The organism is Herbiconiux sp. 320_LB, from assembly GCF_059691755.1.
Map to the genome: position 1 here is coordinate 680,320 of NZ_JCAWAD010000001.1, position 57,113 is coordinate 737,432.

Genomic DNA, 57,113 nt, shown 5'->3' on the forward strand with positions numbered 1-57,113 from the left:
AGCGCGCGCTCCGCCCGGAAGGGATGCACCGGGTCCGCGACGCGGTCACCGCGGGTCGGTCGGAGGCGCACCAGCGATGGCCCGTCAGACTCCGCCGCCACCGCTGCTCCCGTCGGCGTGGTCGGCGACCCGCTGCCAGTAGAGCAGCCAGTTGACCCCGGCGACCCGCGAGTTCGCGATGTTCGCGGCCGGACCGCGGTCGACCATGATCATCGCGTGCACGTAGAGGTGCAGGTACCCGCTCGGGTCGTTGTACCAGGAGAAGGTGATCGTCGATCCGGCGCCGTCGAAGTGACCGGCCTGGGCGACGAACTGCAGCGCTCCCCCGTTGGCGGTCTGCACCTTGACCGGCGCCGGCACCGTGATCAGCGAGAACGGGCTCGCGTTCAGCGCGAGGATGTCGCCGTCGGCCGGGTACGAGCGCGGGCCGCCGTTGATCGGGAAGTAGCAGTTGAAGCAGCCGTGCAGCAGTCGGTCGACCGCACGCTCGGAGGCCTTGGGATGCACCGCGTGGTAGAGCGGCAGGGTCGCCGAGAAGTCGTAGCTGTAGAGCCACATCGGGTCCAGCAGCACCGGGAACACCGTCTGCTCGTCGAGGTCGACGTGCTGGGTGAGCGTGTCGCCCTGCCAGGAGTAACGGGTCGGCAGGGCGGCGCCCGAGGCGTCCACCGCCCAGGGGGCGTCGAGGGTGCCGATGTAGCGGTGGTCGCGGTCGGTGACGAGGGTCTGGCCGTCGGGCAGGTCGACCCGGCCGCTGCCGGCGGGCAGGTCGAAGCGGTACGAGAACGCGTCGCCCGCCGTGGCGTCGGCGAGGGTGGTGAGGAGGCGGATGCCGTTCATGACGGGCTGCACGAGCGCGTGCGCTGCCGGGGTACCGGTGGCGTAGGCGTGGATGCCGCCGCGCACCTCGGCCTGCCCGCGCGCGTCGGCGACGGTGATGGCGACGGGCTGGCCGGCGCCCTCGGTGTCGGCGGGGGCGAGGCGGATGGGCTGGGTCGCGTCGGCGGGGATGCTTGCGGTGAAGGGGGTGGGGGCGGGTTGGGTCGTCGGGTCGGGAGTGGGTTCGGCGGCGGTCGCCGGCTCGGTGGACGGCGCGGTCGCCGGCTCGACGGTCTGGGTCAGGAGCTGGGGGGCCAGGTGTTCGAGCACGGCGAACGGGTCGGTGGTGGTGGTGGCGGTGGCGGTGGTGGCGCTCGCGGGCGCGGCGGTGGCCGGACCGGAGGCGGGGAGGACGCCGCCGGCGGTGAGCAGGGCCGTCGCCGCGGCCACGGCCAGAGCGACGGAGACAAGCCGCGGCTTGGATCGAGGAGTGCGGGGCATGGAGGTGCCTTTCGTCGGTGTCTTCCGCCCCCGGGACCTCTCCGCGCAGACAGCCTATACACATATGGCGTTCACGCTGCATGTTTCCGAGCTTTTCTCGAAACGGGTTTTCGCGCAGGCTTCTCGTCGTGCACTCCGGGCGGCTTTCGCGATGTCGGAGGCGCTGCTTTCGCGATGTCGGAGGCAGGGTGCAGAGTCGAGTCATGGACGACAAAGAGCTGCTGCACGGGTACCTCCGGGTGCGAAGAGCCGACCTGCTCGGGAAGCTCGACGGTCTCGGCGAGTACGACATCCGCCGCCCGATGACCACGAGCGGCACGAGTCTGCTGGGGCTCGTGAAACACGTGGCCAGCGTGCAGCTCGGCTACTTCGGCGAGGTGTTCGGCCGGCCCGGCGAGACCCTGCCGTCGTTGCGCGGCGACCACGACGACGACGCCGACATGTGGGCGACCGCCGTCGAGACGCGGGCGGAGATCGTGGCGTTCCACCACGCCTCGGCCGCGCACGCCGACGCGACGATCGCGGCGCTCGAGTGGGATGCGCCGGGGGCGGTGCCGTGGTGGCCCGAGGAGCGGCGGGCGGTCACGCTGCAGCAGATCCTGGTGCACATGGTCGCCGAGACGGCCCGGCACGCGGGCCACGCCGACATCATCCGCGAGACGCTCGACGGCGCCCTCGGCAACGGCTCCGCCGACCCCAACATCCCCGCTCGCTCCCCGGCCGACTGGTCCGCCTACACCGCCCGCCTAGAGGCAGCAGCTCGTGCCGCCGCCGCAGCGGCCGAACCTGCCTCCGCCTCCTCCGCCTCCGCCTCCTCAGCCGAGCCTGCCGCCGCCTCCGCCGAGCCGTCTCCCTGACCATCCCCCTCCCCGTTCCGACCCGGCAGGCGCCCGAGCTCCGCGTTCTGGGCTGGCGGTTCTCACGCATGACCCGAGGGCCACAGCTCGCCATTGCCACGGTCGGCCGCTCGCCCGGGGCGCCGGCTCGCGTGGGACGGCCGCGGTAACGAGTCGGCAACGGGCGGCGGAAAGGTCGTGGCGCTGCGGGGTGGGGAGCGTGCGCCTGCGTATCCTGGGGCGGTCGCGGGGGCGACGCCGGGGGAACGGGCGTCGGTGAACCCCGCGGGCCCACGGACCGCCGAGTTCCCGCCGACCCGGAGGCCCCATGTCCACCCGCGAGCGTCTCGACCGCCGCCGCCCGGTGCGCACGATCGCGCTGGTCGCGGCCGTCACGCTCGTGGTCGCCGCACTGGTCGCCGCGGGCGTCGCGGTGATCGTGCTGCCGCCGATCCTCGCCCAGACCCCGCGCGAGCGCCTCACCTCGGCGCAGCCCCTCACCGTCACGCGCACCCTCGACCCGACGTCCCCCACCGCCGCCGTTGCACCGGCACCGGCACCGGCACCGGCATCGGGCGAGGGCGCGGGCGCGGGCGATGCACCGGCGCCGAACTCAGGCTCGAGCGCAGACAGCGGATCGACTCCGCTGGTCGAGTCTGCGTCCATCACGCTCGACGCGGGCTGGGTGCTGATCGGGGTGGGTCCGTTCCTCCCTGCGGATTCCGCGAGAGCGACCTCACCCGACGGGGTCTACCGGCTCGACGCGGCCATCCTCCCCGCCGCTCCGCCGGCCCCCACGGCGAGCGACACCCCCGCATCCGTTCCGCCGATCGACTCCGCCCTGCACGAGGTGCTGGATGACCACCGACTCGGTAGATCCGTCGGCTCCGCGGAGTGGAACCAGGAGACCCTCACGTCCGGGGTGGTCGTCCGCTACGCCGCCCTCGTCGACGGCGACGACACCGTCACCGTTGCGATCGTGACAGGCTCTGCGGATCCATCCTCGCCGGGCGCTGCGGCCATCTCGGCACCCGCGACGGCGGACGAAGCGGCACCCGCCGCCCGCCTGGTCCTGCTGGCACGCACCCCCACCTCGGCCGCGCCGACCTACCGCCCCGTAACCGCCGCACTGCTCGCCACGGCCGCCTTCCGTTCGGGTCCCACATCCTCACCGCCCACCGCGTCCTCATCGGTAGCCGTGGCCCTGACGACGTCCGCCTCCGCTGATCCGGGATGGTCACGCGGACAGCGACCCGGGCGGGTCGAAGACGGCGCGACCGAGGTCCGGCGGTGAACCGGGTCGTCGGCCGCCGGCGGGCGTCAGCTCGGGGCGGAGCGGCGATCAGCCTTGCGATCGTCGCGGTCCTGGCGGCCGGGTGCACGAGCAGCATCCCGCCGGCCCCCGCGTGGAGCCCGCCCACCGCTGCCGCTCCGCTCCTCACCCTGAGCGACGGCTCCTCAGCACCCGCCGCGTCCGAGACGCCGTCCGACCAGAGCGCTCCCGAACCGCCCTCCGACCAAGGCTCGGGCGCGAGCGCGGGCGGAGACGGAGAACCCGCCACGACGCTCTCACCCACGCCCGCCGCGCTGACCGGGGCGGGGGTGGTCGGGCTCGACGTCAGGCTGCTGTACGCCGACACGGCGGGGTCGCCGGTAGCGGCACGGTGGGCCGAGATCCCGGGCGATCCCGGATTCACCGCGTTCATCCGCGACCGGGTCGCCGAGGCGATCGCCGCCCACGCCGCAGCCACGGGCATCCCCTACCGGCCGGCGGCCGACGCCCCGGCGATCGCCCCCGAGAACCGAGGCTGCGTGCCCGGCTCGAGCACCCGCCCGGCCGCCGAGCTCCTCGCCGACCCCGCCTTCACCTCACCGAGCGCCCTGGCGGCCGCGGCCTCGGCCGGCGCCGCCGATACCGATACCGGCGCGGCCGGCACGGCCGGCGCCCCGAGCCTCACCATCACCTGCGAGCTCCTCGCCGGCGCCGGGCAGGTGCTCGTGGAGGCCCTCCGCATCACCACCGCCACCGGCGGCCAGGTGACCTCCGACGAGACCACCGTCTTCTACGTCGAGACCGGCGGCGCCTTCGTCACCACGAGCGACACCGTCCTCACCGACGACGGCCTCCGCGCCCTCCTCGCCGACACCGTCCAGTCGCTGAAGGTCGCGGCCGGCGCCCTCGAACCAGCCATGCGCCAGAACCCGGGCGACTTCGCCCCCACCGACCTGCGCGCGCTCTTCTCACACCTGTCGTTCACCGCCGACGGCTCGCTGCGCATCCGGCTGCCCGACTCGTTCACCACCCCCGAGCTCGACGCCCTCGGCACCCTCGTGCGGCCCGAACCCCTCGTAGTCACCGTGCCGGCCGCGCTGGCGACACCGCTGCTCAGCGCCGAGGGGCAGCAGATCCAGTCGGTGCTCGCCTCGGGCGCTCCACTCGCCCTGCCCGCCGCACCCCTCCGCGGCCAGGAACCCGTCGACTGCCGCTTCTTCGCCTGCGTCGCCCTGACCTTCGACGACGGCCCCGGGCCGTACACCGACGGCGTGCTCGACGACCTCGACGCCCGTCGCGCGGCGGCCACCTTCTTCGTGCAGGGCTACCGGGTCGCGCAGTCGCCGGCCGCCCTGCAACGGATGCACGACGAGGGCCACGAGATCGGCAACCACTCCTGGAACCACCCCGACCTCACCAAGCTCACCGACCCCGAGATCGCCGACCAGCTGCAGCGCACGAACCAGGCCATCCGCGACGCCCTCGGCCCGAACGCGACCGGGACGACCGGGTCGAACGGGGCGGGCGGCCCCGTCCCGTCCACGTTCCGCCCGCCCTACGGCGCCGTCGACGCGCGCGTGCTCGCGCAGACGAACCTGCCCGCCATCCTCTGGAGCATCGACACGAACGACTGGCAGCTCCCCGACGACGCGATCCTGCTCGATCGCGCGGTCACCGCGCCCGTGCCCGGGTCGATCATCCTGATGCACGACGTGCATGAGAACACCGCCCGCCTGGTTCCGGCAGTCGTCGACGGACTGCAGGGGCGCGGCTACACCCTCGTCACCGTGCAGCAGCTGCTCGGCGGCACGCTGCCCCCGGCCCACACCACCACCCGGGCCGGCTGACCCGACCCCCGCCGAGGGGTTGTGCCGGCATCGGGACGGCGCTAACGTACAACCAAATGGTTACACGACTCAGCGAGAACGAGACGGATGCGGTCTTCCGCGCCCTCGCCGACCCGACCCGACGCGACATCCTGCGTCGGGCGATCCGGCAGGAGCAGTCGATCTCGGCCCTCGCCGCCCGCTACGAGATGAGCTTCGCGGCCGTGCAGAAGCACGTCGCCGTGCTCGAACGAGCCGCGATCATCCAGAAGCAACGACGAGGGAAGGAGCAGATCGTGCGGGCACGACTCGAGACCCTCGCCGAGGCCGGCCGCCTGCTCGGCGAGTTCGAAGCCCTCTGGCGCGAGCGCACCCTCCGCATCGAGGAGCTCCTCGCGAGCCCGGCCGACCCCGGCCCCGCGGCCCCCACGCACACCCCACCCGACCCTGCCGTAGCCGACTCCGCGAGCTCGGCCGACGCCGACCCCGCAACCGGCAACCCACCCGATGCCGCCCCCGCTGGCACCACGGCCCCAACCGAACCCACCACCCCCACCGACACCAACGGCCCCACCACCCCCACCGAGAAAGGACACCCCTGATGACCGTGATCAGCTCCGAGAGGGATCCCGAGGCCCTCACCCTCACCTTCGTCGCCGAGTTCGACGCCCCCGTCGACCGCGTCTGGCAGGTCTGGGCCGACCCCCGGCAGCTCGAGCGCTGGTGGGGCCCGCCCGGCTGGCCCGCCACCTTCGACCAGCTCGAGCTCGTACCCGGCGGCCGGGCCGGCTACCACATGACCGGGCCCGAGGGCGAGAATGCCCCCGGCTGGTGGCACTTCACCGCGGTCGACGCGCCGACCTCCCTCGCGTTCGAAGACGGCTTCGCCGATCAGGACGGGGTGCCCGACGAGTCGATGCCCGTCATCCACGTCTCGGTCACGCTCGAGACCATCGACGGCGAGGATGCGGCGAGCGGCCGCACCCGCATGGTCACCGTCAGCCGGTTCGACTCCCTCGAGCAGCTCGAACAGCTGGTCGGGATGGGCATGGAGGACGGTCTGCGGCTGGCCATGGGCCAGATCGACGGGATCCTCGCCGGCTGACCCCTCGCCGAACCAGTGCCGGGCTCAGGACAGGCGGGCGAGCCCGGCGCTGTAGGAGTCGGCGATCGCCGTCATCCGCTCCAGCGGAGCGCCGAGCCGGCTGAGCTGGATGATGCCCTGCGAGATCATCACGATCTCGGCCGCGAGCACCTCGACCGAGACGCCGGAGGTGTCGAGCTCACCGGCCTGCTCGGACTGCCGCAGCCGCTCGGCGACCGCCAGCTCCATGGCCGCGTTCGCGAGGGCGATCAGCTCGCGCACCCGCGGCTCGCGGTCACCGAACTCGGTGACGCTGTTCAGCATCAGGCAGCCGCGACGCGCGGGCTGGTTGGCGCAGTCGTCGATGATCACGTCGAGGAAGTGCCGCACCGCGACCTCGGGCAGCCCCTCGACCGCGACCGCCTCCCGCACCGTGTCGACGCGCGAACGGCAGTAGGCCTCGAGCACGAGGTAGAACAGCTCGAACTTGCTGCCGTAGGCAGCGTAGATGCTGCCGTTGCCGACGCCGGTCGCCGCCGAGATGTCGCCGATCGACGTGCCGCCGAAACCGTTCGACCAGAACGCGTCGAGAGCAGACGCCTGAAGCGCCTTCTCGTCGAACTCCCGGGTGCGCGCCATGAACCCATCCTAGCGACAGGGCCGTAATTCGGCCCGGGAGCGATCAGGCAGCCCTGCGATGGATGGCCGGACCCGCGGAGACGGGGCCGCCCCCAGCGTCACGGCAGACCCACGGTGGCAGCGCGCACCGCACCGCACCGCCCCGCCCCCTCAGGCCAGCGCTTCGAGCATCGCCCGCGCCTTGAGCAGCACCTCGTCGTGCTCCGCGCCCGGGTCCGAGAGCGCGGTCACTCCCCCGCCGACGCCGACGCGCGCGACCCCCGCCTCGAGCACGATCGAGCGGATCGTCATCGCGAGCCCCGCCCGCCCGTCCGCCCCGAGAAAGCCGAACGCGCCCGAGTAGATCCCCCTCGGCCGCCCCTCGAGGCCGTCGAGGATCTCCACCGCACTGCGCTTCGGCGCCCCCGTCATCGACCCGGCCGGAAAGGCCGCCCGCACCACGTCGACCACCCCGACCCCGTCGGCCAGCCGCCCCCGCACCGTGCTCACGAGCTGATGCACCTGCCGCACGCTCTCGACCTCCAGCAGCGCCGTCACCTCCACCGACCCGGGCGTGGCGATCCACGCGAGATCGTTGCGCATCAGGTCGACGATCATCGTGTTCTCGGCGCGCTCCTTCGGGCTCCCGGCCAGCTCGTCGCGCAGCTCGCGGTCGAGCCGGGGGTCGGATGAACGGGGTCGGGTGCCCTTCACCGGCCGCGTCACGACCCCGCCGGCACCGTCGAGCTCGAGGAAGCTCTCGGGCGACGAACTGACGAGGCTCACTCCCCCGATGCGCACGAAACCGCCGTGCCGCGTGGGCGCCGTCGCCCGCAGCCGGAGGAAGACCTCGAGCGGCTCCCGCCGCACCCCCGCCACGACGACCTCGGTCGTGAGGTTGAGCACGTAGGCGTCGCCGCGGCGGATGGACTCCTGGCACGCCCGCACCTTCTCGACGTAGGCCGCCCGGTCGTCCCGCCAGACGGGCTCGGCGCGGGGGCCGGGCCCATCCGCCGCTTCGGTCAGACTCTCGGTGGCGGCGCCCCCGGTCTCGGTACCTCCGGTACTGTCGCCGTCCATGCCGATGCCGGTGCCGTCGTCGGTCGCGACCTCAGCGGAGGCGCCCTCGGTCGCGGGCCGGGCATCCATTCGCCGACCGAGGAGGGTCAGGATGCGGTCGCGCCAGTCACCGAGCCCACCGCGCCACTCCTCGCCCCACGCGACCAGCAGCATCCGGCCGCCCGGCGCGACCGCCACCGCGCGATCGACGTGGAGGAACCTGGTCCCGGATCCGGCAGCCGCGCCCCCGGCCCCCGCCGTTGAACCGGCCACCGGCACACCCAACGTCTCGGCGGTGAGGCCGTAATCGAGCCATCCCACCAGCCCCGGCCGCCACGCGAGACCCTCGAGCAGCCCGGCCCCCGCCGCATCCGTCACACCGCCTGTGGTTTCGCCGGCATCCGTCACGCCGCCCGCGGTCTCGCCGGCATCCGTCACGCCGCCATCGTTCTCGCCGACATCCATCGCACCGGCATCCGCCACCTCGGGCGCAGCCGGAGCCATCGCCACCAGCTCGGCCGCGAGCGCGTCGAGCAGCGGCCGACCCGCCGCCGGCAGCCACCGCGCGCCCGCCCCGAACACCGACCAGCCCTCGTGATCGTCGAGCCAGAACACGTCGTCGTCAGCTCCGTGCACCGCCGCGAAGGCCTCGGCCACGGGGAGCGTCAGGGCATCCGGCACGGCGCTGACGAGGAGCCGGGGTGCCATGGCCCGATTCTATTGATCCGCGGCCTGTTCGCCGGGTCGTTTCTGGTGGATGGTGGAACCAGACACCCGATCTCCGCCCGGGCGTCGGAAAGGAAGCGCCACCATGGCCAAGAAGGACATCGAGAAGGTCGGCTTCGACCCGATCGAATTCGCGCACGACCTCGGCATCCAGAGCAAGCACGCCTACCTGGCCGGCTTCGCATCCGTCGTGATCTCGCTCATCGCCTGGCTCGCCTCGCGCGGCAAGAAGAGCCACGACCGGGCGCAGTCCGACCGCTGGGGCATCTTCATCGGGCACTGGGCCCCCACCTTCTTCGCGATCGGCATCGCGTTGAAGCAGGAGGAGTAGGCCCGCGGGTCGCCCCGATCGCCGTGACGTCCATCCCCTCCCAGCGGCCGGGCGTCACGGCTTCTCTCTGCCCGGCGCGGGTGCACGGCCCAGTGCAGGAACAGATCAGCGCAGGAACAGATCAGCGCAGGAACGGCTCCTCGCGGTACCCGTTCGCATCCGCGATCACCACCGTCGACTCGGGCACCTCGATGAAGGCGCCCGGTAGATCGGTGAGCGGCTCCGAGACGATCACCTTCGCGCCGGCGCCGAAGATGCGCAGCCGCTCGATGTCGGGGTAGGTGGCCTGCAGCGTGGCCACCTCCTCGGAGTAGAACAGGCTGCGGGATGCGTGCGCGGTCGAGTAGCGGAAGGCCCAGACCGTGGTGCCGTCGCTTACCGCGAAGGTGCCCTGCACCGGGTGGGGCACGCTGAGGGCGTCGCCGATCTGCTCGATCTCGCGGATCGCCCGGCCCATCGCCCCGATCGGGTCGGCCGTGAGCCCGAAGGTGAGGGCGAGCAGGAACAGCGCCTCGGAGTCGGTCGTGCCGCGGATCGACGCGAACAGCGCCGGATCGAGCTCGAGCAGCACGTCGCGCTTGATGCGCGGCCAGTCGGCGAGAGCTCCGTTGTGCATGAACAGCCAGTTCTCGTGCCGGAACGGATGGCAGTTGGTCTGCTGGATCGGCGGCCCGCTCGCCGCCCGCACGTGCGCGAAGAACAGCGGGGTCGAGACCGCCCGGGCGATCTCGGCAAGGTTCTCGTCGAACCAGGCCGGTTCGATGCTGCGGAACAGCGCCGGCGCCGCCCCCGGCACGGCGTCGCGCCGGTACCAGCCGAGGCCGAACCCGTCGCCGTTGACCGTCTCCTTGCCGAGCGGGGAGTTCAGCGACTGCGCCACGAGCGAGTGCGGGGTGTCGAGGATGAGGGTCGACGGATGCAGTGCCTCGCCCGTGTAGGCCACCCATCGGCACATCCCGATCACCTCCGCCTCGTCGCGTGCCCCCGACCCTACCGGGTCGCCGTCGCCCGGGTGCCTCGGGAAGCGGCTAGCGTCGAAGGGTGACCGCGGCGCCTGCCGGTGCCGGAGGTCGGACCGCCCCGAGGAGACCCTTCCGATGACCGACGCCCCCCGCCCCGACGAGACCGCTGCCGCGCCGGCGGAGGTCCCCGCACCCGCACCCGCCGCCGCCCCCGCCACAGGCGTCGCGGCTGAACCCACCGCGTCCGCTCCCGAAGCGAACCCCGATGCGACCACATCCGCGCCCGCGTTCGCCGGCCCCGCATCCGCCGCACCCGCCACCTCCGCATCCGCCGCCCCCGGCAGGCCGGCGCGCCCGCCGCAGCCGCAGCGGGTGCTCCGCGTCAAGCGCACCGAGGCGATCGCCCCCCACCTCGTGCGCGTGGTGGCCGAGGGCGACGCGATCGCCACCATCCCCGAGTCGACGCAGACCGACCGCTACTCGAAGATGCTGTTCGCGCCCGCGGGCTCCGACCTCACGCCGCCCTACGACCTGGCCGCCCTGCGCGAGCGGCTCGCCCCCGAGCAGCTCCCGTCGCAGCGCACGTACACCCTGCGCCGTATCGACCGCGAGGCCGGCGAGGTCTGGATCGACTTCGTCGTGCACGGCGACACCGGAGTCGCCGGTCCCTGGGCCGGTGCGGCCAGGCCGGGCGACGCGGTCGTGCTCTCGGGCATCGGCGGCGGCTACGAACCGGACCCTACGGCGGCCTTCCACGTGCTCGCCGGCGACGAGTCCGCCATCCCGGCCATCGCGGCCGCGCTCGAGGCCATGCCGGCCGACGCCTCGGGCCGCGTCGTGATCGAGGTCGACGGCGACGCCGACCACCTCCCGCTCGTCGCCCCGGCCGGGATCACGATCGACTGGGTGCACCGCGACGGCGCCCCCGCCGGCACCTCGACCGTGCTGATCGCGGCGCTGCGCGCGCTCGACGCCCCGCCGGTCGGCACGCAGGCCTTCGTGCACGGTGAGCGCGAGACGATGAAGGCGTTGCGGCCGCTGCTGCTGGATGCCTGGGGCATCCCGCGCACGCAGCTCTCGCTGTCGGCGTACTGGGCCTACGGCCGGGCCGAGGATGCGTTCCAGGCAGAGAAGCGGGCGCCGGTGGGGAAGATCTTCGCCGACTGATGGTCGAACGGGCTGATATTCGCGCCTATACGTGCACTATGCACGTATAGGCGCGAATATCAGCCCGTTCGTGCAGCTTCCCCGCGCTTTCCCTCCGGTTACCCATCTGCGCACCCTACGGTGGGGCCATGTCCCGCCGCGCAGCCGAGCCCATCTACACCTTCGCGATCGGCGTGGGCCGATCGCTGTTCGCCGCGCTCCGGCTGAAGCGCCGGGCGACGGGGGTGGAGAACATCCCCGACACCGGCGGCGCGGTCTTCGCCATGACGCACTTCGGGTACCTCGAGTTCGCCCTCGTCGAGTGGCAGACCTGGCTGCACAACCGTCGACGCATCCGCTTCATGGCGACCAAGCGCGCGTTCGACAAACCGGTGGTCGGCACCCTGCTCCGGGGCATGAAGCACATCGAGGTCGACATGGCCGCGGGTGGCGCGGCCTACGCCGAAGCGGTCGCGGCGTTGCGGCGCGGTGAGCTGATCGGGGTGTTCCCCGAGGCGGGCGTGAGCTCGAGCTTCACCGTGCGCGAGCTCAAGTCGGGCGCCGTGCGGCTGGCCGCCGAGGCCGGGGTGCCGGTGATCCCGGTGGCCGTCTGGGGCGGGCAGCGGCTGCTGACCAAGAACCGCAAGATCCGGCTGCGCGACCGCCTGGGCGTGGAGGTCGACTTCGCCTTCGGCGCTCCGATCGCCGTCACGCCCGACGACGACGTGGCCGCCACGACGGCCGTGTTGCGCGACACCCTGCAGCAGCTCACCGACACCCTCCAGCGCGACTACCCGCAGGACGGCACGGGCCAGTGGTGGCAGCCCCGCTCCCTCGGCGGCACGGCCCCCACGGTCGAGGAGGCCGCGGCCGCCGACGAGGCCCGTGCCCGCCGCCGTGCCGAGTCCGAGGCCGCCGCCCCGGGTTCCTAAGCCGCCGCCGCGCCGGGTCCGCGGCCCCGCCCCGGTTCCTAGCCCGCCGCCGCGCTACGCCCTGCGGTCGCGCCCGCGCCGTTGCCGGGCCGCCGTACGCGCAATCGCTACCGGCCGTCGCCGCGCGGTCGGTGAGGCCAGGTCAGACGATCGCCCAGCGCATCGGCACGTCGCGCATCACGAGCACGCTGTCGACCTCGGCGCTCCCCGCAGGCAGGGCGTCGAAGAACGACGAGCGGATGCTCCGGATGCGGCCGGCTGCGACCGCCCACGCTTCGGTCTTCAGCTCCAAACCGTCGTAGCGGAGCGCCGACGCCGGCCCGCGCGAGGGCGACCAGCCGACCGACCCGCGCCGGTAGAAGGCCGAGGCCTCGGCGACGCTGCCGAAGAGCGAGCTCGACCAGTCCGCATCCGGGATGACGTCGACGTCGAGGGCGACCCGCGCATCCGGAGCCTCGAGTGCGACCTGCAGACGCGTGTCCGACTCGTGCACGTCGAAGCGCGCGTGGCGGTGCACGCCCGGGAACAGCCGGCCGCCGGCCAGCTGCGGGAGGCGCGAGGCACTGTGCCGGACGGGGATGTACACGCCCGAGCGGGTGCGGGTGCGGGTGCGGGTGCGGGGGCGGGTGGTGGTGCGGGTGCCCGGGCCGACCGCGCCGCGGCCGTCGATTCCGAAGTCGTCGGCGCCGGCGTCATCGCGGTCAGGGGCGACAACGGCGTTATCGGCGTCGCTGGCGTCATCGCCGTCAGCATCTTCGTCGCTATCGAACTCGGCATCGACGGGCTCGTCCCACTCGACCGCGATCCGGTGGGCGGCGTTCTCGGCGCCCCAGCCGATCTCGCGGCGGATGACCGCGGGCCGGAACGCGCCCAGCCGCAGCAGGCAGATCCCGGCCACGGCGCTGCCGTCGACCAGCTGCGGGCGAAGCCCGTCAGGCAGCAGCGAGGCCGCCACGTCGGCGTCGAGCCGGTAGCTCACGAGCAGCCGCCGCTCGATCGTCGCCGCCAGCGGCGGCAGCACGTACCGTCGCGCTCGGAGCGGAAGCGCCGCCTCCGTCCGGGCGCGCGCGCCCGTAGTACTTTCGTGCATCAGTGTCCCCCGACCCTGAATCGAATCCCGATCGATCACGTCGGCCGGCGAGGATGCCGACCGCCGCCCGAGCCGGCCGTCCCGCCTGCTCGTCGCCCTGCCGTCTTAGCCGCGCATCCGGCCCGGCGTCATCCGCTCGCCGCCGCCGTCGCCGCCGCCGTCGCCGTCCGCGAGTCGAGGCTCCGACCCGCGCCGGCACCCGCATTCGCACTCCCCTTCGCCGACTCTCTAGCGTCCGCGCCGGCACCCGCCGACTCGCTCGCGCTCGCATCTACGCCATCACCGGCAACCGAACTCGCACCAGCACCAGCCGCGCGATCGCCGCGCACCTTCCGCGCCTCGCGCAGCACGATCTGCTCCGGACACACCGTCGACAGGAAGTCGCCCACCGACAGCGCGAGCCGATCGCCGACCAGCGAGTAGAGGATGCGGTTCGCATCCCGCCGCTCGGTCACCAGCCCCGCGTTCTTCAGCACCGCGAGATGGCGCGAGATCGTCGGCCCGGAGGTCGAGAACCGCGAGGCGATGTCACCGGCGGCGAGCTCGCCCTGCTTCAGATCCTGCAGGATCTGCCGGCGCGTAGGGTGCGCCAGGGCCGAGAACACGTCGCTCGTCTTGTCTTGCATGTTCGCAATGTAGCACAAACGCTAAAGAGCTAACAACACATGGGGAACCGTATTCGGGCAGCCCGGCGCCGCCTATGGGATACGGGCGTAGAGTGCGAGGTCGAGCCGCCGGTCGCCGACCGGGAGGGCCTGGCGGAGCGTGCCCTCGCGCTCGAAGCCGAGTCGCTCCGCCACCCGGATGCTGCGCACGTTCTCGGTCGCCGCCCGGATCTCGACCCGGCGGATGCCCCGCTCCGACGCGAGCTCGAGCAGCGCGGCGCAGGTGCGGGTCACGATGCCCCGCCCCTCGGACGCGGCGTCGATCCAGTACCCGAGCTCGGCGTTGCCCGCCGAGGGGTCGATCTTGAGCCCGGCGGAGCCGACCGCGACCCCGCCGTCGTACATCACGACCGGCACGACCTCGCCCCGCACGAACCGCCCGAGCTCGAACTCGGTGTAGGCCCTGGTCGATTCGAGCGTCTGCTCGAACTGCGCCCACGGCTCCCAGCGCCGCAGCCGGTCGAGGTTGCGGACGGCGAGCGACTGGAGCTCGTCGACCGTGTCGAGCGTGCGCAGCCCCAGCGAGATGCCGTCGCCGAGGTCGCGGGAGAAGAACGGCGCGCCCATCAGCGTGCGCCGGGCGCCGACCGGCGCAGGTTCGAGCGGATCATCCCTCCATCGTAGGCACCCCGGGCTCACCCGCCCGGCACTCCCTGTCCCCCTCCGGTCGACGACCCGTCACTACTTGTCGCTCAACCGCGCTGATAGCGACAACGAGTGACGGGTGGAGGGCATTGGGTGGAGGGACCGAAGGTCAGGGGCGGGGCCGGGGTCATGCCTCGGGAGCCGAACAAGGATCAGACCCCGGGAGCCGAAGGAGGATCAGGCCTCGGGGGCCGAGCGGGGGGCGCGACGGCGGGCGCGGGCGTCCTTCGCGACGCCGACGGCCTTCTTGGCCACGGAGGTCGCGCGCACGCGGGCCTTCTTCGCCCCCTCGAACTCGGTCGAGAGGATGCCGAGCCCGCCGAGCGCGACGAGGGCGCCCGGACCGGGCAGCGGGATCATCACGACCCCGAGCGCGACCGTGGCACCACCGACGACCCCGACTCCGGTGCGGTAGACCGTGTCGGTGGTGGGGTTCTTGCGGATCTGCTCGCGAGCCCCTCGCGCCGCGCGCCCCGCGGTCTTCCCGGCAGCCCGACCCACCGCGCGACCGAGGTTCTTCGCCGCGGCGCCCACGCCGTCCGGCGCACCGGCAGCCGCACCCGTGCCCCCACCGGCAGCCGCGCCCCCGCCCGCAGCGGAGGTCGGGTCGGTCGGCGGGAGGATGATCGGCTCGCTCATGCCCCCAGCGTAATTTCGCCGACCCCCTGCGACGCGCACTCAGGGCGCCTGCCCAGGCACGCGCGCCCCCGACTCAGCGCAGCAGCTCGGTTCCCGACGCGGTGCAGCTCGCGGTCGAGTACGCCCCGCTGCTGGTCTGCTCGGTCAGCACCTTGCCGTCGAGCGTGATCCGGCAGGTGACGTCGCCCGCGCCCGCGCCGTTCGTGGCGGTGATCGTGTAGCTGTTGTAGGTCGCCGCGCCGCCGGTCGAGACGATGTACTGCTGCTCGAACGGCAGGGTCGCCGCGGTGGTCTGCTGGGTCGCCGAGATGCCGTCGCTGTACGCCCAGTAGGAGATCGAGACATCCGTGCCGGTGCCCTCGACCTGGTAGATCAGCGTGGTCTGCCCGGTCGCGCCGTCCTGCCCCTGGCGGATGCCCTCGGCGATGCTGCCGAACAGCCAGGCCGTGTAGGCGACGGCGAGGATGATCGAGAGCACCAGCGCGATCGCGTTCAGGATGATGCCCGCGACCCCCGCGGCCCGCCGGCGCCCCTTGAGCACGACGGCGACGATGCCGAGCACGAGCCCCACGAACGCGATCACGCCGCTGACGTAGTTGACGAACGGGATGAACGCCCCCACGAAGGCCGCGATGCCCAGGATGAGGGCGGCGAGCCCGAACCCGTTGCCGCGCTTGGGCGCGGGGCCGGTCGGCGTCGGCTGGTAGGGCGGCGGCGGCGGATACGCGGGCGGCGGCGAGTAGCTCATGCCCCGATCCTGCCAGACACGACCGACAGCGCAGACACGACCGACAGCGCAGACACCGCCGACAGCGCCGAGACCCCTGACACGGCAGAAACGACCGACACCACAGCCACGCCCGACACAGCCAGCGAGACCGACGACCCCACCTACCGCGGCAGCTCCCCCGCCACCACGCGCCCGCGCGACACCACGGCCACGATCTCCCGGGTGTCCAGCTCTTCGATCCGCTCCCACGGCCGCCCGCGCAGCACCACGAAGTCGGCCAGGCGCCCCACCGAGAGCCGGCCCACGGTCGCCTCCCGCCCGATCGCCCGGGCCGCCCGCGAGGTGGCCGCCTCCAGCGCCCGCGACGCGCTCCAGCCGAACACCGAGGCCATCAGCCGCACCTCCGCCATCTGGTCGCCGAAGCGCACGTGGTGGCCGTTGGCATCCGTTCCGAGCACGAAGTCGACTCCGGCCTCCGCGGCCGCGCGCAGCAGGGCGTCGCGGCGGGCGACGAGTTCGCCGGCCTTCTCGGCCTGCTCGGCCGAGACGCCGTTCTCGCCCGCGGCGATCCGGTCGTTGATCAGCAGGGTCGGTGCCACGGTGATGCCGGCCGCGGCGATCCGCGCGGCCTGCTCCGCGGTGATCAGGGTGCCGTGCTCGATCGAGTCGACGCCGTGCTCGATGGCCGCGTCGATCCCCGCCTCGGTGTGCGCGTGCGCGGCGACCCGCAGCCCGAGGGCGTGGGCCTCGTCGACGATGACCGCGATCTCCTCGCCGGTGTAGTTGCGCCACTCGCTGCGGTCGCCCACCGAGAGCACACCGCCGCTCGTGGCGATCTTGACGCCGTCGGCTCCGGCGCGGGCCCAGTGCCGCACGAGCTTCCGGCACTCGACCGGCCCGTCGGCGAGCAGTTTGCGCAGGGGGAAGGCGGGCGGGGTGAACAGGTCGCCGTGGCCGGCCGTCATGCTCACCATGCCGTGCGCGAGCATCCGCGGACCGTCGATGACGTGGTCGTCGATCGCCCGCCGCAGCGAGAACTGGATGTCGTCGGCCGCCAGGTCGCGCACGGTCGTGACCCCGCCACGCAGCGCCTTGGCCGCGTTGGCGAGGCCGTGCAGCGTCTGCTCCTCGACCCGGGTGGTCAGCGGCCAGGTCAGGAAGTCGGCGCGCCCCGGCCCGGCGTGGCCGACGAGGTGGAGGTGCGTGTCGATCAGGCCCGGGATGACCGAGAACGCCGGGCTCCCGGACGGGTCGACCGCTCCGGATGCAGCCCCCGGCTCGGCCGGGCTGATCGCCGTGATCACGCCGTCGGTCTCGTCGACGCTCCACTCGAGCGTGCTCGTGCCGAGGGCGTTCTCGCCGTCCCAGAGGTCAGCGGTGATGCGGTTCATTCGAGCTCTTTCAGGTTCGGGAGTTCTTGCGGGGGAACAGCTGCCCGAGGGCGGCCGGCGCTCGCATCGTCGTGCCGGCCACGATGAGCACGGCGAGGGTCACGAGGTAGGGGGCCGCCGTCGCGAGCGCGCTGGGCAGCGGCACGAAGAGGAAGACCAGGAGCAGCACGGCTCCGAGCGCGGCCGGCGCGATGCCGGCCCGCCGCGCACCGCGGGCGAAGCGCAGCAGCCCGAGCACCAGGAAGATGACGGCCAGGATGAACAGCAGCGCCCGGAAGGTCTCGGGCCGGCCGAGGCCGACGGCGTCGCTGAAGCCGAACAGCGACGACCCCAGGAAGACGCCCGAGGGCATCCAGTTGCCGAAGATCAGCGTGGCCAGACCGATGAAGCCGCGGCCGGCGGTCTGGTTCTCGACGTACGCCTGCGAGATGAGGGCGAGGTAGCCGCCCGCGAATCCGGCCAGACCGCTGCCGACCAGCACGGCGATGTAGCGGGTGCGGTGCACCTTGCCGCCTAGCGCCTGCAGCGCCGCGGGCTGCTCGCCGGCCGCGCGCCAACGCAGGCCGAACTTGGTGCGCCACAGCACGTAGGCGGTGGCGGGGATCAGCAGCAGCCCGACGATCGCGGCGAGCGAGACGTCGTGGGTGAGCCCGCCGACGATGCCGCCGAGCTGGGTCACGACCGGGATGCCCGAGCCCTCCATCGTGCGGGTCAGATCGGGGGTGCCGAGCCCGCCCGAGAGGAAGGGCACGCTGAGCACGGGCAGGGATCCGTCGATCCGCGGCGAGCGCGCGATCGTGCCGCCGTCGGTGCCGTTGAAGACGATGTCGGACATGAAGCGGGCGAGCGCGGCTGCGATCACGTTGATCGAGACACCGACGATCAGCTGATTGAGCCCCATCTCGATGCAGAGCACCGCCATGAGCAGACCGAAGATCAGCCCGCCGACCACGCCGCCGCCGAGCGCCGCCCAGGGCCCCCAGAGCCAGCCGAACAGCCCGGCCATCCAGGTGCCGCCGATCATCATGCCCTCCAGGCCCACGTTGATCACGCCGGCCCGTTCGGAGTAGAGGCCGCCGATGGCGACGACGGCGATCGGCACGGTGAGCCGCAGCGCCGAGCCCCAGGTCGACGACGCCGAGATGCCGGGCGCGTCGGCCACGTACTGCGCCACGATGATCAGCCCGAGCCCGAGCAGGCCCCAGCGCAGGGCGGAGCGCAGCCGCCGGGGGCTGGGTGCGAGCGAGCGCGGTGCCGCGGCGTGCGCCGAGGGGGTCGCGGATTCGACGGTGCCGGTCATCGTGCCGCCTCCAGTCCGGGGGCCGAGGAAGTGGGGGGTGCGGGCGGTGCCGGGGGGTTCGCCCCGCCTCGACCGGCCGCGCGACGGCGGCGGAGGGCGTCCCAGAGCGCGATCCGCTGGTCGGCGCGCTCGGTGAGCCAATAGCCGATCGCCGAGCTGAGCAGGATGACCGCCATGAACACCGAGCCCACCTCGGTGGGCAGCTTCACGAGGCCCAGCACCTGCGAGCTGCGCTCGACGAAGGCGAGCACGAAGGCGCCCAGCGCGATGCCGATCGGATGCGAACGCCCGAGCAGCGCGGCGGCGAGGCCCGTGAACATCAGGTCGGTGGGCAGCGTGCCGTCGAACCGGAACGCGGTGCCCAGCACGTGCGGCAACCCGACGAGCCCGGCGATCGCTCCGGAGCCGAGCATGGCCCAGATGATGCGGCGGTTCACCCGGATGCCGGCCGACTCGGCCGCCTCGGGTGACTTCGCCGCCACCTGGAGGGTGAACCCGAACACGGTGCGGTACTGGATGAGGTAGAAGAGGATGCCGACGACGATCGCGACGAGCAGGAAGCCGCTGATGGTGGTGCGGTTGCCGATGCCGAGGTCGATCAGCGCGGGCATCGCGCCCTCGGCGTCGATGATCGCGGTGCCGGTGTTCTGGCCGCCGCCGGAACGGAAGACGTCGGCGAGCAGGATCGCCACGACCGTGGTCGCGATCGCGTTCATCAGGATCGAGGTGATGACCTCGCTGACCCCGCGGTAGACCTTGAGCAGGGCCGGCACGAGCGCCCAGAGGGCGCCGACCAGGCAGCAGACGACCAGGGTGATGGGCAGCCGGAGGTACAGCGGCAGCGGCAGGTTCGCGGCGACCACCGCGCCCGCCAGCGCGGCGACCCGGTACTGGCCGTCGACGCCGATGTTGAACAGCCCCATCCGCAGTGCGAACGCCGCGGCCACACCGGCCAGGTAGAGCGGCACCGCGTTGTTGAGGGCCGAGACGAGGGAGGCCGGCTCGATGCCGTAGTTCCACATCACCTCGTACGCCGAGGCGGCGGAGTAGCCGCCGAAGGTGAGGAAGAGCGTCGTCACCAGGAGGGCCAGCAGCACCGAGATGACGGGGCCGGCGAGGGTGACGGCGATGCGCCGGATCATTCGGCGCCTCCGATCTGGGTGCGCACACCCGTCATGTACTCGCCGAGCTCCTGGGCGTCGACCTCGCGGGGGTCGAGCTCGCCGACGATCCGGCCGCGGTAGAACACCAGCAGCCGGTCCGAGAGCGCGAGCAGCTCGTCGAGGTCGGCCGAGATGAGCAGGGTGCCGAGGCCAATGTCGCGGGCGGCGGTCAGCTCGCTCCAGACGGCCGACTGGGCGCCGATGTCGACGCCGCGGGTGGGATGCGCGGCGATGAGCACGCGCGGATCGGAGCCGAGTTCCCGACCCACGATGAACTTCTGCTGGTTGCCGCCCGAGAGGGTGGAGGCGGGCGTGGAGACCTCTCCGCCGCGCACGTCGAAGCGCGAGATGATGCTGCGGGCGACCCCGGCGGCGCCGCTGCGGCTGAACCAGGGCCCGCGCTTGACCGGGGGTCGGGTGTGATAGCCGAGCGCCGCGTTCTCGCGGAGCGCCATCGAGAGCACGATGCCGTCGCGGTGCCGGTCTTCGGGGATGTAGGCCATCCCCCTGGCGCGTCGCGCATCCGTCGGCAGGGTGCTGATGTCGTCGCCGCCCATCGTGATGACCCCGGCGTGCTTGACCCGGCCGAGCAGGGCCATCAGGAGCTCCGACTGGCCGTTGCCCTCGACGCCCGCGATGCCCACGATCTCGCCGCTGTGCACCGCGAGCGAGACCGCGTCCAGCGCCGGCACCTCCCCCGGGTCGCCGACGGTGACCTCGGCGGCCGCGAGCACCACGTCCTTCCCCGGCGGCACGGCGCGCGGCGCCACGGTCGGCATCGCCACCTTGACCATCAGCGAGGCGAGGTCGGAGGCCGAGGACTCCGCGGGCGTGGTGCGGCCGACCACCGCGCCGGCCCGGATCACGGTGATCTCGTCGGCGAAGTCGAGCACCTCGTCGAGCTTGTGCGAGATGAAGATCACGGCCGCACCGGCCGCGGTGAAGCGGCGCATGGCGGCGAACAGGGACTGCGCCTCGCTCGGGACCAGCACGGCGGTCGGCTCGTCGAGGATGATGATCCTCGCGTCGCGGTAGAGCACCTTCAGGATCTCGACGCGCTGCCGGCCGCCCACGCCGAGGTCGCGCACGACGGCGTCGACGTCGACCAGGAAGCCGTTGTCCTCGGCCAGCGAGGCGACCCGCGAACGGGCCGCCCTGCTGTCCAGGCGGAACGCGGAGCCGGGTTCGTCGGCGAGCACGACGTTCTCCCACACCCGCAGGGCGTCGGCGAGCAGGAAGTGCTGGTGCACGATCCCGATCCCGGCCTGCTGGGCGTCGCGGGGCGACCGGAACGAGCGCTCCCGGCCGGCGATCTCGATCGTGCCCTCGTCGGGCCGCTCCTCGCCGGCCAGGATCTTCATCAGCGTCGACTTGCCCGCGCCGTTCTCGCCGACGATCGCGTGCACGGTGCCCGCCTTCACGGTCAGGTCGATGCGGTCGTTGGCGACGAAGGCGCCGAACCTCTTGACGATGCCCGTGAGGCGTACCAGCACGTCCTGATCCATCGGGATGCTCCTGCAGCTCGTCGGACGGGTGTCAGACCGCGGTCGGCACGGTGATGGTGCCGTCGATGATGTCCTGCTTCGCCTTCTCCAGCTGGGTGCTGTAGGCGTCGAGGAAGCCACCGGTGGTGGCGTAGCCGACGCCGTCGTTCGAGAGGTCGAAGTCCTGCTCGCCCGGCTCGAGGGTGCCGTCGAGGAAGGCCGAGATCGAGTCCTCGACCGCCACGTTGACGTTCTTGATCGCCGAGGTGAGGATGTAGGGCTTGATCGAGTCGTCGACCTGGCTGTAGACGTCGCCGTCGACCCCGATGGCCCAGTTCTTCTGGGCGGAGGTCGAGGAGGCAGCGGCCTGCTCGTAGACGCCCTGGCCCGATCCGCCGGCCGCCGCGTAGATCACGTCGGCACCGCCGGCGTACATGGTGGCCGCCGCTTCCTTGCCCTTGGTGGGGTCGGAGAAGCCGGTGAAGTCGCCGAGCGGGGCGAGGTAGGTCTTGTCGACGACGATCGCGGGGTCGACCGACTTGGCGCCGGCCTCGTAGCCGACGAAGAAGTTCTGGATGCTGGGCTGGTCGACGCCGCCGATGAAGCCGACGTGGCCGGTCTTCGAGGTGAGCGCCGCCGCGACGCCGACGAGGTAGGAGGACTGCTCGGCCGCGAACGAGATGGTGGTCACGTCCGGGATCGAGGTGCCCTTGTCGATGTCGACGGCCACGAACTTGGTGTCGGGGTGATCGGTGGTCTGCTCCATCGGCGTCGCGTACTGGAAGCCGATGCCGATCGCCAGCCCGGCGCCCTGCGAGATGGCGAGGTCGAGGCGGTCCTGGTAGTCGTCGGTGTTGGGGCTCGACAGGTCCAGCGGGGTGAAGTCGTTGGTCGACTGCGCGTCGGTGAAGCCCTTGTAAGCGCTGTCCATGAACGAGAAGTCACCCGTGGTGCCGTAGAGCATGGCGATCGTGGGGCTGTCGGCCGAGGCGCTGGACTGCGTGCTGGCCGTGGTGCCGGAGCAGCCGGTGAGGACGAGGGAGGCGGCCAGCGCGGTGCCGCCGAGGGCCACCAGCTTTCGGGAGAATGACATGGAACTCCTTGGGAAATCGATTGCAAGCAAAAGCGAGCATAGTGCCGGGAAAGTTCTCTCCAGTGTTCGGGTCACCCGTTGCTACGGCGTTACTGCCGTGTTTCCGGCGTGTTTAAGCTGAGCAATCACGGGCAAACGATTGCAGGATTCGTGATCCGCGTGCCCTAGTCTGGCCGCATGGATCCCGAGCAGCCGACGCTGGCCGATGTCGCCGAGCGCGCCGGGGTGAGCGTCGCCACGGCGTCGCGCGCCCTCACCGGAGCCCGACCCGTCTCGGTCGACCTGCAGCGCAAGGTGCGCGAGGCGAGCCGCTCGCTCGGCTACCGGCGCAATACGGTCGCGAGCTCCCTCCGCCTCCAGCGCACCGAGACGGTCGGGCTGGTGCTCCCGCGCTACGCGACGAGCTTCCTCTCGGCGCTGATCGAGTCGGTGAGCGACGGTCTGGAGCAGCACGACCTGTCGCTCGTGCTCCGCTACTCCGAGCCGGATGCGGTGCACGACACCGAGAACATCGAGTCACTGCTCGGCCGGCGGGTCGACGGGATCATCATCTGCCCGCCCTCGCTCGAGGTGAGCCGCGAGGCGATCGACGCGGCCGGGACGGTGCCGGTGGTGCAGGTGGGCCGCTTCGTCGAGACCGATCGCTCCGACTCGGTGGGCCTGGACGAGGATCGCGCCACCGGCATGCTGATCTCCCACCTCGCCGACCGGGCCGTGCGGAGCATCCTGGTGGTCGGGCTCGACGAGCAGGCACCGGCCGACGCCCGCCGGCTCCGCGCCCTGCAGTCGGCGGCGACCGGCCACGGCATCGCCGTTTCGGCCGCGGAGTTCGCCGGAGCCGTGCTCGAAGGGGGCATCCGCACCGCCGAACGCCTCACCGCCGGGCCCGCCGCGCTCCCCGACGCCCTGATCTGCGCCAACGACGACGTGGCCTCCGGCGTGCTCGCCGTGCTCCGGATGCGCGGGGTCGCCGTGCCGGATTCGGTGCAGGTCGCGAGTCTGCTCGATCTCTCCCCCGGCCGGGAGGACCACTCGATCACCACGCTCCGGCATCCCTGGCCCGAGATGGGCCGCGAGTCGGTCAGGCTGCTCATCGACTCCATCGGCCGGGGCGCCGACCGCGTGGCCCGCCGGGTCAGCCTCGCCCCCCGTCTGGTGCCGGGCGGCTCGACCAGGCCCTGAGCCCCGGCGCCCTCTCCGTCCCCACCCCGCCCCTTCGTCCACTCGTCCCCTCGTTCCCTCTCGAAAGGCCCGGCCCGTGTCGCGTGTGCTGCTCCTCGGCGAATCCTGGTTCGTCCACTCCATCCATCAGAAGGGCTTCGACTCCTTCACCACCTCGGAGTACGAGGAGGGCGGCGTCGAGTTCGTGGCGGCACTGCGTGCGGCCGGTCACGAGGTGACGCACATCCCGTGCCACGAGATCACGACGCGGGTTCCGGGCACGGCCGAGGAGCTGCACGCCCTCGCCGACGTGATCGTGCTCTCGGATGTGGGGGCGAGCACCTTCCAGCTGCCGCCCGCCACCTTCGGCCGCTCCGAGGTGCAGCCGGACCGGATCGAGGCGCTGCGCCGCTTCGCCGAGACCGGCGGCGGCCTGCTGATGGTCGGCGGGTACCTGACGTTCTCGGGCATCGACGCGAAGGCGCGCTGGGGGCGCACAGCACTGGCCGAGGCTCTGCCGGTGACCGTGCTCGACCGCGACGACCGGGTCGAGCTCACGGCCGGGGCCGCGCCCGTGTTGGAGGCACCGCATCCGATCACCGAGGGCCTGGACGCCAGCTGGCCCGCGCTGCTCGGCCTCAACGAGGTCGTGGTGCGCGACGGCGCGACCCTCCTCGCGAGCTGCGCCGCGCATCCGCTGCTCGTCGTCGACGGGTACGGCCAGGGGCGCACCGGAGCGTTCACCTCCGACCTCGCGCCGCACTGGGCGCCGCCGGGCTTCCTGGCCTGGGAGGGGTACGGCCCGCTCTTCGACCGCACGGTGCGCTGGCTCGCGGGTGAGGAGCTCCGATGAGCGACACCGCACCCGGCACCGCCCCCGTCGACACCGCCCCTGCCGACACCGCACCCGGCACCGCGCCTGCCGACACCGCATCGGTCCGCACCGCATCGGTCGACACCGTGATCGTCGGCGCCACGGTGCTGACCCGCACCACCCGGCCGGCCCCCGGCTACCCCCAGCTGCCCCGCGAGGACACCGCGGCCCGCGGCACGGCGACCTTTCTCGCCGACCACGCCATCGGCATCCGCTCGGGCGCCATCGCCTGGGTGAGGCCGACCGCCGACGTGGAGCCCGGTGTGCTCGCCCGCGCCACGGTGATCGACGGCCGGGGCCAGGTGGCGATCCCCGGACTGATGAACTCGCACACGCACTCGCCGATGACGATGTTCCGCGGCTCGGCCGAGGACGTGCCGCAGAACGAGTGGTTCAACAAGTACATCTGGCCGATGGAGGTGAACCTCACCGAGCGCGACGTGACGCTCGGCGCCCAGCTCGCGGTGGGCGAGATGCTGCTGGCCGGGGTCACGAACTTCGCCGACCACTACTTCTCGACCGACCGCATCGCCGAGGTCGTCGCGGCGAGCGGCGGGCGCGCACTCCTCGCCTCCACCTTCTTCTCCAGCGAGGGCGAGGCCGGCATCGAGAAGTCGGCCGCCTTCGCCGAGCGCTGGAACGGCGCGGCCGATGGTCGCATCACCACGGCGATGGGCCCGCACGCGACCTACACCGTCACCGACCCCGACCTCGAGAAGACCGCCGAGCACGCCCGCCGGCTCGGCGTGCGCACCCACATCCACGCCGCGGAGAGCCTCGCGCAGACCGAGTCGAGCCTCGCGCGGATCGGGCGCACCCCGGTGCAGGTGCTGCACGACACCGGCATCCTCGAGACCGGGGCGATCATCGCCCACGGCGCCGGGATCGTCGAGAGCGACCTCGAGTGGCTCGTGCCCTGGGCCGACCGGGTCGCGGTCGCCTCGTGCGCGAAGGTCTACATGAAGCACGCGCACAGCACGACCCCGGTGCGGATGCTGCACGACGCCGGGATCACGGTGGGTCTCGGCACCGACGGACCGGCCTCCCACAACACCCTCGACGTGCTCGAGAGCATGCGGATGATGTCGCTGAAGCAGAAGGAGGACCTGCGGGACGCCACCTGGCTGACCTCGGCCCACGCCCTCGACCTGGCGACCCGGCAGAGCGCCGCGACCTTCGGTCTCGAGGATTCGCTCGGCGCGATCGTCGCCGGCCACCGCGCCGACATCGTGCTGATCGACCTGCAGAAGCCGCACCTGCAGCCGATGCACGACCTCGCGGCCGCCCTGGTGCTCAGCGTCAAGTCGAGCGACGTGACGACCGTGCTCGTCGACGGCCGGGTGCTGGTCGAGCACGGGCGCCTCACCACGATCGACACCGCGGCGGCGGCCGAGGAGCTGGCCCGGCGCATCCCCGAGCTCACCGACCGCTCCCGCGGCACGATCCAGGAGTACGCACCGTGATCTCCGCCTACGACTCCCCCTGGCCCGACGTGGCCGCGCACTTCGAGCGCACCGGCGCACCGGCGATCCTGCCGTTCGGCGCGCTCGAGCAGCACGGACCGCAGTTGCCGCTCGGCACCGACACCGCGACCGCCGCCGAGGTCGCCCGACGGCTCGCCGACCGGCTCGACGCGGTGCTGCTGCCGCCCATCCACTACGGCGACACCTGGAACAACGCCGGCTACCCGGGCACCGTCGGTCTCTCGGCCGCGACCGTCACGGCGATCGCGGTCGACCTCGGGCGCTCGCTCGTGCGATCGGGCGCGGGAGGGCTCGTGATCGTCAACGGCGACTGGGGCAACCGTCAGCCGCTGTACTCGGCCGTGCGCATCCTGAACGACGAGGGCGTGCTGCCGGCGATCGCGCTCGACTACCCCGGCATGGATGCGGCGATCGAGCGGGTGCGCGAGAGCGCGCCGGCCGCGCCCGGCCTCAACCACGCCGAGGAGATCGAGACCTCGATCATGCTCGCCATCGATCCCTCGCTGGTGCACCCCGAGCGCTACGTCTCGGTCTACCCGGCCTTCCCGAGCGACTTCGGCACGCGGCCGATGCAGCTGCACCCGTTCTCGCCCTCCGGCGTCTTCGGTGATCCCTCGACCGCCACGGCGGCGAAGGGCGAGGCGATCCTCGACGCCACCGTGGAGGCCTCCCTCGCGGTGCTCGCCGACTTCCTCGGCACGCTGCCGAAGGGCTAGGCCCGGCCGGGGGCGCCCCGAGCCGCCGCGCCGAGGGGCGCCGCCTCACCGGGCGCGCCCCTCGGGAGGGCTAGGCGTCGTAGTTCTGGATGCTCTTGCCGTGCGTGCGGTCGGTCAGTCGCGCGAGCCGCGGCTGCAGCTCCGCGACGACCTCGGGCACGTCGACCGTCAGCACGCGCTTGCCGCGCATCAGCACGCGCCCGTCGACGATCGTGGTGTCGACGTCGTTCGACCGCGCGCTGTAGACCAGCGTGTTCGCGACGTCGTGCACGGGTTGCACGCGGGGCTCGGAGAGGTCGACCAGGATGAGGTCGGCCCGGTACCCCGGGGCGATCCGGCCGATCGACGACCCGAGCTGCACGGCGGCGGCGCTCTGCGTCGTCGCGTGGCCGAGCAGTTCGCCCGAGGTGAGCCAGCTGTTGTCGTTCTCGACGGCCTTCTGCACCAGCGCCATGTACGTCATCGACTCCCAGACGTCGAGCGTGTTGTTCGAGGCGGCTCCGTCGGTGGCGAGCCCCACCGGGATCCCGGCCGAGCGCAGCAGCCGCACCGGGGTCGTCTCCAGCCCGTTCTTCAGGTACCCCTTCGGGCCGCTGCCGACGCCGATGCGCCCCTCGGCGACCATGGGGGCCAGCAACGGGATGTCCTCCGGCACGATGCCGATGCCGTGGGCGATCAGCACCTTGCCGTCGAGCAGGCCCGTCCGCTCCAGCACGCCGATCGGTGTGAGGCCCGTGCGCTCGCGGCTGTGCACGGTCTGCGAACGGCCCTCCGAGGCGTGGATGTGCACGAGCAGGTCGTGCTCCTGTGCCGCGGCGGCCGTGCGGGCGAGGTCGTCGTCGGTCACGGTGTAAGGCGCGTGCGGCGCGAGCGCCGTGGTGATGCGGCCTCCCGCGGCGCCGTTCCAGCGGGTCGCGAACTCCAGCGAGCGCTCGAGCCCCGCCTCGCCGTCGGAGGAGAAGTAGGTCGAGCCGAGCACGCCCCGGAGGCCGGTCTCCTCGGTGACCTTCGCGATCCTGTCCATGCTGAAGTAGTGGTCGGCGAAGGTGGTGACCCCGCTCCGGATCATCTCGGCCGCGGCCAGCCGCGTGGCCAGCTCGACGTCGTCATCGGTGAGGTTCACCTCCATCGGCCAGATGAACTCGTTGAACCAGCGCTCGGGCTCGATGTCCTCGGCTGCGCCGCGGAACATCACCATGGGGGTGTGCGTGTGGCAGTTGATCAGGCCCGGCATGGCGACCATGCCCTCCGCGTCGATGGTCTCGCGCGCGGCGGGGGGCGTGACGGATGCACCCGACGCGTCCCGCGCATCCGTCACCGACTCGATCACGCCGTCGCGGATGACCACGGTCTTCCCGGGCTCGAACGACACCGCGCCGGCGGCGTCGTGCACCAGCACGGTCGCGCCCGTGACGACCAGGTCGGCCGGTTCCGCGGTCGGGGCGCCCAGGCCCTGCTCGGCCGCGCTCATCGGAACGCCGCCAGCCCGAACGAGACCATGTTCTCGAAGGTGGCCTCGCGCTCGGCCGCGGTCATCTCCGAACCCGGCAGGTCGCTCACCGTGCCGACCATCAGCGCCTCGAAGCTCTCCTTGAGCGCCACGGCGTAGAGGCCCGCCGCCTCCATGTCGATGCCGATGGTGCCGTAGGCGAGCAGTCGCGGCACGAGCTCCTCGTCGGGGTTGTAGAAGGCGTCGGTGGTGAACAGCGGGGCGACGTGGATGCGCCGGCCCGTCTCCTCGCCGTACTCCACCGCCTTCCGCAGCAGGCCGAACGACGGCGCGTGGCTGAGCGTGACACCCGGCACCCACTGACTGGTCATGGCCGAGTTCGTGTGGGCGGCCGAGGCGGCGATGACGTCGCCGAGTTCGAGGAACGGGGCGATGCCGCCGATCGTGCCGACCCGCACGATGCGCTTCACGCCGTAGTGGCGGGCGAGCTCGGTGGCGTAGATCGCCATCGACGGCATGCCCATGCCGGAGGCGAGCACCGAGACCGGTCTCCCCTCGAAGGTGCCGGTGTAGCCGAGGATGCCGCGCACCTCGGTGACCAGGCGGGGCGAGTCGAAGAAGGTCTCGGCGATCAGCTTGGCGCGGCGGGGGTCGCCGGGCATCAGCACGTCCTCGGCGAAGTCGCCGGCTTCGGCGCCGATGTGAGGGGTGGCCATGGTGGTTCCTTTCGAACGGTTCGGGTCGGGGTCGGGTCGGGGCCCGGTCAGCCGACCTGCGAGGGTGCGTAGCGCGAGAGCACCACGCGCTCGGCCCAACTGACAAGACTGTAGAAGATCAGCGAGACCGCGGTGAGGATCGCCGCGGCGGCCCAGAGCCCGGTGTAGTCCGAGTGCGCCCGGGCGCTGACGATCGCGTGGCCCAGGCCGTCGCCGGTGGCCAGCCACTCGGCCAGCGTGGCGGCGAGCACGGCGGTCGGGGCGGCGATCCGCGCCGAGGCGAAGATCGCCGGCAGCGTGTAGGGCAGCTGCAGCCGCCAGAGCGTCGACCAGGTCGAGGAGTCGTAGCTGCGCATGAGGATGAACGCGTCGGCCGGCACCCGCTTCAGCCCGCCCTGCGTGTTGGCGAGGGTCGGGAAGAAGGTGACGATCGCGGTGATCGCGACCACGCCGCCGAGTCCGCGTCCCAGCGCGAGGATCAGCACCGGGATGAGCACGATGATCGGCACCGAGCGCAGCGCCACCGCGAGCGGGGTGAGCACGCGCTCGACCACCGGGAAGGTCACGAACGACACCGCGGCGCCGATGCCGATGAGCAGCCCCGCGAAGTAACCGACCCCCGCGTGCACGAGGGTGGCCCCGAGCGCGTCGAGCATGACCGTGCGGTTCTCGCCGGCCTTGTCGGAGAGGAACAGGTAGTTCAGCACGTCGACCGGCGACTTGCCGACGAAGGGCGACATGTCGAAGACGATCAGGTAGAGCCACCAGGCCAGCAGGATGACGGCGATCGAGCCGACGGTCCAGGCGAAGGCCGTCGCGAACCGGCCGGCGGCGGATCGGCTCGACCGGCGTGCGGGCTGCGCGGCGGTGGAGATCGAGGCCGACCACGGGGTGAGCACCCGTCGCAGCAGCCCGAAGACGCCGTAGGGCACCGCGGCCATCACGGTGGCCAGCAGCGCCACCGACCAGACGCGGGCGAGGTCGAGCGACATCAGCCCGTTGATCAGCAGCACGCCGAGCCCGGCCTTGGCGCCGATGAACTCGCCGAAGACCGCTCCGAGGACGGCGGCGGCGGCGCCGATCTGGAGCCCGGTGAGGATGGCGGGGATCCCCGAGGGCAGTCGCACGAAGCGCAAGCCGCTGATCGAGCGGCCGCCCCAGGCCGTGACCATCGTCAGCGGGCCGCCGTCGGCGGAGCGGAGGCCGAGCATCGTGCCCACGAGGGTGGTGAAGAACACCGAGAGGGCGGCCAGCACCACCTTCGCCGTGTCGGGGTCGAAGGTCAGCTGGAGCAGCGGGTTCACCGCCACGAGCGGCAGGCAGAACAGGGCCAGCGCGAGGCGCAGGAACAGGGATTCGAAGGCGGGCACCTGCACGAAGAGGATGGCGACGAGCACGGCCGCGAGGTTGCCCCAGAACCAGCCGCGGAGGGCGACCCACGCCGTGGCGCTGGTCGCACCCCAGTACAGCGAGGGGTTCTCGACCAGGCTCTGGATGATCGCGGTCGGCGAGGCGAGCACGCCCAGCCGGGTGAGCCACAGGTCGGCCGCCACCTCCCAGAGCACCAGCAGCACCACGCTCGCCACGAGGGTGGTGACCCAGCCGTTCACCGTGCGGCGGCGGGACTCGCGACCGGCGCGGGCGCGTTCGGTGGCGATGGCCGCGGTGCGGCGGGCCTCCCGGTCGTGGGAGCGGTCTGCTCCCTGCGCCCTGTCACGCGGGTTGCCGTCGTGCGAGTGGCCGTCGTGCGGGTGGCCGTCCGGCGGGACGCCGTCGTGCGGGTGGGTGACGCTCGTCACGCGGCATCCTCCTCGTCGCTGCCCGCGTGCAGCATCGCGCTCAGCTCGTCGCAGACCGCGTGGAACTCGGGCGTGGAGAGCAGCTCGCGCCGGCGGGGCCGTGGGAAGTCGAGGGTGATGTCACCCACGATCCGGCCCGGCCGCGGCGACATCACGATCACCCGGTCGGCGAGGAAGGCCGCCTCCGAGATCGAGTGGGTCACGAGCAGCGCCGTGGCCGAGGTGGCCGACCAGAGCTTCTGCAGCTCCTCGTTCATGCGCTGGCGCGTGATCTCGTCGAGGGCTCCGAACGGTTCGTCCAGCAGCAGGATCTCCGGCTCCGCCACGATGGCGCGCGCGATCGCGACCCGCTGCCGCATCCCGCCGGAGAGCTGGGCCGGGCGCGCATCCGCGAACCCGTCCAGCCCCACCAGCGAGATGAGGTCGTCGATGCGCGTCTTCGGGATGGTCGTGCGCATCACCTGGCCGGGCAGCCGGATGTTGTCGCGGACGCTCCGCCACGGCAGCAGCGAGGGGTCTTGCAGGGCCAGCCCCAGCCGGTGGGCCCGGCGGATGGCCGCCGGGCTCTCGCCGTGGATCGTCACCTCCCCGGCCGAGTACGACTCGAGGTCGGCCAGGATCCGGAGGATGGTCGACTTGCCGCAGCCCGAGGGGCCGAGCAGCGCCGTGAAGGAGCCTTCGGGCACGGCCAGCGACACGTCGTCCAGCGCCAGCACGTCGCGCTTCTTCGACGAGTAGACCTTCGTCAGGTTGGAGAGGGTGAATCCGGAGCCGTCCACGGGGCTAGCCGATCGTGTTCGAACCGGCGTAGACGTCGGTCAGCACCGAGGTGTCGAAGAGCGATTCGTCGACGCCCGTGATCCCCAGGGTGGTCAGCGTGCTGATGTTCTTCGCGATCCCCTCGTCCGAGATCGTCAGCAGACCGTTCTTCTCGGTCTCCGGGGTGACCAGGAGGTCCATCTGCAGCTGCGCCTGCTTGGTCTGCTCCTCGATCGTGAGGCCGCCGTCCTTCGCGTAGTCGTTGACGGTCAGCTCGACCGCCTCGGTCGGGTCGGCGACGTAGTTCTGCCAGCCCTCGATCTCGCCCTTGAGGAAGCCCTCGATCGCGGTCTTCTTCGCCGGATCCTCGAGCGAGGCGCGCGTCACGGCGTAGACCTGCGCGTACACGTCGAGGCCGTAGTCGGCGGTGAGGAAGACGGTGCCCTGCTTGCCGGTGGCCTGCTCGTAGGCGATCGGCTGCTCGGAGTAGAACACCCACAGGCCGTCGACCTCGCCCGAGACCAGCGGGGCGACGTCGAAGCCGACGGGCACGGTGCTGACCTGGGAGGCGTCGACACCGTTGACCTCGACCAGCGCATCCTGAGCCGCCTCGTCGCCGGCCGGGACGCCGATCTTCTTGCCGGCCATGTCGGCGGGGGTGGCGATCGGCTTGTCGGGGCTGGAGAGGATGGCCAGCGGGTTCTTCTGGAACCCGGCGGCGATGATCACGAGATCGGCGCCCTGCTCATTCGCGCGGGCCACAGTGTCGGCGTTCGCCATGCCGATGTCGGCCTGACCCGAGGCGACGGCGGCCATCGAGTCGACGTCCGGCCCGCCGGGCAGGATGTCGACGTCGACGCCGTTCTTGGCGTAGTACCCCTCGCTCGCGGCGACGTAGCTGCCGCCGAACTGCACGAGCGGGATCCACGAGGTCTGCAGCGTGATCGGCGTCAGCTCGCCGCTGTCGCTCGAACCGGCGTCGGAGGAGCCGGACGACGCGCAGCCCGCGAGGAGGGCGATCGACGCGGCGAGCGCGGTCGCGGTGACGGCCACGCGGAGGCCGCGGCGCGGAATGGGGCGGAAGGTCATGGAATCTCCTCGGTGCGTTCGGGATGGTGCCGGGGGGTGATCGGGAGGGACGGAGCGGCGGCGCGATGCCGATTGCAAACCGTTTTGCATCCTGGTGTGGGCACGACACTACGGGGCGTCTGTTTCGAGCCGATTACTCCTTGTTTCTGCCGTGTAAACGGCGCGAACCCACGGCATGCGCCGCGCAAGGTCGGTACGCAACACGTTTTGCACGACTGTGGCGGATCCGCTCTGGCGGCCTATAGACCTCGGCTACTGTGTACCCGTGACCGACGCCTCAGCCAAGCCCTGGACGATGCAGCAGATCGCTGCCGCCGCCGGGGTGAGCGTGACCACGGTGTCGCACACGCTCTCGGGCAAGCGACCGGTCAATCCGGAGACCGCGTTGCGCATCCGTCGTCTCATCGACGAGTTCGGCTATGTGCCCGACGCGGGTGCCCGGCGGCTCAAGTCGGGCCGGAGCCGGATGATCGGGCTCGCGGTTCCCGACATCTCGCACTGGTACTTCGGGCGGATCGCACGGGGCGTCGAGGAGCTGGCGAACGAGCACGACTACGGTCTGATCATCTGCAGCACCTCGAACTCGGATCCCCGGCGTGAGAAGCGCTGCTTCAACCTGCTGCGCACGCGGTCGATCGAGGGGCTGGTCTACACCGCGAGCCGGGAGATCTCCCCCACCGACGAGCTGATGAAGATCGCCGGCTCCTCCTCGCCGATCGTGCTGGCCGACGAGGACATCGCCGAGCTGCCGGGCGTGCCCTCGGTGACCTCGACCAACTACTGGGGCGCGCAGGCCCTCGGGCGGCACCTCCGCGACCTCGGGCACACCCGGGCCGTCATCCTCGCGGGCTTCGCGGGGCTGCACTCGACCGTGCAGCGGGTGCAGGGCATCCGGGAGTCGTTCCCGAACGCCCTCGTGCTGCACGGCGACTTCGAGCTCGACTCGGGCTACCGGCTGGTGTCGGACCTGCTCGCCAACCAGGTGCGGTTCACCGCCCTGTTCGCCTGCAACGACTTCATGGCCATCGGCGCGATGCGCCGGCTGCGGGAGGAGGGCATCCGGGTGCCGGAGGACGTCTCGGTCGTCGGCTTCGACGACGTCGACATGGCCTCGGTGGTCACCCCGGGTCTCACCACCGTGCGCCAGGACATGCTCGGCATCGGGCGGCTCTCGGCCGAGCTGCTGATCGAGGCGGTGGAGGCGGGATCGACCGCGGGCATCGAGTCGGTCGGGCTGCCGGTGGAGCTCGTCATCCGGGGCACGACGGCGCCGCCGCCCGGGGCGTAGCGTGAGGGCATGTCCCCCGTGTCGCTCCCGATCGAGCCGTTCGCCCTGTCCACCTCCGCGGCCGCGCTCGAGGATCTGAGGGCACGGCTCAGGGCGACGCACTGGCCCGACGACCAGGCGTATGCCGATTGGGGAATGGGCGTCGAGCTGAGCGTCCTCCGCGACCTCGTGGAGTACTGGGCCGTCGGATTCGACTGGGCGGCCCAGGAGGCGGCGCTGAACCGGCTGCCGCATTTCCGCGCCCGCGTCGGCGGGCTCGGCATCCACGTCGTGCACGCGGTTCCGGATGAACGGGGTGCGTCACCGTTCCCGGTGCTGCTGGGCCACGGCTGGCCCGACTCGTTCTGGCGCTACTCGAAGGTCATCCCCCTGCTGGTCGACCCGGGCGCCCACGGCGGCGACCCGGCCGACGCCTTCGAGGTGATCGTGCCCGACATGCCGGGCTACGGCTACTCCGAGATCCCGGCCGAGCCGCTGAACTCGCGCGAGGTCGCCGCGCTCTGGGCCGAGCTCATGACCGGGCTCGGTCACGAGCGCTTCCTGGTGGCCGGGGGCGACATCGGCAGCCACGTGAGCCGCTACCTCGCGCTGGACCAGCCCGACCGCGTCGTGGCGGTGCACCGGATGGACGCCGGCATCCCGGTCGCGCCCGCGGGCACCGAGCTCACGGCCGAGGAGCACGAGTTCGTCGCCCGCGCCGCGGCCTGGAACACGACCGAGGGCGCCTACGCGGCGATGCATCGCACGAAGCCGCAGACCGCCGCGGTGGGGCTGACCGATTCGCCGGCCGGGCTCGCGGCCTGGATCGTCGAGAAGCTGCACGGCTGGAGCGACCTCCGGCCGTCGGGCGCCCTCGAGAGCGTGTACACGCGCGACGAGATCCTGACGAACCTCACCATCTACTGGCTGACCGGCACGATCGGCTCATCGATGCGGATGTACCACGCCAACGCGGCGCTCCCGCCCGAGCAGCTCGGCCGTCGGGTCGAGGTGCCGAGCGGGTTCTCGCTGTTCCCCGGCGACCTGCTGCAGCCTCCGCGCGCCTGGATCGACCGCACCGCGAACACCGTCCGCGTCACCGAGCCCGCCCGCGGAGGTCACTTCGCGCCGATCGAGCAGCCCGAGCTCTACGCGCAGGAGCTCCGCGACTTCTTCCGCCCCTTCCGCCCCTGAGCCTTGGGGGGCTTCGGCCGCCTGAGCGTGTGCATGTGCCTGAGGCTTCGGTTCAGGACTCGGTGAGCTGGCCGGCGGCGACGTGCCAGTGGCGGTTCAGGGTGACGGTGGAGAGCATCCGGCGGTCGTGGGTGACGAGCAGGAGGGTGCCGGTGTACGACTCGAGGGCCTCCTCGAGCTGCTCGATCGCCACGAGGTCGAGGTGGTTCGTGGGCTCGTCGAGCACGAGCAGGTTCACCCCCCGCGCCTGCAGCAGCGCGAGGCCCGCGCGGGTGCGCTCGCCCGGTGAGAGCTCGTCGACGGGCCGGTTCACGTGGTCGGCCTTGAGCCCGAACTTCGCCAGCAGCGTGCGCACCTCGGCGACCGGCCAGGTCGGCACCTGCGCCTCGAAGGCCTCGGCGAGGGAGACGGGACGAGCGGCCGGGGTCGAGGCCGTACCCGCGCCGACGACAGAACCCGCGCCGGCGCCCGCCAGCACCGCCCGCGCCTGGTCGATCTCCCCTACCGCGACCGAGGTGCCGAGGCTCGCGGTGCCGGTGGTCGGCGCGAGCCGGCCGAGCAGCAGGGCCAGCAGCGTCGACTTGCCGGCGCCGTTCGGGCCGGTGATGCCGATCCGGTCCCCCGCATCCACCTGCACCGACACCGGGCCGAGCGTGTACGGGCCGCGGGTCACCGTCGCGGCCGACAGCGTCGAGACCACCGTCGACGAGCGCGGCGCCGACCCGATCGTGAACTGCAGCTGCCACTCCTTGCGCGGCTCCTCGACCTCGTCGAGCCGCGCGATGCGGCTCTCCATCTGCCGCACCTTCTGCGCCTGCTTCTCGCTCGACTCGGCCGAGGCCTTCCGGCGGATCTTGTCGTTGTCCGGCGCCTTCTTGATCGCATTGCGCACGCCCTGGCTCGACCACTCGCGCTGGGTGCGGGCCCGCGAGACGAGGTCGTCCTTCTTGGCGGCGAACTCCTCGTACTCCTCCCGGGCGTGCCGCTTCGCGACCGCGCGCTCCTCGAGGAAGGCGTCGTACCCGCCGCCGTAGACCCGGTTGCTGCCCTGCGCCAGATCGAGCTCGAGCACGCGGGTGACGCTCCGTGCCAGGAACTCGCGGTCGTGACTGACCAGCACCACCCCACCGCGCAGGCCCCGGATGAACGCCTCCAGCCGCTCGAGCCCGTCCAGGTCGAGGTCGTTGGTGGGTTCGTCGAGCAGCACGATGTCGAAGCGCGAGAGCAGCAGCGCGGCGAGGCCGACGCGCGCCGCCTGCCCGCCGGAGAGCGAAGTCATCAGCGCATCCGCCGTCAGCTCGGCGCCGAGCCCGAGTTCGCCGAGCACGACGGGCAGCCGCTCCTCGAGGTCGGCGGCACCGCTCGCGAGCCAGCGCTCGAGGGCCGTCGAGTAGACGTCGGCGGGGTCGGGGGCACCGGATGCGACGGGCTCGGTCGACCCGAGCGCCTCGGCCGCGGCATCCATCTCCCGCGTCGCGGCCGTCGTGCCGGTGCGGCGCCCGACGTACTCGGCGACGGTCTCGCCGGGCACCCGCTCGTGCTCCTGCGGCAACCAGCCGATGAAGGCGTCGGCGGGCGCGAGGGCGACGCTGCCCTCCTGAGGCCGGTCGATGCCGGCGAGGATGCGCAGGAGCGTCGACTTGCCCGCCCCGTTCGCGCCCACCACGCCGACGACGTCGCCGGGGGCGACCACGAGATCGAGCGAGCTGAAGAGGGTGCGGTGGTCGTGGCCTCCGGCCAGGCCCTTGGCGACGAGCGTTGCGGTCATGCCCCCATGCTCTCATCGCCGACGCGTCCCGCCCGCCCGCGGCCGGGTCGGGCTCTCGTCGTCACGCCGAGCGCGCTTGCCCGCGCCGTCACGCCGCGCGGCGCATTTTCATCCGGAGCTGGAGGAAGCCCAACACGTGGTCCGAACCGGTCGCCCGGCCGTAGGCATCCGTCACGGTGGTGAAGAACGCGTCGCGCTGCTCGGGCGCGAGGCGGTCGGTGTAGGCGGTGAAGCCGAGGGCGCACCAGGCGCGGAACTCCTCGGCCGTGCCGAAGTCCCAGGCGAGGTCGCGCTCGGCGGGGTCGTCGACCACGAGCCCGGCGGCGCGCGCGACGTCGCGCCACTCACCTGCGGTGAGGTGCACGTGCGGACCCCGGAAGCCCGCGAACCGCTCGGCCCACGGCGTGGTCGGGTCGGTGGCGACGGCGTAGGCGACGTCTTCGATCGAGAGCCGCTCGCCCTCGGAGACGAGCTGGACGACGACCCCGCCATCCGGATTCACCGCGTCGCTCAGGTGCGTCAGCGCGGCGACCGAGTCGCGCACCCAGTGCAGGGCGTTCAGCGACACGGCGAGGTCGAACGGCCGCACGTGGTCGTCGAGGGCGAGGGTCGTGACGTCGGCCTCGACGAACTCGATCCCGGGATGCGGGGTCGAGCGGCCGCGCGGATCATCAGCGGCGAGGGGTCGAAGCCGAGCACCGCGGCGACCTCGGGCCGCGCGGCGATCAGGCGGGTGACGAACCCGTCGCCGCACCCGGCGTCGATCACCCGGGCGCCCGCCGGCGGGTCGAGCTCGGCGACGAACCGGCGCCCGACGTCGTGCTGGAGGTCCGCGATCGCGGCGTACCGTGCGCCGTCCCAGTCGGTCATGCCCTCAGCCTCCCACCCCGGGCGGCCCGGCGCGATCCTCCCGCCGCGCGGGCGCGACGAAGGCGGATGCCGGTGCCGGCGCCGAGCATGAGCAGCGCGGTCAGAGCGACGTCGGCGGTCGACGGACCGGCACCGGAGCCCGACGCCGCGATACCCGTAGCGGCCAGCGTTGCGGGGCCGGATGTGCCTGCCGGGGTCGAGGCAGGGGTGGGCGCCACGGCCGGGCTGGGAGTCGGAGTGGGAGTCGGCGCGGGGAGGGAGGCGAGGAGACTCGTCGCATCCGTCAGGCCGGTACCGACGACGTAGCGCGAGTCGAGTCCGGGGTAGGGGTTCGTCATGGGCGCCGCGGTGTCCACCATCCTGCGCGCCAGGGCGGCCGGATCGGCGGTGGGGTCGTACTGAAGAGCCAGCGCGAGCACGGCCGCCGCGTGCGGAGCGGCCGCCGAGGTGCCGGTGAAGCGATAGCCGTCCTTGGTGATGGTTCCGAAGAAGCTCGTGCGGGTGCGGTCGACCGAGGTGACGAGCGGGCCCTGGAAGACCTGGGGAACCGCAAGCCGTTCGGCGGGCCCCCCGCCTTCCGCGCGGACCGGCCCGAAGACATGCGTTCCGGGCCCGAACGAGCTGAACGCCTCGGGAACCGCCGGCGTGCGGAAGTCGGCCGCCGCCACCCCCACCGAGGCGCTGTCGATCATGTGACCGAAGGCGGTCGGTCCGACGGTGTCGTCGCCTGCACTGCGGTCGTACTCGGCCGACAGGATCTTGAGCCGCCCGTGCCACGTCACGAACTTCACGGCCGGCAGCGCGGCCGCGGCGGACGCGGCGACGACGGAATCCGTCGCACCGATCGGCACCCGGCGCACGATCGAGAGGTCGTAGTCCTGCGCCGGGCCGGCGGGCGTCCTGCCCTCGAGCACCGTCAGCGGCAGCCGCGGATCGTCGCGGTTCGACCGCGCGACGAGCGCCCCGCCCGCATCCCGCAACTCGAGGTGGAAGTCGCTCGCGACCCCGTCGGCCGGCTCGGCCCACTGCGTGATCACCGAGAGGTCGGCGTCCCCCGCGATCGTGAGGGTGTCGGTCGGGTCCACGCCGGGTCCCGGGTCGAAGTCGGCGCAGTCGACGGGCCCCGTCGCATCAACGGAAACGGATGCGGAACACGCGGTCGGCCGGTACGCCCCGGTCTCCCACGATCCGATCGGCAGCCCCTCACTCGGAGTCCCGGCGGCGCCGACGCCGTTCGAGTTGCCGATCGACGACAGGTGCACCACCCCGGACGCGGCCGAGCGGTCGATCGCCTGCCCCGTGATCCCCTGCTGGTAGAAGCCGTCCTCGTCGTAGCCGAGGTCGTCGACGATGATGTCCGCTCCCGCGTCGCGGAGCTGCTGAACGGCGTCGACGAACGCGTAGACGTCCGGATCGCCACTCGCGACCAGAAGCCTCGCCCCCGGCGCGACCCCGTGCACGAGCTGCGCCATCGCGCGCCCCTCGTCCCCCGCCGGCGACGCCGACTCGGAGACCACCGTCACCGGCGTCTCGTACCCGCACGGGTTGCCGGGCCCGGGCAGGCTCCCCAGGGCGACGTCGAGGGCGGGCGAGGTCGCGGCACTCGTCGACGTGGCGAAGGAGTCGGAGATGATGCCGACCGTCACGCCCTCCCCGTCGACGTCGAAGGTCTGCCGAGCGATCGCCGCCTGCAGTGGCCCGTCGGCCTCGACGGGAATCGCCCGGCAGCCGGCGGACCCGTCGCCCGCCGATGCTGTGGTGTCCGCCTGGTCCTCGCCCGTCGTCCCACCGCGAGCGGTGACGAGGTCGTCCGCGTCTGCGCCATCTCCGACGAATGGCGCCCGCACCGGCTGCACCGACACCACGCCCGGCAGCCCGCCGGCCTCGACGAACCGCGACGGGGGCAGCGCCGCAGTGACGACCGGGTAGACCGTGCCCACGCGCTGCACCTCGCCCCACGAGGCGATCCGTTCGACGACGGATGCCGCGGGCGGCGCCTCGAACAGGATCGTCACCGTCACCCGCCCCTCCGCGATCCGCAAAGCGCCGGGGATGCTCTGGGTGCCGTCCGATCCCCCGCTGTCAGCTCCGACGCCGCTGATTCCGGATGCCGCCAATTCGGTCAGCGTCGACGACACGACCGGTGCGTCTCCCGTGCCCACTATCGATGCCACCGCACTCGTCGATGACACCTCGATGCTCGCGCCGGCCACCGGTGTCACCGCGCCTGCCGGCGCTGCACCGACTGCGAGCGAACCGAGGAGCGCCGTGCCGAGCGCAACCGCGACCACCAGACACCGAGCGCGCATCATCCCGCCGTGTGCAGGGTGGGGTCCGCGCGACCTCTCGGCACCGACATGCCGCGGGGGCTCGACGCCGCGCCCGATCGTCTGTCCGTCCATGTCGCGCCCGCCTCGCCCGCGCCGCCGGGGCATCGCCCTGGTCTCCCCTCGCGCTGCCCTTACGGTAGCGGGTCACGGCTCACCGACGACATGTCGGATCACAGCCGGGTGACGCTTCATCGCGCGGAGGCGGGCGCGCATCCTTCTAGACTCGAGGGCGTGACGGGGGCGGATGACGAGACGCGGCAGCATGCCGGCGCGAACGTTGACCCCGCCGACCGCATCCCTGACCCGGCCCCACGCCACACCCCCCTCTGGGCGCTGCTCTCGCGCTGGCTGCTCGCCCTCGAGGCGTGGCTGCGGTCGCACGGCGGCCCCCGGCTCCGGCTCGGGCTGGTCGCGTTCTGGGCCGCGATCGGACTCGCGGGCGGGGTGCTGCTCTTCGGCCCGGTGATCAACCCTCCGCTCACCCTCGACGACATCACCGATTCGGCCTCCCACGCCACCGACCGCTGGATCGCGCGCAGCTTCGACGTCGACTACGTCGTCGAGCGCGGCGACGACGGGCGACTGACGGCCGCGGTCACCGAGACGATCGGCGCCTTCTTCCCCGACGACGTCGACGAGCACGGGATCGTGCGGGTGCTGCCCACCGAGTACCAGGGTCACGCGCTCGACCCCACGGACGTCGTGGCCACCCTCGACGGCACCCCGATCGAGCCGAGCCGCGCCAGCAGCCCCGACCAGCTGACCCTCACGCTCGACGAGCCCGGCGGCACCCGCCTCGACGGCGACCACGAGTTCACCCTCAGCTACACCCTCCACGACCTCGCCTACGTCAAGGAGGACAAAGCCACCGGCGGCGACGTCGACCTGCTCGCCTGGGACGTCTTCGGCCCGTCGTGGCCCCAGGCGGTCGCCGGCATCGACGTCAGCGTCAGCATCTCCGACGAACTGGCCGACGCCCTCGTGCGGCAGCCGCGCGCCTCCGTCAGCTGGAGCATCATCGGCGGCGGCGACTGGCTCGACCCCGATCCCGAGAGACCGGGCCCGCCCGGCACCGTCACCTACGGCTTCACCAACGACCAGAACCTCCCGCCGCACGCCAGCGCCGGCTTCTCGATGGCGTTCGCCCCCGGCACCCTGACGATGCCGCCGCCGACCCCGCTGTTCCTGCTGCAGACCTTCGGGCCGGTGCTTCCGCTCGTCATCCTGCTCGCGACGCTGCTGCTCGCGCTCGCCGCCCGCGCCGTGGCCTGGAGCGACGCGCGCGGCCGGCCGTGGTTCGTGGCCCAGTCGACCCCGCCGAAGGGAGTCGGCCCGCGCCTGGCCGCCCAGGTGCTGCGCCGCTCGGCGACGCTCGAACTCGCCACCGCCCTCGACGCCGCCTCAGACGCCCGCAAGCGCGACCGGCCACCGCTGCTCCGGGCCGCCGCGCGCGCCGCGCGACGCGCCGGCCGGGCCGGAGACGCCGTCCGCGCCCGCCGCGGCTTCCTCACCGCGGCCGAACGGCGCATCCAGTTCTCCCGCGGGCTCCGCCGGGTGCCGACCGGTTTCGTGCGCGACCTGTTCATCGCCGCCCCCCTCGCGCTCACCGTGCTGCAGTGGGGCATCGTGCGCCAGCTCTCGCACCAGACCACGCTCTCCATCGTCTGGTGGCCGGCCGCGTTCGTGCTCATCTCCTCGGTGATCGCCCTGATCGTGCTGGCGATCGCCTTGAGCGCCCGGCCGCTGACGCGCTCGGGAGCACTGGTCAAGCAGCACCTCCGCGGGATCGGCGTCTACGCCGAACGCACCCAGCTGCTCGACCGCACCGCCCCGACGGACGCGCTCCTCCCCTACGCCGTGCTGCTCGAGAACCCGCGCGACGCCGGCCGTCGTGTCTCGGCCCTGATCGAGGCCGAGCTCGGTGATCCGGATGCCGGCCGCGGCTGGCGCACCCTCGACTACCTGAGCGGCCCCCGGCTCGCCGTGCGTACCGTCTCGGTGCTGCTGGTCGCGGCGACCATCGCGGCGGTGGCACTGCTGCCGAACCCCTACCCCCGCAGCCCCGAGTACCTCTCCTACTCCGGAGACCTCCCGGGCACCTACTGGCAGAAGGTCGATTCCTTCGAAGCGGATGCGGTGCTCTCCCGCGCCGACGACGGTCGCGCCCGCCTCGCGGTCACCGAGACGCTCCAGGTGACCTTCGACGACGGCGAGACCAGCGAGGTGCCGCAGTTCACCCGCGAGTGGTCCGACCGCGTGGCCGGGCAGGAGCTGGGGGTCGAGGTCGAGTCCGTGCGGGTCGACGGCGAGGATGCGCCCTACGCGATCACGCGCGAGAACGGCACCGTGCTGCTCACCACCCGATTCGCAGAGGTGCTGAGCGGGCCGCACGACCTGGAGATCCGGTACGCCTCGGCCGCGCCGGTCGTGGCGGCCCCGGCGCTCCCGGGTCAGAACGACACGGGAACCGTCGTCGACCGCATCCGCTGGGCCGCGCTGCTGGACGGCTGGGAGAGCAACCACCCGTGGGACGACGACGGCGGCCCCGAGCCCCTCACCATCCGCTTCACCCTCTCCGACGACCTGTACGCCCAGGAGCGCGCGGCCGGCTGGATCTCGGAGGACACCGACTCCGACGACCGCCCCCGCCAGTGGGCCGAGACGGCGATCCCGTTCGACGCGGTCCCGTCCGGGTCCGTCGACTCCCGCGACGGGTCGACGACGGCCACGCTCGACCTGAAGGAGGACGGCGACTCCGGCTATCCCTTCGAGCTCACGCTCGACGACGTCGGGGTGCTCGCCGACTTCCCGGCGGGCACCTTCACCGGTCCCTCCGAGACGGCCCTCCGTCTGCAGCAGGTGCGGGACGCGTTCCCGCTCGCGCCGATCGTCGCCCTGGGAGCGCTCGCCCTGCTGCTCGGCATCGTGAGCGCGGTGGGTGCGGGTCGGCGCGGCACGCGACGCACCGGGCCCGGCTTCTTCCGCGACCTGGTCTGGTGGCTGGGCACGGCGACGGCGCTGGCCACGGTCATCCTGTTCCCCTGGGCGACCTCGGACATGCCCGACGACTGGGTCGAGTTCCCGCCCCTGGGTTTCGCGGCCCTCGCCGCCCTGGTCGGCGGCACGCTGGCGCTGGTCTTCACACGAGGTGGCCGCGGCGCCCGTGACGCGCGGGCCGCCCGCGAGAGCGGATCCGGCGGCAGCCGTCGCACCCGCGAGCGCTGACGGCCGCGGCCGCCGCTCCCCTACCGCCCCCGGCGCCCCGAGAACACGGCGTGCAGCAGCGGGACGACCGACACGATGATCAGCACGGTCCCGAACACGACGTCCGAGCCTCGCACCAGCGCGCCCGCCACCAGCAGCGCCGCGAAGAGCACGGCCGACACGATCCGCCCCATCGCGCGCTCGACCCGAGCGACCCGGCGCTCGAGCTCGGGGTTGCGCGTCGACAGCGAGCCCTCGTCGATGCGGGTGAGCAGCGCATCCACCCGGCCCGGCAGCCGCCAGGCGATGCCGAGGTTCTCGACCGCCTGCCGGCCGAGATCCTGCGCCAGGTTGCCGCGCTCCTCGCGGATCAGCTGCTGCGCGTAGGGCTCGACCGAGTTCCAGAGGTTGAAGGTCGGGTCGAGCGCGCTGCAGACGCCCGAGGTCAGCGACATCGCGCGGATGATCAGCAGGAAGTTCTCCGGCAGCTGGAACGGCAGCGACCGCACCACGTGCCCGAACTGCTCGCCGAACTCGCGGAACTCCCGCGGGTCGACCTCGCGCAGCTCGGCGAACCCCATGCCGCCGAAGCGGGCGAAGAGCTGGGTGAGGGCCCGCTCGAGCTCGTCGGTCTCGGCGGAGGGCAGCAGCACCCCGAGGTCTTGCGCGGCGGCGACCAGGCCCTTGCCGTCGCGCGAGGCGGCGGCGATGAGCATCTTGCGCAGCCCGCTACGGGTGTTCGCCGGGACCGTGCCCATCATGCCGAAGTCGATGAAGGTGAGGCGCCAGGGCCTCGCATCCGACCCCTCCGGCACCGCGATGGGGGTCACGAAGATGTTGCCCGGGTGCGGGTCGGCGTGGAAGAAGCCGTTCGTGAACAGCTGGTCGAACATCACGGCGGCGAAGACGGGAGCAACCTCGGCGGGGTCGATGCCCGCGGCGGCGAGCCCGGCCGCATCCGTGATCTTGATGGCCGTGACGTCTTCGAGGGTGAGCACCCGGCGGGTGCTGCGCTCCCAAACGACCTCGGGCACGCCCACCCGGGCGTCTCCGGCGAACTCCTCGGCGAAGCGCACCGAGCTCGCGGCCTCGTGCAGGTAGTCGATCTCCTCGAGGCTGGTCGCGGCGAACTCCTCGACCAGCGCCGGCGCATCCACCCGCGAGTAGACCAGGCGCACGTGGCTGAGCCAGCCGCCCACCTTGCGGAGCGCCGCGAGGTCGACCTCGACGATCTTGTCGATCCCGGGCCGCTGCACCTTGAGCACGACCCGGTCGAGCCCGGTCTGCTGGGCGTCGAGCGGGTCGAGGCGGGCACGGTGGGCCTGCCCGAGGGATGCCGCGGCCACCGGGGTCTCGTCGACCCAGGTGAACGCGCGCGACAGCGGGATGCCGAGCTCGGCCTCGGCGAGCGCGCGGATGGCCGCGAACGGGACGGCGGGCACCTCGTCCTGCAGCCCCTCGAGCTCCTTGGTGATCTCGGGCGGGAGCACGTCCAGGCGCGACGACATGAACTGGCCGACCTTGATCATCAGGCCGCCGAGGTCGACGGCGAGCACGTGGAACCGGCGCGCGAAGCGCTGCATCCGTCGCGACCGCGTGCGTTCGGCGACCCGCAGGAGGCCGATGCGCGGCAGGAAGAGCTCGTACCACCACGTTACGGCCAGGTTCCAGGCGGCGAAGCGGAGGATGCGGCGATACCGGGCTCGAGCCTCTTGCGGGCTCGGCACGGCGTCGCCGCGATCCGGGCGCGCGGGAGCGCCCGGGTCGATCGATGTCACCCGGCTCAGTCCTGAGCGAGGATCGAGTACAGGCGGCGGCGAGCGTCTTCGAGCTCGGCGACGGCCTGCTTGACCTGCTCCGGGGTTCCGGTGCGGCCGACCTGCGCGGCGGCCTGGGCGAGCTCGAAGCCGGCCTTGGGCAGCGCGGAGTGGTCGCGGCGCTCACCGTCGGTGCCGGTCTCGGCGTCGTCACGGGCGAACGGCGACTTCGCGCTCTCGGCGGCGGCGACCACGAGGCCGGCCTCGGTGAGGGCGTAGGTCTTGCGGCCGTTCGACTCCTCCGAGCTCACGAGCCCCTCGTCGGCGAGCAGCTGCAGGGTCGGGTAGACCGAGCCGGCGCTGGGCTTCCAGCTGCCGCCGCTGCGCTCCTCGATCTCGTTGATGATCTGGTACCCGTGCATCGGCTGCTCGGCGAGGAGCGCGAGCACCGCGGCGCGCACGTCGCCCTTGCCGACACGGCTGCCGGCCTTCTTCTCGAAGCGGGCGCGGAACTGCTCCATCGCCTGCCAGATGCCGTCGGTGTTCATGCCGGAGCCGAAGCCGCCGAAACCGCCACCATTGAATCCTCCGTCGGAGTACGAACCAGCCATGAGAGGCCTCCTTTGTCTGCCCCCAACGATACTCAACGACATGTGTGCCGACTGTGAACGATAGGGGTCACTCGACGGAGTGATGGTGGCCCGGCGGCCCGGCCGTAGGCCGCCCGACGTCAGAGCTGGTCGGGGAGGCCGGCCCGGCGGAGGAAGGCCGCGCGGTCGGTGTTGCGGGGCACCGGGCGCGCCGGGGTGCGGTCGGTGCCGCGGGGTGCGGGGCGACCCGCGGCCCGGTCCGCCGGCATACGGTCGGTCGTCGGGATGCGGTCGGTGGGTGTGCCGTCGGCGTCGCTGATCCCGGTGGTGACGTCGTCGTCCGCGTCGCGGAAGAGTTCGGCGAGCGCCGCCGTCGCATCGTCGGGGTCGTGCGCGAGACGCGCATCCGGAACCTCGAGCGGGCGGGTGGCCGCATCGCGCGCGAAACCGAGCGCGTCGGAACCCGAGACCTCGAGCGGGCGGGTCGCGGCGTCGCGGTCGAAGACCTCTCGCGAGACGCGGACACCCAGGGGCATCCGCGCCGTGTCACGAACAGGCGGCGAGACACGGTCGCGGTCTGAACCCGAGGCAGGCTCGGCTGCCGCCCCGCGATCGGCCTCCGCCTCCGCGAGATCCCGCTCCCACGTCGCCATCCGCTCCTCGGCCCGCGCCCCCGCATAGCTCCCCCACACGGCGAGCGCCCGGGTGACCACGGCCTCCTGCTGCTCGAGCACAGCCTGGTTGATCCGCTTGCCGAACTCGAGCTGGCGCTCGGCCCGGTCCGAGGCCACGGCGACCTGCACCCCGGCCTCGACCTCGATCGCGCGAGCGCGCTCGGCGGCCCAAATCGACCCGCCGGAGACCTCGCCGTCCTCCCGCAGATCCACCATGCGGTCGTACGCGGTGGGCCCGCCGAGGTTCGCGAGCACCTTGACGATCACCGGCAGCAGCTCGATGCACACGAACAGCGCCGCGATCATGATGTGCGCCACGTTCAGCAGCGCGTTCGCCTCGCCGAGCCGGAACAGCGCCGACAGCCGCGACAGCAGCCCCGCACTGTTGTCGACCGCGCTGTCGTAGGCGGTCTGCTCGGCGGTGCGCTGGTTCTGCGCGGTCGCGAGCGCGGCCTGGTCGGTCGCGAGCTGGGCCTTGGCCGCATCCAAACGGCTCTGCGCGGAGGCCTGGAGGTTCGCCGACGCGGCGGTCTCCGCCGCCTGCTGCGCCGCCTTCGCCTGATCGAGCCGGGCCTCGGCCTGCTGCACGGCGACGAGCTTCGACTGGGTCACGGCGCCGTCGCCGCGGATTCCCGTGCCGCCGGTGCCGTCGATCTCGGCGAGGTACGCGGTCTGCGCCGCGTCGTAGGCCGCCTGCGCCGCCGCCGTCGCGGCCACCGCCGCGGCGTAGTTCGGGTCGGAGGAGAGGTCGGTCTGCAGCCCCTTGTCGACGATCGCCTGGTTCGACGCGATCGAGGCCTGCAGATCGGGGATGGCCGCGAAGCGCGGGTCGGTGGCCATCCGCTGCTCGAACGCCGCCTTGTCCTCGGCCTGCATCACCTGAATCTCCGAGTTGATCTCGGCCGAGAAGATCTGCAGCGTCAGCGGGGTCGAGATCACCGTGCCGATGATCAGTGCGAGCACCACCCGCGGCAGGGCGAGCGCGATGTTGCGCCACACCCCCTTCTGCTTCGCCATCCCGATGATCAGCAGCCGGTCGAGGTTCAGGATGATGACACCCCAGAACAGCCCCACGATCACCGCGACCACGATGGGCGCGCCGACCGCCATCTTCAGCGCGAAGACCGCCGACACCGCCGAGAGGAACGCGGTGCTGAGAATGACCCCGCCCATCGCGACGAAGCGCGCGCGGTCGCCGGGCGCATCCTGCAGCACGTCCAGGCGCGCACCGCCGAGCCACGCCATGCCGTTCGAGACGGGGTTGGAGTTGTAGCGACGAGCCATTTCGGGGCGACCTTTCGGGAGGTGACGTCGGCCGGTCCCCCGGATGCACGCCCCGCGCGCACCCGGACGTCCAGACACGAGGTGCGAAGCTACCCCACTCGTCTCCGCGTTCCCTGGCATGACACTGAGCGCCGGCCAGGGCCACCCGCTACAGGATGGGCTTTCCGCCCGTCACCGCGATCACCGCGCCCGAGACGTAGCTCGCCTCGTCCGAGGCCAGGAACACGTAGGCCGGGGCGAGCTCGGCGGGCTGGCCCGCCCGACCCAGCGGCGTGTCGGCGCCGAACTCGGCGACCACGTCGGCCGGCATCGTCGAGGGGATCAGCGGGGTCCAGATCGGTCCCGGCGCGACGCTGTTGGCCCGGATGCCGCGGTCGCCCAGTTGCTGGGCCAGCGAAGCGGTCATGCTGGCGATGGCCGCCTTCGTCGCCGCGTAGGCGAAGAGGGTCGGTGAGGGCTGGTCGGCCTGCACCGAGGAGGAGCCGATGATCGACGACCCGGCCGACATGTGCGGCACCGCCGCCTTGGTCACGTGGAAGAACGCGCCGAGGTTCGTGGCGATCGTGCGGTCCCACTCCTCGTCCGGGATCTCCTCGATCGAGTCGCGCACCATCTGGAACGCCGCGTTGTTGACGAGCACGTCGACCCGCCCGAACTCGGCCACCGTCTGCTCGATGAGGGAGCGGCAGGTCGCGGGGTCGGTGAGGTCGCCGGGCACGACCAGCGCGCGCCGGCCGGCCTTCTCGACCCACTGCCGGGTGTCGTCCGCATCCTCGTGCTCGCTGAGGTAGCTGATGACGACGTCGGCCCCTTCGCGGGCGAACGCGATGGCGACGGCCTTGCCGATGCCGCTGTCGGCGCCGGTGATCACCGCGATCTTTCCCTCGAGCCTGCCGGTGCCGGTGTAGCTCGTCTCGCCGTGGTCGGCCTTCGGGGTGAGGGCGGCTTCGGTGCCGGGCACCTCCTGCTGCTGGGGCGGGCGGGGCGTGTTGTCGTCGTCGGTCATGGGTCTCCTCGTCTCAGAGTTTCGGAAGTCGTGCGATGGCGTCGTCGGCCTTCGCCTCGCTGATGCCGAGGTCGTCGACCAGCAGCGCGCGGGCGGGGCCGGAGTCGCCGCGGCGGAGCGACTGGTACGCCGCATCCGCTTTCGAGCCGAGGGCCGGGGTGGGCTGTTTGCTCACGCCGAGCTGATCGGCGAGCTCCTGTGCGGTCGTGACGCCGAAGGCCGTGGCGATGGCGGTGGGGAGGCGGTAACCGGCGAGTGGTCCGAGATCCATGAACGTGCCTTTCGTTGCAGTTCAGAGTCACGCTACGACCGGTGTTCCGCACCCGCACCCGCCTCGACAGATGCGCGCGAGTGGGCTACGCGCGCGACCGGACCTCAGTCGGGCGCGCTGCCGGATCCGCGGTCGGGTCTGCGGCGCGACGAGGTGATGTCGCCGAAGAACTCCTCGAACGCGGGGAACAGCTGCTCGCGGGAGACCCGTTCGGCCTCGAGGCCGATGCGCATGACGTCGCGCAGCGGCAGGGCGTCGGCCTCGAGCTGCTCGCGCAGCTCGACGACCCGGTCGATCGACGAGGGATCAGAGGAGCCGTCGGCCGCGCCGGCGCTGTCCCCACCCCACGACGGCGGGATCGAGATCCCGAGCGCCGCCTCGAGCGAGGCGAGATCGGGCAGCACCCCGAGACCTTCGGGCAGGCGCGGCGCCGCGACGGCGATCTGCGCAGGGGCCGGAACGGGCAGCACCCGCACCGGATCCGACAGCGCCGCCGCCTCGCCGTGCCCGTTGACGGCGCGCACGCCGATGCGCCCGGTCTGCCGCGCCGTGAACCGTTCGGTGACGATGCGGCGGCCGACCTCGCGCGTGATGTCGGCCCGGCCGGGCATCTCGATCGTCAGCTGTTTGGCGCCGGTGACCTCGACCTCGAGCCGCACCTCGTCGCCCTCGGCCACGAGCGCAGGGCTCACCGAGACCCGCCGGATCACCGGCGGCTCCAGCTGCGACACGATCACCCCGCGGAGGTACGCGTACCAGTCGGCCACGCTCGGCCGGGCCGCGGGGTCGTCCCCGAGGGCCGCGTCGAGCATCCGCCGACCGTCGTCGTCGAGCACGCGCGCGATGCGCCCGGCGTCGCGACTGCGGTCGAGCCCGTCCCCGGCCGGCGCGAGCACGCGCAGGATCAGCAGCCCCAGCTTGTACCGATCGGTCTCGAGGGTCTGCGCGGTCGGGGCGGTCGAGAGCGAGTCATGGGCAGCGCCGTCAGTGGCGTCGGCGCCGTCGGCGCCCTCGCCGTCAGTGGCGTCGCCCCCGTCGCCGTCCGCTCCGACCCCGTCCGCTCCGACCCCGTCCGCCCCGACGCCGGCGAACGACTCCGGCGCCGCCCAGCCCGCGCTGTTCCGCTGCAGCGTGCCCTCGCCGACGAGCGCCGCTCCCTCGCAGCCCACCACGAAGGCCTCCGCCACCTCGCCGACGCCGAACAGCACCGAGCGCTCCGACAGGTCGCCGAAGACGACCCCGTGCCGGTGCAGCACCTCGAGCAGCAGGCTCACCCGTGCGAGCACGGTGGCCCGGGCGATCAGGTCTCGTTCGCCGACCGAGGCGGCGCCGGCCTTGCGGGCGCGCTTCGGAGCGGCCACGAGCCAGCGGGCGTTCTGGGCGACCTTCGCCGCACGGGCGACGACGTCCGGGTCCGAACCCGTCGCCGGTTCCTCCGCCGGCAGGTAGTAGAACGGATGCGCGGCCAGCGGCACGAGACACCCCACGACCGTGTGGTCCTCGCCCTCCACCACGGCCAGCGGCCAGGCGGCGACGGCGTCGAGCATCGCGCGCTCGCGGGCCGGGAGGGCCCAGCGCAGGGCGACGAGGCGGGAGAGCACGGCGGAGTCCCAGTGCTCGGCCTGCCGATCCCGCGCGCTGACGAAGGCGAGCCCGCCGTGATGACCGGGCACCGTGAAGGCGTCGAGCCGGAACACCTCGGTCGCCGACCCGCTGCCGATCATCGACCGCGCGCCGAGATCGGCCTCGCGCACCCGGATGCCCGCCGCGCGCGACACCGCTGGTTGCTGCTCCACACCGTCCGTCACGACATGCGAAGCTACCCCACCCGCATCCGTGTTGCCTGGAGCCGTGCGCACCGGCGCGCGCACGGCCCCGGGCAACTCAGCGCGCGCGGCGCCCGGTCGCGGATGCGGAGGACCCGGCACCGGCCCCGGCAGCGGCCCCGGACCCAGCCCCGGCCGCGCCCGGCACAGCAGGCCCGGTGTCCGCGCCCGGCGCCGCAGCTCCAGCCGCTGCTCCCGGCCCCGCCGCAACGACGTCGCCCTCGCGCGGCACCCGGCCGCTCCGCTTGATCGTGAGCACCAGCACCGCCCCGACCAGCATGATCGCGCCGGTGATGTAGAGCGCGACGGTGGCCGACCCGAGGGCGTCCTTGACCGCGCCGATCAGGTAGGGGGCCGCGAAGCCGGCGAGGTTGCCCGTCGAGTTGATCAGCGCGATACCGCCGGCCAGCGCGGTGCCGGCGAGCATCGAGGTCTGGAAGCTCCAGAAGATCGCCGGAATCGACAGGGCGCCGGCGTTGGCGAGGCTGAGCCCGATCACGCCGAGCACCGGGTTCTCGGTGCCGGCCACGATGCAGAGCGCGAACCCGATCGCCGAGAGCACGAACGCGGCGGCGATGAACTTCTTGCGCTCCCCCGCGCGGTCGGAGAGGAACCCGAAGGTCACCATCGACACGATCGCCGCGAGGCTCGGGATGGCCGAGATGAACCCGATCGCGACCGGCCCGGCGAACCCGAGCTCGCCGACCAGGTTGGGCAGCCAGAAGCTGATGCCGTAGAGCGCGAAGTTGTACGAGAAGTAGACGGCCGTGAGCATCCAGATCAGCTTGCTCTTGAACACCTTCCGCAGCGGCGTGTGGCCGCCCGCCGGCGCCTCGGCGGCGAGCAGGGCGCCCAGCCGGTCCTTCTCCGCGGGGTTCAGCCACTTCACGGTGCGGAAGTCCTCCTGCAGCAGGAAGAGGATGACGACGCCGAGCACGACGGTGGGGATGGCCTCGATGAAGAACAGCCACTGCCAGCCGGAGTGGCCGCCGACCCCGTCCATCCCGGCCAGGATGACGCCCGACACCGGGCCGCCGATCAGGCCCGAGGACGCCAGCGCGATGTAGAAGATGCCCCAGGCGCGTCCGCGGCGGCTCGGCGGGAACCACGACGCCATGTAGAAGAGGATGCCGGGGATGAAGCCCGCCTCCGCCACACCGAGGATGAAGCGCAGGGCGTAGAAGGTCCACTCGCTGTTGACGAAGAACATCAGCCCCGAGATGATCCCCCACGAGATCATGATGCGGGCGATCCACTTGCGCGCCCCCACCTTGGCGAGGATGAGGTTCGACGGGATCTCGAAGATGAAGTACCCGACGAAGAACAATCCGGCACCGAGGCCGTAGACGGCGTACGAGAAGCCGAGGTCGGCGCTCATCGTGGCCTGGGCGTAGCCGATGTTCACCCGGTCGAGGTAGGAGAGGAAGAACCCGAGCATGGCGAGCGGAAGGACGCGGAGCATCACCTTCCGGAACAGTCTGTCGTCGTTGACGGTGGTCATGGTCAGCTTTCTGTGTGGGGGGTCGGAGGAGTAGGGGTGGTGAGGGAGTCCAGGTCGACGCGGTAGACCCGCGCCGCCGTGCGGTGGAAGAGGTCGTCGAGCTGCGATGCGGTGGCATTGGCCGCACCGGTGAGCACCGCATCCATCACGTCGTCGAAGGTCGGCGCGGTGAGCGTGGCGACCGGCAGGTTCGAGGCGAACATCGCCCGGTCGAACCCGAAGATCTCGAGGGTCTCCCGCACGATCTCGATGTTCGACTCGCGGTTCCAGGCGTTGCGATACAGCCCGAGCTCGGAGACCTTGACGGTCGTCTGGGGCAAGGCGGCGAGCCGGTGCATCCCGTCGCGCCAGATCTCGAGACCCTCCGCACTGCGATCCAGCGGCAGCCCGCAGTGGTTCACGATCACGGGCACGCCGGGCAGACCGGCCACGACCTCCGCGGCCTCGGCCAGGTGGTAGTACGGCACCCGCAGGTCCCACGAGAAGCCGTGGTCAGCGAGCCGGTGGAGGCCCGCGAGCCACCGCTCGTCCTGCAGGGTTCCGGGCCGTCCGGCGACGGTTCCCGCGCGTGCCTCGGCGGCGGTGGCGGCGATGACCGGCTTCGACCTGATGCCCGTGACGAGCGGATGCGCGGCGTGCGCCGCGAGCACCTCCTCCAGCTGCTCGCTGAGGAAGGAGGCGTGGGCGACCACCGCGGCGGGGAACCGCGGATCCGCGTCGTGCTGCGCCTGGAGGAAGTCGTCCTCGGCCACCTCCTCGTCGCGAGAGCGTTCGGCCTCGCAGTGCACGGTGCCGATCACGGTCCAGCCGCGGGTGGCGTCGAGGTACTGCTCGCGCAGGAAGGTGTGCCGCATGGCGTTGTAGTCGCCGAGGAAGAAGTCGGGGTTGTACTCGTCCTGGATCCAGGGCCACCGGCCCTCGCCCTCGAGATCCCAGAAGTGGTGGTGGGCGTCGAGGATGCGGAGGTCGTAGCCGGCGGGGAGCAGGTCACGGCGCAGGTCGCGGCGCAGGTCCTGGCCGGGCTCCCGACCCAGGTCGCGGCCCGGCTCCCGGCCCGGCTCCGGGCTCGGGGTCCGGCCCGGCTGCTCGGCGCTCACCGGGCGAACCCGTCGCGGAAGGCGGCCAGAGCCCGCTCGGGCATCTCGTCGAGGTCGGCCAGCCCGATCAGCTCGCCCGCGGCGACGTCCCGGGTCAGAACGGCGCCGCTCAGCAGGTAGTAGGCCGCGAGCGCGACCTCGTCGGGAAGCCCCGGCCGTGCCGCCTGCTCCCGGTCGACGATCGCGGTCGCGACCCCGGCGATCTCGTGGTGATGTCCCTCCACCCGGAACCGCGTGCCCGCCGCGAGCGGCACGGCGGCGCGCGCGGCGAGCACGGTGTGCTGCCGAGGGTTCCGGACGGGCGCGGTGTCGTCGGCGGCGTCGAGCACGCTCAGCACGGTCTCGACCCCCATGGCGTGGTACGGCCAGTAGAGGCAGGCGTACCGCCCCGAGCGCGAGACCACGTGGCCCTTGCCGCGCAGCAGGTCCCAGGTCACGGCGTCGTTCGTGCGCACGACGGCGAAGACGCCCCCGGCGAAGCTGGCCTCGCCCGGGAGCCGCAGCATGGAGAACACGTCGAGGACGCGGTCGCGCATCCGGATGCCGCCTTCGGCCCGCTGCTCGTAGATGTCGGCGAGCTCGTCCGGGCGGGCGACGGGGTAGTGGAGGGTCTCGACATCCGCCCGCGCGCCGCTGTAGAGCGACACGACGGCCATCTCGCACGAGTCGGCGGCCGCGGAGCGCGTGAGCGCCGAGACGGCGGCGGCCCGGGCGTCGAGGGTGGCCGGCACGTCGTCGCCGAGCGCGAGCAGGGCGGCCAGGGCGGTGCCGTCGACGGTCTCGTCGAGCTGCGTGAGGGTCGCGGCCTCGGGGTCGAGCACGAGGTCGTACTCCCCCGACTTGCCGAGGGCGACGACCTCGAGGCCGGTTCTCTCGACCCAGTCGAGCAGGCGCAGCAGGTTGGCGGGCTGGTCGCCGTCGCCCGGCAGGTAGCGCACGCCGGCCTCGCGGGCCGCGGCGGCCAGGCTCACCCCGGCGAGCGACTCGACCTCCTTGCTCACCATCACGACGTGCACGCCGCGGGCGATCGCGGTGGCCGCGTAGTCGTAGCCGGCGTCGATGCGGCCGGTGGCCTCGACGAGCACGTCGACGTCGTCCCAGTCGACGGCCTCGGCCGAGGCGACGAGAGCGGGGCCGGAGGCGCTCGCGGCGAACCCGAGCTCGTCGAGCATCGAGCGCACGCCGGCGGTGTCCGGATCGATCAGCTGGGTGACGGCCAGCCGGGGAACCGATCGCGCCTGCGCCAGGAAGGTGCGGCCGAAGCCGCCCCGGGCGCCGGTGAGGGCGACGCGGATGCGGGTGGAGTCGGCCGTGCCGGGGCGGAGCGGGTGCTCGAGGGAGGTCACCATTGGTCCCATCTGCGCGGCTCGTTCCGCGCGGTCGATCGTGACGATTCGCCAACCCTACACACGATTTCACCAAATATTCAAACTTTGCAACACGGATTCACATGTGATGGAATGACGAGGTCGAATCCGCCATCTCGAAGAGGAGTTCCCGTGCTGCGTCTGGGTGCCATCGCCGACGACTTCACCGGCGCGACCGACCTCGCGACCTCGCTGCGAGAGCGGGGGTTCCGGGTGGCGGTGCTGCTCGGGCCCGACGGGCTCGCGAACCGGGACGACCTCGCGAACCGGGACGACCTCGCGCCATCAGTTGGTCCCGCCGATCCGGCCGGGCCGGAGGATGCGCACGACCTCCTCGACCTCGACGCGATCGTGGTCGCCCTGAAGACCCGCACCGCGCCCGTCGAGCAGGCGGTCGCGCAGTCGCTCGCGGCGATCCGTGCTCTCGAGCCGCTCGACCCCGCGCAGTACTTCGTCAAGTACTGCTCCACCTTCGACTCCACGCCCGCCGGCAACATCGGACCCGTGCTCGACGCAGTGCTCGACGAGCTCGGCGAGCGCCGCACGGTCGTCGTGCCGTCGTTCCCCGACAACGGCCGCACGGTCAGGCACGGCGAGCTGTTCGTCGACGGGGTGCCGCTCAGCGACTCCCCCATGCGCCACCACCCGCTGACGCCGATGACGCAGTCGCGGGTGTCGAGCATCCTGGCCCCTCAGACGCACCGCACCATCGCGGAGGTGCCGGTCGAGGTCGTCGAGCGGGGGCCGGATGCGGTGCGCACGGCCCTCTCGGACAGCGACGCCTCCGACGGCTCCCACGCCTCCTACGTCGTGGTCGACGCCACGACCAACGCCGAGCTCGAGACCGTGCAGGCCGCGACCGCCGACTGGCGGCTGCTCTCCGGCAGCGCCGGACTGGCGTTCGGGATGCGCGGCGACCACGATCCCGCCGCCCAGCGCTTCGACGCCCCCGCCGGGCGTCGGCTGGTGGTGTGCGGCAGCGCGTCGGCGAAGACCCGCGCGCAGATCGCACACGCGCTCGGGGCGGGCGCCTCGGGCTTCAAGCTCGACATCGCCCGGGCGGTCGGCGATCCGGATGCCGTCGTCGCCGAGACCACGGCCTGGCTGGCCGGCCTCCCCGACGACGCGCTGCCGGTCGTCTACTCGGTGGCCACCCTCGACGACCTCGCGCCCCGGGACATCCGGGACGATGCAGCGGCCGACGCACCCGCCGCCACAGCGTCTGGCACGCGCTCGCCTGCCGACGCGGTCGAGTACGTCCTCTCGCGGGTGACGGTCGAGGCCGTGCGCCAGCTCGGCGTGCGGCGCGTCGTGGTGGCGGGGGGCGAGACCTCCGGAGCCGTGGCAACCGCGCTCGGCTGCCTCCGCCTGCTCATCGGCCCGCAGCTGGCCCCCGGCGTCTGCTGGTCGCTCGCGCGCACCGGCGAGGCCGCTGTCGAGCCGGGGACGCCGGGCCAGCTCGGCCAGTCTGACCACATCGGCCAGTCCGACCAGTCCGGCCACCTCGGCCAGCCCGGCCAGTCCGTGCAAAACGATGAGCTCGGCCAGCCCGATCAGCCCGGCCCCGAGGTGGCGCTCGCCCTCAAGTCGGGCAATTTCGGCGCCGACGACCTCTTCACCACCGCCTGGAAGGCGCTCCCGTGACCGACGCACCCGTCCACGCATCCGGCCACGTGCCCGCACCCGCCCCCGCCGCATCCGGGCACGCGCCTGCACCCGGACTCGCACCCGCCGCATTCGGCCACACACCCGCCCCCGCCGCATCCGGCCACGCGCCCGCACCCGCCCCCGCCGCATCCACTCTCTTCGCCGGCCCCCACCCGGCGGCGACCGCCCAGCCCACGACCGACCCGCGCGACACCGTCATCGCCATGGGCGCCCGGATCGCCGCGGCCGGCATCAGCCCGGGCTCGAGCGGCAACGTCAGCATCACCGCCGGCGACCTCGTCTACGCCACCGGAACCGGAACCGACCTCAGCCGCCTCACCCGCGACGACATCGCCGTGCTCGACCGCGATGGGGCCCACCTGGCCGGCCCGCGCGCCTCCAAGGAGACCTCGCTGCACCTCGCCTTCTACGCCAAGAACCCGGAGCACACCGCGGTGGTGCACGTGCACTCGCCGAACGCGGTGGCCCTGTCGTGCCTCGAGCCGTGGAACGAGTTCAGCGCCGTGCCGCCGCTCACCCCCTACTTCGTGATGCGGGTCGGGCAGGCGCCGCTCATCCCGTTCCGGGTGCCCGGAAGCCCCGAGCTCGGCGAGCTCGTGCGGGCGCTCGACTTCCCGTTCCACGCCGCGGTGCTCTCGAACCACGGCCAGATCACCAGTGCCGCCGACCCCGACCGGGCCGTGGAGGCCGCGATCGAACTCGAGGAGGCGTGCCGCATCGCCCTGCTCACCGAGGGGCGCCCGCGCCGCCTGCTCCCCCACGCCGACGTGCGGGCGCTGAGCGAGAAATGGGGCACGCCGTGGTCCACCGCCGCCGCGCCGGGCACGCCCTAAGCTGGTCGCCTGAGGGAGGTGCCATGTCCGATCCGGAGGAGACGCCGCTGATCCCCGATCAGCGTCGCGAGCTGATCGTGAAGCAGCTGCGGCGCGAATCGGTGATGAGCTACCACCAGCTCACAGCCCTGCTCGGCGTCAGTCAGATGACCATCCGCCGCGACATCGCCGCGCTCGAGGCGGCGGGTCGGGTGCTCGCAACTCCGGGCGGCGCGAAGATCGCCTCCCGCCTCTCGGTCGAGCCG

The 57,113-nt window shown here is 72.5% G+C and carries 51 protein-coding genes (2 of these 51 only partly in view); 18 read left to right on the forward strand and 33 right to left on the reverse strand.

Going from position 1 to position 57,113, the window contains the following annotated elements; genetic code table 11:
- Positions 1-101, reverse strand: the start of a protein-coding gene (locus AC59HU_RS03100; protein WP_497221864.1) for a hypothetical protein. 451 nt of this gene lie to the left of the window's left edge; the window shows 101 of its 552 coding nt (coding positions 1-101); the start codon lies at positions 99-101; its stop codon lies beyond the left edge, outside the window.
- Positions 85-1,320, reverse strand: coding sequence for a hypothetical protein (locus tag AC59HU_RS03105; protein ID WP_497221865.1), 1,236 nt, complete (start codon positions 1,318-1,320; stop codon positions 85-87). Before AC59HU_RS03105 ends, AC59HU_RS03100 begins: the two co-directional genes overlap by 17 nt.
- A 203-nt stretch (positions 1,321-1,523) precedes the next feature.
- On the opposite strand from AC59HU_RS03105, the gene AC59HU_RS03110 reads away from it, so the two are divergent.
- From AC59HU_RS03110 to AC59HU_RS03130, 5 genes are all read left to right on the forward strand, one after another.
- Positions 1,524-2,177, forward strand: a complete 654-nt coding sequence (locus tag AC59HU_RS03110; RefSeq protein WP_497221866.1) for a DinB family protein — start codon at positions 1,524-1,526, stop codon at positions 2,175-2,177.
- Positions 2,178-2,484: 307 nt separating this feature from the next.
- Entirely contained in the window at positions 2,485-3,450 is a 966-nt protein-coding gene (locus tag AC59HU_RS03115; RefSeq protein WP_497221867.1) for a hypothetical protein, read from the forward strand.
- Entirely contained in the window at positions 3,447-5,276 is a 1,830-nt protein-coding gene (locus AC59HU_RS03120; protein ID WP_497221868.1) for a polysaccharide deacetylase family protein, read from the forward strand. The genes AC59HU_RS03115 and AC59HU_RS03120 overlap by 4 nt, the downstream gene beginning before the upstream one ends.
- 56 nt (positions 5,277-5,332) lie before the next feature.
- Entirely contained in the window at positions 5,333-5,857 is a 525-nt protein-coding gene (locus AC59HU_RS03125; RefSeq protein ID WP_497221869.1) for an ArsR/SmtB family transcription factor, read from the forward strand.
- Positions 5,857-6,360, forward strand: coding sequence for an SRPBCC family protein (locus AC59HU_RS03130; RefSeq protein WP_497221870.1), 504 nt, complete (start codon positions 5,857-5,859; stop codon positions 6,358-6,360). The genes AC59HU_RS03125 and AC59HU_RS03130 overlap by 1 nt, the downstream gene beginning before the upstream one ends.
- A gap of 24 nt (positions 6,361-6,384) precedes the next feature.
- Here the strand turns inward: AC59HU_RS03130 and AC59HU_RS03135 are convergent, their stop codons facing one another.
- Together AC59HU_RS03135 and AC59HU_RS03140 are read right to left on the reverse strand one after the other, a co-directional pair.
- Positions 6,385-6,978 (reverse strand): TetR/AcrR family transcriptional regulator, encoded by a 594-nt coding sequence (locus AC59HU_RS03135; RefSeq protein ID WP_497221871.1) that lies wholly within the window; start codon positions 6,976-6,978, stop codon positions 6,385-6,387.
- Positions 6,979-7,128: 150 nt separating this feature from the next.
- Entirely contained in the window at positions 7,129-8,724 is a 1,596-nt protein-coding gene (locus AC59HU_RS03140) for an anthranilate synthase component I family protein (RefSeq protein WP_497221872.1), read from the reverse strand.
- 103 nt (positions 8,725-8,827) lie between these two features.
- Here AC59HU_RS03140 and AC59HU_RS03145 point away from each other — a divergent pair, with 103 nt between their 5' ends.
- The gene (locus AC59HU_RS03145; RefSeq protein ID WP_497221873.1) at positions 8,828-9,073 is read left to right on the forward strand and encodes a hypothetical protein; all 246 of its coding nucleotides are present in this window, start codon (positions 8,828-8,830) and stop codon (positions 9,071-9,073) included.
- Positions 9,074-9,194: 121 nt separating this feature from the next.
- Here AC59HU_RS03145 and AC59HU_RS03150 read toward each other — a convergent pair whose 3' ends face one another.
- On the reverse strand, positions 9,195-10,028 hold the full coding sequence (locus AC59HU_RS03150; RefSeq protein ID WP_497221874.1) for a class II glutamine amidotransferase: 834 nt from the start codon (positions 10,026-10,028) through the stop codon (positions 9,195-9,197).
- Positions 10,029-10,170: 142 nt separating this feature from the next.
- Here AC59HU_RS03150 and AC59HU_RS03155 point away from each other — a divergent pair, with 142 nt between their 5' ends.
- On the forward strand, positions 10,171-11,202 hold the full coding sequence (locus tag AC59HU_RS03155) for a siderophore-interacting protein (RefSeq protein WP_497221875.1): 1,032 nt from the start codon (positions 10,171-10,173) through the stop codon (positions 11,200-11,202).
- 128 nt (positions 11,203-11,330) lie between these two features.
- Positions 11,331-12,113, forward strand: a complete 783-nt coding sequence (locus tag AC59HU_RS03160) for a lysophospholipid acyltransferase family protein (RefSeq protein ID WP_497221876.1) — start codon at positions 11,331-11,333, stop codon at positions 12,111-12,113.
- Positions 12,114-12,255: 142 nt separating this feature from the next.
- On the opposite strand, the gene AC59HU_RS03165 is transcribed toward AC59HU_RS03160, so the two are convergent.
- The 10 genes from AC59HU_RS03165 to AC59HU_RS03210 all read right to left on the reverse strand — a co-directional run bounded on the left by AC59HU_RS03165 (position 12,256) and on the right by AC59HU_RS03210 (position 22,313).
- Complete coding sequence (locus AC59HU_RS03165) at positions 12,256-13,203, reverse strand: hypothetical protein (RefSeq protein ID WP_497221877.1); 948 nt, start codon at positions 13,201-13,203, stop codon at positions 12,256-12,258.
- Positions 13,204-13,331: 128 nt separating this feature from the next.
- Positions 13,332-13,829, reverse strand: a complete 498-nt coding sequence (locus AC59HU_RS03170) for a metalloregulator ArsR/SmtB family transcription factor (protein ID WP_497221878.1) — start codon at positions 13,827-13,829, stop codon at positions 13,332-13,334.
- Between the two features lie 72 nt (positions 13,830-13,901).
- A complete protein-coding gene (locus AC59HU_RS03175) occupies positions 13,902-14,435 on the reverse strand; it encodes a GNAT family N-acetyltransferase (RefSeq protein ID WP_497221879.1) in 534 nt (177 codons plus the stop codon).
- A gap of 255 nt (positions 14,436-14,690) precedes the next feature.
- Positions 14,691-15,152 (reverse strand): PGPGW domain-containing protein, encoded by a 462-nt coding sequence (locus tag AC59HU_RS03180; protein ID WP_497221880.1) that lies wholly within the window; start codon positions 15,150-15,152, stop codon positions 14,691-14,693.
- A 73-nt stretch (positions 15,153-15,225) separates the two neighbouring features.
- Positions 15,226-15,900, reverse strand: a complete 675-nt coding sequence (locus AC59HU_RS03185; RefSeq protein WP_497221881.1) for an MmpS family transport accessory protein — start codon at positions 15,898-15,900, stop codon at positions 15,226-15,228.
- A 143-nt stretch (positions 15,901-16,043) separates the two neighbouring features.
- Positions 16,044-17,273 (reverse strand): metal-dependent hydrolase family protein, encoded by a 1,230-nt coding sequence (locus AC59HU_RS03190; RefSeq protein ID WP_497221882.1) that lies wholly within the window; start codon positions 17,271-17,273, stop codon positions 16,044-16,046.
- A gap of 10 nt (positions 17,274-17,283) precedes the next feature.
- Positions 17,284-18,573 carry an ABC transporter permease gene (locus AC59HU_RS03195; RefSeq protein WP_497221883.1) on the reverse strand — a complete coding sequence of 430 codons (1,290 nt, stop codon included), beginning with the start codon at positions 18,571-18,573 and terminating at the stop codon, positions 17,284-17,286.
- The gene (locus AC59HU_RS03200) at positions 18,570-19,715 is read right to left on the reverse strand and encodes an ABC transporter permease (protein ID WP_497221884.1); all 1,146 of its coding nucleotides are present in this window, start codon (positions 19,713-19,715) and stop codon (positions 18,570-18,572) included. Before AC59HU_RS03200 ends, AC59HU_RS03195 begins: the two co-directional genes overlap by 4 nt.
- Positions 19,712-21,241 carry an ABC transporter ATP-binding protein gene (locus tag AC59HU_RS03205; RefSeq protein ID WP_497221885.1) on the reverse strand — a complete coding sequence of 510 codons (1,530 nt, stop codon included), beginning with the start codon at positions 21,239-21,241 and terminating at the stop codon, positions 19,712-19,714. The genes AC59HU_RS03200 and AC59HU_RS03205 overlap by 4 nt, the downstream gene beginning before the upstream one ends.
- 31 nt (positions 21,242-21,272) lie before the next feature.
- Complete coding sequence (locus AC59HU_RS03210; protein ID WP_497221886.1) at positions 21,273-22,313, reverse strand: BMP family lipoprotein; 1,041 nt, start codon at positions 22,311-22,313, stop codon at positions 21,273-21,275.
- A gap of 177 nt (positions 22,314-22,490) precedes the next feature.
- Between AC59HU_RS03210 and AC59HU_RS03215 the strand changes: the two genes are divergently transcribed.
- From AC59HU_RS03215 to AC59HU_RS03230, 4 genes are all read left to right on the forward strand, one after another.
- On the forward strand, positions 22,491-23,495 hold the full coding sequence (locus tag AC59HU_RS03215; protein ID WP_497221887.1) for a LacI family DNA-binding transcriptional regulator: 1,005 nt from the start codon (positions 22,491-22,493) through the stop codon (positions 23,493-23,495).
- A gap of 76 nt (positions 23,496-23,571) precedes the next feature.
- The gene (locus AC59HU_RS03220; RefSeq protein WP_497221888.1) at positions 23,572-24,327 is read left to right on the forward strand and encodes a glutamine amidotransferase; all 756 of its coding nucleotides are present in this window, start codon (positions 23,572-23,574) and stop codon (positions 24,325-24,327) included.
- Positions 24,324-25,811 carry an amidohydrolase gene (locus AC59HU_RS03225; protein WP_497221889.1) on the forward strand — a complete coding sequence of 496 codons (1,488 nt, stop codon included), beginning with the start codon at positions 24,324-24,326 and terminating at the stop codon, positions 25,809-25,811. The genes AC59HU_RS03220 and AC59HU_RS03225 overlap by 4 nt, the downstream gene beginning before the upstream one ends.
- Complete coding sequence (locus AC59HU_RS03230; RefSeq protein WP_497221890.1) at positions 25,808-26,548, forward strand: creatininase family protein; 741 nt, start codon at positions 25,808-25,810, stop codon at positions 26,546-26,548. The genes AC59HU_RS03225 and AC59HU_RS03230 overlap by 4 nt, the downstream gene beginning before the upstream one ends.
- 70 nt (positions 26,549-26,618) lie before the next feature.
- Here the strand turns inward: AC59HU_RS03230 and AC59HU_RS03235 are convergent, their stop codons facing one another.
- Genes AC59HU_RS03235 through AC59HU_RS03255 form a run of 5 tightly spaced genes read right to left on the reverse strand, consistent with a single transcriptional unit; the run spans position 26,619 to position 32,361 of the window.
- A complete protein-coding gene (locus tag AC59HU_RS03235) occupies positions 26,619-28,019 on the reverse strand; it encodes an amidohydrolase (RefSeq protein WP_497221891.1) in 1,401 nt (466 codons plus the stop codon).
- Complete coding sequence (locus AC59HU_RS03240) at positions 28,016-28,714, reverse strand: purine-nucleoside phosphorylase (protein ID WP_497221892.1); 699 nt, start codon at positions 28,712-28,714, stop codon at positions 28,016-28,018. The genes AC59HU_RS03235 and AC59HU_RS03240 overlap by 4 nt, the downstream gene beginning before the upstream one ends.
- Before the next feature lie 47 nt (positions 28,715-28,761).
- Positions 28,762-30,513: an ABC transporter permease gene (locus AC59HU_RS03245; RefSeq protein WP_497221893.1), complete on the reverse strand. Its 1,752-nt coding sequence runs from the start codon at positions 30,511-30,513 to the stop codon at positions 28,762-28,764.
- Complete coding sequence (locus AC59HU_RS03250) at positions 30,510-31,292, reverse strand: ABC transporter ATP-binding protein (protein ID WP_497221894.1); 783 nt, start codon at positions 31,290-31,292, stop codon at positions 30,510-30,512. The genes AC59HU_RS03245 and AC59HU_RS03250 overlap by 4 nt, the downstream gene beginning before the upstream one ends.
- Positions 31,293-31,296: 4 nt before the next feature.
- A complete protein-coding gene (locus AC59HU_RS03255) occupies positions 31,297-32,361 on the reverse strand; it encodes an ABC transporter substrate-binding protein (RefSeq protein ID WP_497221895.1) in 1,065 nt (354 codons plus the stop codon).
- Between the two features lie 265 nt (positions 32,362-32,626).
- Between AC59HU_RS03255 and AC59HU_RS03260 the strand changes: the two genes are divergently transcribed.
- Together AC59HU_RS03260 and AC59HU_RS03265 are read left to right on the forward strand one after the other, a co-directional pair.
- Entirely contained in the window at positions 32,627-33,649 is a 1,023-nt protein-coding gene (locus AC59HU_RS03260) for a LacI family DNA-binding transcriptional regulator (protein WP_497221896.1), read from the forward strand.
- Positions 33,650-33,658: 9 nt separating this feature from the next.
- Positions 33,659-34,822 (forward strand): epoxide hydrolase family protein, encoded by a 1,164-nt coding sequence (locus AC59HU_RS03265; RefSeq protein WP_497221897.1) that lies wholly within the window; start codon positions 33,659-33,661, stop codon positions 34,820-34,822.
- Between the two features lie 52 nt (positions 34,823-34,874).
- Here the strand turns inward: AC59HU_RS03265 and AC59HU_RS03270 are convergent, their stop codons facing one another.
- The 4 genes from AC59HU_RS03270 to AC59HU_RS03285 form a co-directional block, all read right to left on the reverse strand.
- On the reverse strand, positions 34,875-36,590 hold the full coding sequence (locus AC59HU_RS03270; protein ID WP_497221898.1) for an ABC-F family ATP-binding cassette domain-containing protein: 1,716 nt from the start codon (positions 36,588-36,590) through the stop codon (positions 34,875-34,877).
- An 88-nt stretch (positions 36,591-36,678) separates the two neighbouring features.
- A complete protein-coding gene (locus AC59HU_RS03275; RefSeq protein ID WP_497221899.1) occupies positions 36,679-37,179 on the reverse strand; it encodes a class I SAM-dependent methyltransferase in 501 nt (166 codons plus the stop codon).
- A complete protein-coding gene (locus tag AC59HU_RS03280; RefSeq protein ID WP_497221900.1) occupies positions 37,149-37,460 on the reverse strand; it encodes a class I SAM-dependent methyltransferase in 312 nt (103 codons plus the stop codon). The genes AC59HU_RS03275 and AC59HU_RS03280 overlap by 31 nt, the downstream gene beginning before the upstream one ends.
- Positions 37,457-39,634, reverse strand: a complete 2,178-nt coding sequence (locus AC59HU_RS03285) for a S8 family serine peptidase (protein WP_497221901.1) — start codon at positions 39,632-39,634, stop codon at positions 37,457-37,459. Before AC59HU_RS03285 ends, AC59HU_RS03280 begins: the two co-directional genes overlap by 4 nt.
- A gap of 387 nt (positions 39,635-40,021) precedes the next feature.
- Between AC59HU_RS03285 and AC59HU_RS03290 the strand changes: the two genes are divergently transcribed.
- Positions 40,022-43,015: a DUF2207 domain-containing protein gene (locus AC59HU_RS03290; protein WP_497221902.1), complete on the forward strand. Its 2,994-nt coding sequence runs from the start codon at positions 40,022-40,024 to the stop codon at positions 43,013-43,015.
- 20 nt (positions 43,016-43,035) lie between these two features.
- On the opposite strand, the gene AC59HU_RS03295 is transcribed toward AC59HU_RS03290, so the two are convergent.
- The 9 genes from AC59HU_RS03295 to AC59HU_RS03335 form a co-directional block, all read right to left on the reverse strand.
- Entirely contained in the window at positions 43,036-44,763 is a 1,728-nt protein-coding gene (locus AC59HU_RS03295) for an ABC1 kinase family protein (RefSeq protein ID WP_497222074.1), read from the reverse strand.
- A 14-nt stretch (positions 44,764-44,777) separates the two neighbouring features.
- Positions 44,778-45,362 carry a PadR family transcriptional regulator gene (locus AC59HU_RS03300; protein ID WP_497221903.1) on the reverse strand — a complete coding sequence of 195 codons (585 nt, stop codon included), beginning with the start codon at positions 45,360-45,362 and terminating at the stop codon, positions 44,778-44,780.
- 119 nt (positions 45,363-45,481) lie between these two features.
- Entirely contained in the window at positions 45,482-47,299 is a 1,818-nt protein-coding gene (locus AC59HU_RS03305) for a DUF4407 domain-containing protein (protein WP_497221904.1), read from the reverse strand.
- A gap of 148 nt (positions 47,300-47,447) precedes the next feature.
- Positions 47,448-48,305, reverse strand: a complete 858-nt coding sequence (locus tag AC59HU_RS03310) for a glucose 1-dehydrogenase (RefSeq protein ID WP_497221905.1) — start codon at positions 48,303-48,305, stop codon at positions 47,448-47,450.
- A 13-nt stretch (positions 48,306-48,318) separates the two neighbouring features.
- On the reverse strand, positions 48,319-48,576 hold the full coding sequence (locus AC59HU_RS03315; RefSeq protein WP_497221906.1) for a hypothetical protein: 258 nt from the start codon (positions 48,574-48,576) through the stop codon (positions 48,319-48,321).
- A 104-nt stretch (positions 48,577-48,680) separates the two neighbouring features.
- On the reverse strand, positions 48,681-50,384 hold the full coding sequence (locus tag AC59HU_RS03320) for a hypothetical protein (RefSeq protein WP_497221907.1): 1,704 nt from the start codon (positions 50,382-50,384) through the stop codon (positions 48,681-48,683).
- A 76-nt stretch (positions 50,385-50,460) separates the two neighbouring features.
- Positions 50,461-51,903, reverse strand: coding sequence for an MFS transporter (locus tag AC59HU_RS03325; RefSeq protein WP_497221908.1), 1,443 nt, complete (start codon positions 51,901-51,903; stop codon positions 50,461-50,463).
- 2 nt (positions 51,904-51,905) lie between these two features.
- Positions 51,906-53,000, reverse strand: coding sequence for an amidohydrolase family protein (locus AC59HU_RS03330; protein WP_497221909.1), 1,095 nt, complete (start codon positions 52,998-53,000; stop codon positions 51,906-51,908).
- A complete protein-coding gene (locus AC59HU_RS03335; protein ID WP_497221910.1) occupies positions 52,997-54,349 on the reverse strand; it encodes a Gfo/Idh/MocA family oxidoreductase in 1,353 nt (450 codons plus the stop codon). The genes AC59HU_RS03330 and AC59HU_RS03335 overlap by 4 nt, the downstream gene beginning before the upstream one ends.
- A gap of 150 nt (positions 54,350-54,499) precedes the next feature.
- On the opposite strand from AC59HU_RS03335, the gene AC59HU_RS03340 reads away from it, so the two are divergent.
- The 3 genes in view from AC59HU_RS03340 to AC59HU_RS03350 are tightly spaced (at most 23 nt apart) and all read left to right on the forward strand, a layout consistent with a single transcriptional unit that may run on beyond the window.
- Entirely contained in the window at positions 54,500-56,011 is a 1,512-nt protein-coding gene (locus AC59HU_RS03340; protein ID WP_497221911.1) for a four-carbon acid sugar kinase family protein, read from the forward strand.
- Positions 56,008-56,868, forward strand: coding sequence for a class II aldolase/adducin family protein (locus tag AC59HU_RS03345; RefSeq protein ID WP_497221912.1), 861 nt, complete (start codon positions 56,008-56,010; stop codon positions 56,866-56,868). Before AC59HU_RS03340 ends, AC59HU_RS03345 begins: the two co-directional genes overlap by 4 nt.
- A 23-nt stretch (positions 56,869-56,891) precedes the next feature.
- A protein-coding gene (locus AC59HU_RS03350) for a DeoR/GlpR family DNA-binding transcription regulator (RefSeq protein ID WP_497221913.1) crosses the window boundary here: on the forward strand, positions 56,892-57,113 show its start. Its footprint extends 591 nt past the window's final position; only the first 222 of its 813 coding nucleotides appear in the window; the start codon lies at positions 56,892-56,894; its stop codon lies beyond the right edge, outside the window.

Coding starts and splice junctions, on each gene's coding strand:
- AC59HU_RS03105 (WP_497221865.1), bottom strand. CDS start 1,320: ATGCCCCGCACTCCTCGATCCAAGCCGCGGCTTGTCTCCGTCGCTCTG.
- AC59HU_RS03110 (WP_497221866.1), top strand. CDS start 1,524: ATGGACGACAAAGAGCTGCTGCACGGGTACCTCCGGGTGCGAAGAGCC.
- AC59HU_RS03115 (WP_497221867.1), top strand. CDS start 2,485: ATGTCCACCCGCGAGCGTCTCGACCGCCGCCGCCCGGTGCGCACGATC.
- AC59HU_RS03125 (WP_497221869.1), top strand. CDS start 5,333: ATGGTTACACGACTCAGCGAGAACGAGACGGATGCGGTCTTCCGCGCC.
- AC59HU_RS03130 (WP_497221870.1), top strand. CDS start 5,857: ATGACCGTGATCAGCTCCGAGAGGGATCCCGAGGCCCTCACCCTCACC.
- AC59HU_RS03135 (WP_497221871.1), bottom strand. CDS start 6,978: ATGGCGCGCACCCGGGAGTTCGACGAGAAGGCGCTTCAGGCGTCTGCT.
- AC59HU_RS03140 (WP_497221872.1), bottom strand. CDS start 8,724: ATGGCACCCCGGCTCCTCGTCAGCGCCGTGCCGGATGCCCTGACGCTC.
- AC59HU_RS03145 (WP_497221873.1), top strand. CDS start 8,828: ATGGCCAAGAAGGACATCGAGAAGGTCGGCTTCGACCCGATCGAATTC.
- AC59HU_RS03150 (WP_497221874.1), bottom strand. CDS start 10,028: ATGTGCCGATGGGTGGCCTACACGGGCGAGGCACTGCATCCGTCGACC.
- AC59HU_RS03155 (WP_497221875.1), top strand. CDS start 10,171: ATGACCGACGCCCCCCGCCCCGACGAGACCGCTGCCGCGCCGGCGGAG.
- AC59HU_RS03160 (WP_497221876.1), top strand. CDS start 11,331: ATGTCCCGCCGCGCAGCCGAGCCCATCTACACCTTCGCGATCGGCGTG.
- AC59HU_RS03165 (WP_497221877.1), bottom strand. CDS start 13,203: ATGCACGAAAGTACTACGGGCGCGCGCGCCCGGACGGAGGCGGCGCTT.
- AC59HU_RS03170 (WP_497221878.1), bottom strand. CDS start 13,829: ATGCAAGACAAGACGAGCGACGTGTTCTCGGCCCTGGCGCACCCTACG.
- AC59HU_RS03175 (WP_497221879.1), bottom strand. CDS start 14,435: ATGGGCGCGCCGTTCTTCTCCCGCGACCTCGGCGACGGCATCTCGCTG.
- AC59HU_RS03180 (WP_497221880.1), bottom strand. CDS start 15,152: ATGAGCGAGCCGATCATCCTCCCGCCGACCGACCCGACCTCCGCTGCG.
- AC59HU_RS03185 (WP_497221881.1), bottom strand. CDS start 15,900: ATGAGCTACTCGCCGCCGCCCGCGTATCCGCCGCCGCCGCCCTACCAG.
- AC59HU_RS03190 (WP_497221882.1), bottom strand. CDS start 17,273: ATGAACCGCATCACCGCTGACCTCTGGGACGGCGAGAACGCCCTCGGC.
- AC59HU_RS03195 (WP_497221883.1), bottom strand. CDS start 18,573: ATGACCGGCACCGTCGAATCCGCGACCCCCTCGGCGCACGCCGCGGCA.
- AC59HU_RS03200 (WP_497221884.1), bottom strand. CDS start 19,715: ATGATCCGGCGCATCGCCGTCACCCTCGCCGGCCCCGTCATCTCGGTG.
- AC59HU_RS03205 (WP_497221885.1), bottom strand. CDS start 21,241: ATGGATCAGGACGTGCTGGTACGCCTCACGGGCATCGTCAAGAGGTTC.
- AC59HU_RS03210 (WP_497221886.1), bottom strand. CDS start 22,313: ATGTCATTCTCCCGAAAGCTGGTGGCCCTCGGCGGCACCGCGCTGGCC.
- AC59HU_RS03215 (WP_497221887.1), top strand. CDS start 22,491: ATGGATCCCGAGCAGCCGACGCTGGCCGATGTCGCCGAGCGCGCCGGG.
- AC59HU_RS03225 (WP_497221889.1), top strand. CDS start 24,324: ATGAGCGACACCGCACCCGGCACCGCCCCCGTCGACACCGCCCCTGCC.
- AC59HU_RS03235 (WP_497221891.1), bottom strand. CDS start 28,019: ATGAGCGCGGCCGAGCAGGGCCTGGGCGCCCCGACCGCGGAACCGGCC.
- AC59HU_RS03240 (WP_497221892.1), bottom strand. CDS start 28,714: ATGGCCACCCCTCACATCGGCGCCGAAGCCGGCGACTTCGCCGAGGAC.
- AC59HU_RS03255 (WP_497221895.1), bottom strand. CDS start 32,361: ATGACCTTCCGCCCCATTCCGCGCCGCGGCCTCCGCGTGGCCGTCACC.
- AC59HU_RS03265 (WP_497221897.1), top strand. CDS start 33,659: ATGTCCCCCGTGTCGCTCCCGATCGAGCCGTTCGCCCTGTCCACCTCC.
- AC59HU_RS03270 (WP_497221898.1), bottom strand. CDS start 36,590: ATGACCGCAACGCTCGTCGCCAAGGGCCTGGCCGGAGGCCACGACCAC.
- AC59HU_RS03280 (WP_497221900.1), bottom strand. CDS start 37,460: ATGACCGACTGGGACGGCGCACGGTACGCCGCGATCGCGGACCTCCAG.
- AC59HU_RS03300 (WP_497221903.1), bottom strand. CDS start 45,362: ATGGCTGGTTCGTACTCCGACGGAGGATTCAATGGTGGCGGTTTCGGC.
- AC59HU_RS03305 (WP_497221904.1), bottom strand. CDS start 47,299: ATGGCTCGTCGCTACAACTCCAACCCCGTCTCGAACGGCATGGCGTGG.
- AC59HU_RS03310 (WP_497221905.1), bottom strand. CDS start 48,305: ATGACCGACGACGACAACACGCCCCGCCCGCCCCAGCAGCAGGAGGTG.
- AC59HU_RS03315 (WP_497221906.1), bottom strand. CDS start 48,576: ATGGATCTCGGACCACTCGCCGGTTACCGCCTCCCCACCGCCATCGCC.
- AC59HU_RS03325 (WP_497221908.1), bottom strand. CDS start 51,903: ATGACCACCGTCAACGACGACAGACTGTTCCGGAAGGTGATGCTCCGC.
- AC59HU_RS03335 (WP_497221910.1), bottom strand. CDS start 54,349: ATGGTGACCTCCCTCGAGCACCCGCTCCGCCCCGGCACGGCCGACTCC.